Raw genomic sequence first — 57,671 nt, 5'->3', positions numbered from 1 at the left:
CTCTTGGTCATATCGGTGACTCGAACAAACGAGAACTGTTGATGAAAGAAGCCTCGATCGGTTTACTCAACGGCATCATGTGGGCGCTGATTATTGGCGGCATTGTTGTCGCTTGGAAAGGTAACTGGATGCTAGGGGGAATCATTTCCGCAGCGATGCTGACCAACTTATTGGTCGCTGGGGTTGCCGGAGTAACGATTCCAATCCTCTTAAAGAAAATGAACATCGACCCAGCTTTAGCTGGTGGTATGGCGTTAACGACCGTAACGGATGTAATTGGTTTATCAGTATTCTTAGGGCTTGCCACAATACTGATTACCTAACTGCAAAAACAAAAAAGCCTGATGAACACATCAGGCTTTTTTTAATTCTGAATTGGGAGAACTTACTCACCCGCCACTTTCATCGCATCCAGTAAGATTGAACCCGTTTGAATTTGCGAGCGCGTTTCAACGTCGCTACCTACGGCAACAATCTTATTGAACATGTCCTTCAGATTACCAGCGATGGTAATTTCCGATACTGGGTATTGGATTTCACCGTTCTCAACCCAGAAGCCTGCAGCACCGCGAGAGTAATCACCTGTTACCACGTTCACGCCTTGTCCCATCACTTCTGTCACTAGAAGACCAGTACCGAGCTCTTTAAGCATTTGTTCGAAGTTTTGGCCTGTCGACTTCACGTACCAGTTATGAATCCCACCAGCGTGACCTGTCGGCGCCATCTTCATTTTACGTGCGGCATAACTGGTTAACAGATAAGTTGCTAGCACACCGTCAGTAATGATCTCACGGTCTTGAGTATATACGCCTTCGCTATCGAATGGGCTTGACGCCAAACCACGTAATACATGTGGACGTTCCGAGATATTGAACCACTCAGGAAGCACTTGCTTACCAAGGTGATCAAGTAGAAAAGAAGATTTACGGTACAGGTTACCACCGCTGATCGCCATAACAAGGTGACCAATCAAGCCAGTTGCAACATCAGCGGCAAACATGATTGGGTATTTACCTGTCTTTAAGCGCTGCGCATCTAAGCGGTTAATCGTATTCTCTGCCGCCTTACGACCCACTGTTTCTGGTGTCCATAAGTCATCGCGATGACGTGCCACTGTGTAGCTGTAATCACGCTCCATTTCGCCATTTTGACCAACGCCAATCACACAACAGCTGGTACTGTGGCGGCTAGACGCATAGCTTGCTAATAAGCCATGGCTGTTACCATACACTTTTACACCGTAGTGACTATCATAACTCGCGCCATCACTTTGCTTGATTGCACTGTCATAACTTAACGCTTCTTTCTCAGCGGCGATCGCCACATCGGCAGCATAATCGGGATCAGGGGCGTCTGGATGGAAAAGATCAAGCTCAGGGATCTCTTGCACCATGTATTCTTTGGCTGCGGGCCCTGCAAATGGATCTTCAGATGTGTAATGCGCAATATCCAGCGCCGCAATAACGGTTTGCTCGATAGCAGCTTCACTTAAATCAGACGTGGAAGCACTGCCTTTACGTTGACCTCGGTAAACGGTAATGCCCAGCGCACCATCGCTGTTGAACTCGACATTTTCTACCTCGCCCATGCGAGTAGATACACTTAAACCAGTGCTTTTGGTAATTGCGACTTCGGCGGCGTCAGATTTTGCCGATGCAAGCTTTAAGGCTCTTGCGACGGCTTGCTCTAGCTCGGTACGTTGCTCAGCAACCTGCTGTTTAATATCCATTGTCTTTCACATCTTGTCTTTGATGAACAATAGGATAACAAGAATTTCGCTTTCTCCCCACGATTCTTGTTAAAATAGTCATAATATTAATCAAAACACAGGCAACTGAAATGGCACGTAAGAATCAAAAAGCGCCATGGGAACCAGAAGAAGAGATCATCTGGGTAAGCAAATCCGAGATGAAGCGAGACATGGAAGAACTGCAAAAGCTAGGTGAGGAGCTTGTCGGCCTCAAACCTGCAGTTCTCGAAAAGTTTCCATTGAGCGAAGACCTGCGAGAAGCAATTGCAGACGCACAACGCTTTAAAAACGAAGCGCGTCGTCGCCAATTACAACGTATTGGTAAGTTGATGCGTTATGAAGATCCAGAGCCAATCCAAGCGGCGTTGGATAAGATTCGTAACAAGCACTCTCAATTAACGGCGGTATTCCACAAGCTTGAAGCTCTGCGTGATCGCGTAGTGGAAGAAGGCGACAAAGCCATTGATGACGTAATGGAAATGTATCCAGAAGCGGATCGTCAGCGTCTACGCCAATTGGCTCGCCAAGCAGCGAAAGAGAAAAAGGCTGGGAAACCAGCAAAAGCGTACCGCGAAATCTTCCAGATCCTAAAAGGTCTGAACGAAGAAGAGTTTTAATTAGACGGTTCGATGCCAACGAGCATTCAATTAACGAAAAAAGCAGACATGATGTCTGCTTTTTTATCTTTTACTTAAATGTCAGCGTTACACCAAGCGATTAATACGCTCTCCGCGCTCGAAAGCGTTAATGTTCTCAATCAAGATTTCCACTAAACGTTGAATCGATGAGTCGCTGCCCCATGCAACATGCGGTGTAAGTAGCAAATTGGGTAAATTCATATTGGCAATCAGCGGATTGCTTTCATCAGCTGGTTCTTGTGTAAAAACATCAAAACCAGCCGCAGCGATTTCTCCCTGTTTTAGGGCATCCACCAACGCTTCCTCATCCACCAAGCCTCCACGCCCCGTATTAATTAGAATGGCGTTGGGCTTCATTTGCTGCAATTCTGCTTTGCCAATCAAATTCTGAGTATGCTTGTTGAGCGGACAATGCAAAGTTAACGCATCAGAGCGTTTCAATACTTCCTCAAACGGCACATAACCAGGTCGGCATTCTGATGCACCTTTACGCTCAGCAAAGATCACCTGCATGCCTAGCGCATCAGCTAACTGTGCTGTCGCTTGCCCTAAAGCGCCGCTGCCAATAACACCTAGCGTGCTACCACCTATATCCCCGATTGGGTGCGTAAAAAAGCAAAACTGCTTATTACGCTGCCATTCGCCAGCGGCAATATCTTGATGGTAACCAAATAAATTTCGGCGTAAAGCAAACAGCATCGCAATCACGTGCTCAGGTACCGAACGCGTCGCGTAACCACGTACATTGGCAGCCGCAATATCATGCTTAGCACAGTAGTCCACATCGACGTTGTTAAAACCAGTCGCGGCAACCGCGATCATCCGCAATTGTGGTAGTTGCTCTAATATATTTTGGTCAAGCAGGACTTTATTGCTAATCACGATATCTGCACCTGCTAACCTTTCTATTACCTGCTCTGGCGCGGTTAAGTCGTACTCACACCAGTAGTGCTGAAAGCTAGGTCGTGGGATCTCAATATGTTCTGGGATGGTCGCACGGTCCAAAAATACGATGGTCGGCAAAGACATAACAACTCCTTGTTCACGGCTGAAAGACAGGATACATCAACCACAGTAACGAAATAGCGAACTAGAAAGAACCGTTGTTGACTGCGGTTGGCATTAAGGGTGTGGCAACGTTTTATAATCAGGCAATGTACGTTCTGGCGAAAAATAGTTAAAGATCGCCGCCTCGGCTTCAGGATAAAAGTCACAGGGTACAAAAATACTGCTCAGCTGATCCGTAGCTGGATGATAAAAACTTAGCTCCGCAGCGTGCAACTCTAAACGTTCTGAAAACTGATACGCCTCTTCGCTTGCATAAAACTCATCACCCACAATCGCATGACCAATCGCCATCAAATGCACGCGTAACTGATGCGATCGACCAGTAATGGGCAGTAGTCGCACAACGGTCGTATGGGTGCCATCAGGGTGCACTTCACGCTTCACCACTTGGAATAAAGTTTGAGATGGTTTGCCGTCGTCGAAGCATACTTTTTGTCGCGGACGATTTGGCCAATCACAAATTAATGGATGGTCAATATTCCCTTCTTGCGGCTCGACATGTCCCCAGACACGTGCGTAATACACCTTGTGGGTGAGACGATATTGGAACTGCTTTTTTAATGCTCGCTCCGCAGGTTTGTTTTTCGCCAGTAGCATCAACCCTGATGTCGACATATCCAAGCGGTGCACAACTTGGATTTCTGGATGCTCCTCCTTGAGGCGGCTCCACATGCTGTCGTAATGCTCTTCAAGGCGACCAGGGACAGACAGTAACCCAGATGGCTTATTCACTGCCAGAATGTCGTCATCCTCAAAAACGATATCGACCCAAGGGTCGGTGGGAGGGGTATATTCAAGCATTGCCATGGGAGATCTCTACAAAATAAAAACGCCGCGATTATATAACCAAATAGCACCCAAATGCAGGGTTATGACGAAAAGTTCAAACCAATAAAACAAAGTCAATCCTTTAGCATAAAAACTAAAAATAGCACGTTGTAAATTTAGTTTGACAACAAGACGCGTAACTGAATAGAGTGCTAGATGCACACAGCATGATATTCGCAAAGAATACTTAAAATAAATACATCAAAACACAGCATTTAAAAGACATTACCGTTGCGCAGTATAGGGCGAGCGCTCAGCTTGTCATGTACTGCGGTATGTATCTCTTTAGAAAGGTACATAAGATAAAAAGGACAATAAGCAATGGACTCCGCCGTTATAGATAAACCCCAATCCAAACTTTCCTTATTTTTTCGTTCGCTAGGCCCCGGCATATTAATGGCATCTGCTGCGGTGGGTGGCTCTCACCTCGTCGCATCAACCAAAGCGGGGGCGATTTATGGCTGGCAACTGGCGGCGCTGATTCTGCTCGTAAACCTGTTTAAATACCCTTTTTTCCGAGCGGGCGTACAGTACACCATGGGGACAGGGCTCACCTTGGTTGAGGGCTACGCGAAATTAGGTCGGCCTTATCTATGGCTATTTCTATTTCTGAGCGTGGTCTCAGCCGTAATCAATACCGCCGCTTTGTTGATGTTTAGTGCTAGCTTGCTGGGCTACTTCATTCCGTTTTCACTATCAATGGCATCACTCAGTATCATTGTGATTGTCACCTGCCTGATCATATTATTTGCTGGACATTACAAAGCGCTCGATACGTTATCTAAGGTGATCATGTCGGTGTTAACCATCGCGACTTTACTTGCCGTTTCTATCGCCTTTGGTAACCCTGTTGAGCAAGTGGCCAACTTCGAGCCACCGTCACCTTGGTCTATTGCGGCAATTGGCTTTATCGTCGTAACAATGGGGTGGATGCCTGCACCGATAGAGATCTCCTGTTTAACCTCTGCGTGGTTAAAACGCCAATCAAGCCAGCAAGAAGTAACGTATCGCTCTGCTCTATTTGACTTTAATGTCGGTTACATTGGCACGGCTTTTCTTGCCATTATCTTTGTATCGTTAGGTTCTTTGATGCTCTATGGCTCTGGCGTTGCACTTGAAAGCTCAGGCGTTGGCTTCTCCCACCAATTGGTTGGCTTATATGCGGCAACAATTGGCGAATGGTCTCGTTATTTGATCGCGGTAATTGCGTTTTTCTGTATCTTTGGCAGCACGATTACCGTTATTGATGGCTACTCACGCGTTATTTCTGACTCTCAACGTCTACTGCGCTCACAACCAGACACTAACCCTAAAACCACATCAGCGATCATGCTGGTGGTCGCCTTACTTGCATTAGGTATTGTGGTTTTCTGGGCTTCTGCGTTATTGCCTATGCTGAACTTTGCGATGATCCTCGCCTTTATGACCACGCCATTCTTTGCTCTGCTAAATTACACATTAGTGAGCAAAACCGAGTTACCTGAGCCTTTGGCTGTTGGACCTAAACTGAAGTGGTTGTCGATTGCAGGCCTGATTTACTTGTTTGGCTTCTTGGCTGTGTTTATCTGGTGGAAGTGGTTGATGTAAATGAGGTAGCTATCAGTGATTAATGCATTCCGCATAAAGAAACTAAACCGCAAATAAAGAAAAAGGTCTTCAACTGAAGACCTTTTTTAATGAACAATAAATGCTTACTTAGTTGTGGCTCACCACAATCAAACGTAGCGAGTCGAGCTGCACTTGAGCTTGGTTGATGTAACCAGTGAGCTCCTTAATTTGTGCATCAATGGCTTCAATTTCTTCGTCACGAATATTTGGGTTTACCGCTTTCAGTGCTTGCAAACGCTCAAGTTCTGCATTCAAGCTATGCTGCATATCTTGATGAGCTTGCTTGCGTACTTCCTCAACCTTCGCTTCGATAAGATTGTCCCCCGCTTCGATCAAGCGGTGTACGTCTTTCTGTACCGACGTGACCAACTTGCTGCCTAAGTGACGGTTTACAGGGCTGAGCTGGCGGTTAAAGCTTTCAAATTCCACTTGAGCAGACAAATCATTACCACGCGAGTCCATCATCAAACGGATTGGCGTTTTCGGTAAGAAGCGCGCGATGCCACTACGTTTTGGTGCTTGCGCATCTACCGCATAAATCAACTCAAGAAGAATGGTACCTACTGGTAGCGCTTTGTTTTTCAAAAGAGATACCGCAGACGTACCCACTCCTTCACTCATCAGAAGATCGATACCACCCTGGATCATTGGGTGCTCCCAACTGATAAAGTGCATATCTTCACGAGATAAAGCCGTATCACGATCAAACGTGATCGTCGCCCCTTCGTATGGCAGGCCTGGGTAGCTTGGTACCATCATGTGCTCAGATGGGGTCACAATCAGTGCGTTTTCACCTTTGTCGTCTTGGTTCAAGCCAATCGTATCAAAAAGAGAAAGTGCGAAGGTGACCAAATTGGTATCACCGTCGGTTGATTCAATTTTCTCAACGATTTGTTGTGCTTTTTCTCCGCCATTTGAATGCATTTCTAACAGGCGATCACGGCCTTGCTCCAATTGGGATTTCAGCTCTTTATTCATTTTTGCTGACGCTTCAATGATCTCATCTAGCGTGCTGGTGTCACCAGAAGCAAGGATTTCAATCAGATCATCAGAGTACTTATCGTAAACGGCACGGCCTGTTGGGCAAGTTTCTGCAAAAGCGTTTAAACCTTCATCAAACCAGCGAGCAAGAATGGCTTGCGAGGTACCTTTCAGGTAAGGAATATGAATGTCGATGTCGCGGTTCTGGCCGATACGGTCCAAACGACCGATACGTTGCTCAAGCAAGTCAGGGTTGAACGGCAAGTCAAACATGACTAATTGGTTGGCAAACTGGAAGTTACGGCCTTCAGAGCCGATTTCACTACAGATCAGAACCTGTGCACCACCTTCTTCTTGCGCAAAGTAAGCGGCTGCTTTGTCACGCTCAAGGATCGACATACCTTCATGGAAGACGGTCGCACGAATGCCTTCACGCTCACGCAGCGCTTGCTCCAGTTGCAGAGCCGTACTTGCACGAGAGGCAATCACCAGAATTTTCTCGCTGCGCTTCTCCTTTACCTTTTCAAGTAACCAATTCACGCGCGAGTCAAACTGCCACCAGCTTGCATCATCGCCTTCAAATTCTTGGAAAATTTCTTCCGGGTAAAGGTTCTTCATCGCACGTGCTTCAGAACTCATCTTACCGCCGATCATCCCAGCAACACGCATTGACGTGGTGTATTGCGGTGGAATATCCATTGGCATCAGGTGCACGTTACGCGCAGGGAAGCCTTTGATAGCCGCACGTGTGTTACGGAACAGAACTCGTCCCGTACCGTGACGATCCATCAAGTTGTCGATCAACTCTTGGCGCGCTGACGCTTTCGCTTCTTCGTCCGCTTCACTTTCGATAATGCGGAAAAGTGGTTCTACGTCTTGTTCAGACAACAACTCAGTAATCTGGTTTTTCGCTTCATCAGGCAGTTTTTCACCAGAGAAAAGTGAAGTAATCGCATCCGCTACAGGTGCGTATTGCTCTTCTTCCTCGACAAACGCTTCATAATCGTAGAAACGGTCAGGATCCAGCAAACGCAGACGAGCAAAGTGGCTCTCACGACCAAGCTGTTCTGGCGTTGCCGTCAGTAGCAGTACGCCCGGAGTACGTTCAGCTAAACCTTCTACCACTTGGTATTCACGGCTCGGTTTATCTTGGCTCCACTCAAGGTGATGCGCTTCATCGACAACTAATAGGTCCCATTCGCCTTCCAGTGCTTGTTCAAAACGCTTGCGGCTCTTGCGTAGGAAGTCTAAAGAACACAGCACGTATTGCTGGGTATCAAATGGGTTTTCTGCATCCGCAAAAGCTTCGATACAGCGCTCTTCGTCAAAGATAGAGAAATGCAGATTGAAACGACGCATCATCTCAACCAGCCATTGATGCTGCAGTGTTTCAGGCACCACAATCAAAATACGTTCTGCACGGCCAGACAGCACTTGCTGGTGAATGATCATGCCCGCTTCGATGGTTTTACCCAAACCAACTTCATCCGCCAGTAATACGCGTGGCGCGTGGCGACGGCCAACTTCGTGCGCGATGTAAAGCTGATGAGGGATCAAACCAGCACGCATACCACACAAGCCACGCATTGGGCTCTTATGCTGCTCAAACTGGTTGGTTAGCGCACGGTAACGCAGAACAAAGTTGTCCATTCGGTCGATTTGACCGGCGTACAACTTATCTTGAGGTTTATTAAAACGAATTTGGTTGCTCAGAAAAATCTCACGCAGAACAACGGCGGTTTCTTGCGTGTCTTCACGAGTACCGAAATAGGTGTATAGACCTTCGTCTTCCAGTACTTCTTCAACTTTTAGAGACCAACCTTCTTGGCAGTCGATGACATCACCAACATTAAAGGTGACTCGGGTAACAGGTGCATCGTTACGTGCGTAAACTCGGTTTTCCTCTGACGCTGCAAACATCAATGTCACAGTACGAGCATCCATTGCTACAACGGTACCTAAACCTAAATCGCTTTCCGTATCGCTAATCCAGCGCTGCCCCAAAGCAAATGTCATGAATTGACTACCTCGTTATTAGTTCTTGATTCGTGTTTCTTGTTGGTCTACTCATGCCCGTAGGCATGGATAATAGTTTAGATCTGATTCTGGCTTCTGCTATGCCGATAGCATTCGTCATTCCAGTATGAACTGAGTATTTTTAAGCCAGTTCAACATGATAAATCGGACGTAGCCTATAAGCAGAAAAAGGTCGCTAATCTTACTTGAAGCTGTGATTTAGGTCACGCCGAAACCGCATCAAGCGGAAACTTTTTTTCCCAAACTATAAATGCAATCAAATTGTAAAATACTCATGCCAATTATTAAGTTGTAGAACGTAAATATTACGTATACTTCTAGTGAGGGGCGTTTAAAACCATTGCATATGATTTAAGCGCGTTAGTACACGATTAGGATCAACACGGGTTTGCAGTAAGTTGTCTTGCTACTCGGTTGCACACTAACCGACATCAGCCCGACAACCTCTATTGCAAGCAATCAGAGTTAGGCCGCTTCACACCTATTTGAGAACGACCTAACCACTCGCATGCAGAGCCGTATTACGGCAAGGAGACGCTATGGGCGATACCGATCGGAAACTGTTTGTACTTGATACCAACATTCTTCTTCATGAACCCTTTGCCATCTTCTCTTTCCAAGAACACGATGTCGTTATCCCCATGACCGTGTTGGAAGAACTCGACCGAATCAAAGACAGCAAACGCGATGTCGCAAGAGATGCTCGCGTGGCTATTCGCGCTTTGGAAGATTTGTTTAAAGAAGCAACGCCCGATGAAATTTCTGAAGGTATTCCTGTTTCGAAAGACAGCCCCGACCAAGGCACCATTTCCATTTTGGCGGATTTTGAACTGCAGGAAACCGTCAAAGCCTTCGCCGACAAAGCCGGTGACAACCGTATACTCAATGCGGTGCTTTATCTGCAAAACAAACGAGCACCACGTGAAGTGGTACTGATCACGAAAGACATTAACATGCGTCTGCGCGCCAAAGGCGCTGGCGTACGTTTTGTTGAAGACTACCGAACCGATCAACTGATTGACGACATTCAATACCTCACCAAAGGCTTTCAACTGCGTGAGGGGGACTTCTGGAGTGATATTGAGGAAGTAGAAAGTTATGCGCTGGGCGGAAAAACCTATCACAAGCTCAGTCGTGAACCTTTTGAACCAACCTTTATTAACCAATATGTGATTGATGAAGACAGCGACTTTGCTGGCCGCGTGGAAACCATCAATGAAGACAAATTAACGCTACTCGACCTGAGCCGAGAACGCATGATGCACCGTAAGGCTTGGGACATCACACCAAAAAACATCTACCAAGGAATGGCGTTGGATGCCTTACTTGACCCGGATATTGACCTGGTGATTTTAACTGGTGCAGCAGGTAGTGGTAAAACGCTATTAGCCATGGCAGCAGCACTGGAGCAAACCATTGAAAAAGGCATGTTCGATAAAATTATCGTGACGCGTAACACGCCAGACATCGGAGAATCCATCGGCTTCCTACCCGGCTCAGAAGAGGAGAAAATGATGCCGTGGTTAGCGGCGGTGACCGATACCTTGGAAGCGCTACATAAACACGATCACTGCACTGAAGGCTCATTGAAGTACATCTGCGATAAAGCCAATATTCAGTTTAAATCGATCAACTTTATGCGTGGCCGTTCTATTCAAAATGCGTTTGTGCTGCTTGATGAGTGTCAAAACCTCACCGCTTCACAAATCAAAACCATCATCACCCGCTGCGGCGAAGGAACCAAAATCGTCTGCTCCGGTAACTTGGCGCAGATTGACTCCCATTACCTCACCCCTGTGACCTCTGGTTTGACCTACATGGTTGAACGCTTCAAGAACTTTGAAGGCAGCGCGAATATTCACCTTAACGGCGTGGTTCGTAGCCGCTTGGCAGAGTTTGCCGAAGAGAACCTGTAGTCGACATCGACTCACAAAAACAACAGAGCGCTCTAATGAGCGCTCTTGTTATAACGATTCGAATGAGTTACTCAGTGCCACCCACCGTCAGTGAGTCTAATTTCAAGGTCGGCTGACCAACACCAACTGGCACACTTTGACCTGCTTTACCACATACGCCAACGCCCTTGTCGATACTTAGGTCGTTACCAACCATCGACACTTGTTGCATGGCTTCAATACCAGAGCCAATCAACGTCGCACCTTTAACAGGGCGCGTAATTTTGCCATTTTCAATCAAGTACGCTTCCGATGCGGAGAACACAAACTTACCCGAAGTAATGTCCACCTGACCGCCACCAAAGTTTGGCGCATACAACCCTTTCTCTACCGTCGAGATGATTTCTTCTGGCGTATGTTCACCTGGAAGCATGTAGGTGTTGGTCATACGCGGCATCGGCAAATGTGCATAAGACTCACGACGACCGTTACCTGTTGGGTTCACACCCATTAACCGCGCGTTTAGCTTGTCTTGCATGTAACCTTTCAGCACGCCATTTTCGATGAGCGTGTTGTACTGGCCATTCACCCCTTCATCATCCACATTGAGTGAACCACGAAGGTCTTTTAATGTACCGTCATCAACAATGGTACACAGTGAAGACGTCACTTGTTGACCCATTTTGCCAGAGAAAACCGAAGATTCCTTACGGTTAAAGTCACCTTCTAGGCCATGACCTACCGCCTCATGTAGCAATACGCCTGGCCAACCTGAGCCCAATACCACTGGCATCATGCCTGCTGGTGCGGCTTCTGCTTCAAGGTTAACCAACGCCATGCGAATCGCTTCGTCTGCATAATGGAAAGCTTGTTTCACACCATTGCTTTCCGTTAAAAAGAAATCGTAACCAAAACGGCCACCGCCACCAGCGCTACCTCGTTCACGTCGTTCACCTTTTTGAGCGAGCACGCTAATAGACAAACGTACCAAAGGACGAATATCGCCTGCATAAGTACCGTCTGTTGCCGCAACAAGCATCTGCTCATGCACACCGCTGATGCTGATCGAGACTTCTTTAATCAATGGTTCTTTAGTGCGGATGTAAGCATCTAGAGACTTAAGTAATTCTGTTTTTTGCTGCTTTTCCCATTCAGCTAGTGGATTCACAGCCGCGTAGTACGCTTGGTTCTCCGTACGTTTAAACGCATGAACTTTGCCATTTTGCCCTTGCTGAGCAATACCGCGCGCCGCCATTGCACTCTGCTTCAGGCCTTCAGGCTGGATTTGATCAGAGTAGGCAAAGCCTGTTTTTTCGCCAGTTACGGCGCGGACACCAACACCACAATCAATGTTAAAAGAGCCATCTTTGATGATGCTGTCTTCTAGAACCAGAGACTCATGCCAGCTGGACTGAAAGTAAATGTCCGCATAATCGATCTGGCGTGTCGCAATGCTGGCAAGCGTATCAGCAATGTCTTGTTCTGTCAGACCATTTGGGGCAAGGAGTGCCTGTTCTATTTGGTTTGTGCTCATAGTTAGCTCTTTTATTTCCGTCTCAATTCATTTTGAAAGCGACTGTGTTGAGTCAGCGGCATATTCTGCCTTACTTGTTGGCTTTGTGACAAATCTATCTCTGTCACCAATAAGCCTACTTCATCCTGAAGCTGTTTATGAATACGTCCCCAAGGGTCAACGACCATTGAGTGTCCCCATGTTTTTCGTCCACATGGATGCGTTCCAGTTTGTCCGCTTGCCAAAATCCAACATTGTGTCTCAATCGCTCTAGCTCGCAATAATACTTCCCAGTGAGCTTGCCCCGTCACAGCGGTAAACGCAGCAGGCACCACAATGATATCCGCGCCTTCTTGGCGTAATACTTTATAAAGCTCAGGGAAACGAAGATCGTAACAGATGCTCAATCCAACGCTGCCGATATCGGTTTCCGCCACGACTATTTGATTACCCGCCATAAACGTGTCCGACTCACGATAACTACCATAACCATCGGCTACGTCGACATCAAACATATGCAGTTTGTCATAGTGAGCAATGCATTTACCGTGCGGCGGCAATACAAGCGTTGTGGTCGTGACACCTTTTGCGGTTTGAATGGGCATGCTTCCGGCAATCAGTGTTAACTGGTTCTTTCTTGCGATTTCAGAGAGCCGCTGTTGAATCACGCCACTCCCAAGTGGCTCTGCATGTTGATGGTACGCTTCGCGGTTGGCAAACAGCACCGTATTTTCAGGGGTAAGGACAAGCTTGGCACCTTGCTTACTCGCCAAAGCACACTGTTTTTCAATAAAGTCCAGATTCGCAGTGATATCTGGACCCGATGTCATTTGAATAATGCCAACACGTTCCATGTGTTTCCTCCCTATTCCATTTTAGTCGGTGAGTTATTTGGCCTGTTCACGCAGCTTTTCTGGCAGTTTGTATTCACCTTTACTTCGAGAAATTTCTTTTACCGTTGGTGAGTCTAGTGGGCCTTTCACTTCATAATTGACTTGAGTGAAGACCTCAACCACCGGAGAAATCACTGTTGAGATGGCTAAAACATACAACGCGGTTTGTGGCGCTACTGCAAACGCGGTCAGCATTGGTAGGCCTGATGTGATGTCTGGGGTGAACTTCACTTCCGCATCGACCATTCTGCTGTTCATATTGGCGATGCCGCGGATCTGCATTTCTCCTGCTAAGGCATCCATCACGATATCGTTGGTGATAAACACGCCATCTTGGATTTTGCCCGTGCCCGTGATCGAGTTAAACGCCATGCCTTTATCGAATACGTCGGTAAAATCGAGCTGCATCTTACGGATGATAGAATCCAAGCTGAACAAACCTAACAAGCGTGCCGCACCACTGACTTCACTGATCACGCCTTTACCAAATTCCGTTGAGACATTCCCTTGCAAGGTTTGTGTCTTCATCGACCAAGGCGCGCCGTCCCACTCCATATTGGCATTGATCTCAAATGGTGCCTGCTGAATACCCGATGTGATACCAAAGCGCTCCATAAGATCAGTGTTGTTATCACCTTTCATTTTCATGGTTAAGTTGGAATGGCTACTCTCTTTTGTCAGATCCCACCAACCGCTCATATCAATGCGGTTTTTGCCGCTGCTAAAGGTGATATTTTTCCACTCCAAACGGTTCTCGCGACGCTGCAAATCAACATTCACCTTCCCCACTTTGTAACCTTGCAACCAAAAATCATCGATGTTCAAAGTTAAGTTTGGCATCTCAGCGTGAAACTGGCGGTCAAAATTGGTAATCAAAGGCGCGTTTTGATCCTCACTGGCAAAGAGCGAACTGCGCTCTTTGGTCATCTCTTCAAACCCTGGAATATACAGGTGCAAGTGCTCCAAAGAGACCGATAAGTCATACGGCTTCAGATAGTTAGCCTTACCTTTAACCTCTTGACTGTCCACATCGAGTTGCCAGCTCAAATTCTTTTTGCTTGCGGAGAAGTCCACATCATGAAACTCAATCCCACCAAGCTGCAAGTTTGGCGTTTCAACATCAATCCGTGTAGGCAATGGAATACTCGGCGTCTTCATGCTTGCCAGAACAGATGAGGATTGCTTACCTTCCGAGCCCTGAAGCAGCTCTGCCCACTGGTCTAAATTAAGCTCAGCGACACGCACTGATGCATCGTGTCCGACAATAGGGCTGATCCTGAAACCACCTTTGCCGACCATTAAATGAGTCGCCGTCAGAACAGGTACCTCGCCAGTTATATCTATCTCGGTTTGATACTTAGCATTTGGTATCTGTAGTCTTGCTGAAATACTTTCTTGGTTGCCGGATGCCTGTAGTTTTGCTTGCCCGGACTCGCCAACTTGTTTCGCTAGCGGATAGGGATATTGACTCGCTAAACGATTTAGCTGCGCCAACACATCAAGTTGATAGGTGAAGCCTACATCATTAAGTTGTAAGTCAATGTCCATTTGCCACGGCGCATGCCCAGAAACAAGCTTTAACCAACGCTCACCAACATAAGGTTTGAGAGGCTCAACGTCCCAATCCCCTAATGTATTAATCGTCACATTGTAGCCCTGTTCCGCACTCTCACCACGAAAATCGAGGGAGATAGGCTGGGTAAGCAACTCTGCAGACAAACCCGATGTGGTGACCACATCATTATCGAAGTGGATACGCCCTGTGGCTTTCTCCAGCGTCATTGGCGGCGCTTCAATATCGACACGGTTTTCTGTTAAATCGGCATAACCCCAAGCACGGGACTCTTTTTCAAAATCAAACGGAATGTTGAGCTGGAACTCAGAGTAAACCGGACCACTCACTTGCAGCGCCGTCAACGCTGCCCCGACCGAGTCCACCAATGGCGTCGCCATCATGTAGTCACGAACTTCATTACCCGGCGCGCTCGCTTTGGCTTCAATCTCAATGTGTCCACCCTCCGCCAACTCAGGGATTCGCCCAGTAATACGCTTGGCATGAACACCATTTAGCGTGGCGGACTTTGAATCCAAATACATGGCATCATTTTCAAACAGCAAGTCCAGCTGCAGATCAGTGATGGTTGGCCACGCCGTATCAAAGCTAAATTTCGCGTCTTTTAAACCGACCCACGCCTGAAACATGCCATTATGATCTTTGTAAGGAAAATCCCCTAACTCGCCATACCACAGCAGCTTAGCCGTATTCACTTTACCGCCTTGAATCGCAGTCGATAGGTAATCCGTTAAGTCTTGTCCAAGTGCCAGAGTCGGCAGGTAACGCCATGTTTCACCTGCGTTATAGAGATCTGCTTCAGCATAAAACGATAAAAATGGGCTTTGTTCTTTTGGAAAATCAAGACGGAATGCTCCTAGTACTTGAAGATCCGGTGTCGCTGCCGTCACTTTATCAGACCACAAGCGCCAGCCACTCTCATCTTGTTGCCAGATAATATCGACTTCACCTTGTTTGATATTCAGCGGAGCTTGAAATACATCACCGTACGGAAATACATCATCAATGACGGTTACTTTCGCTTTGGCTTGATCTAAATCACCAGATACACTGCCCTGTACATGATGGAATCCTGGTAGCAGTTCCCATTGCGTCATCGCAAGTTCATCCAGTTCCGCGGAGTAGCGTAACGTGTCTAAACCACCGTTCATGGACAAGCGAACATCTTCAACTCGGCCTTTCGGTGCCAATTTGTTGATAAGGTCACTGGTCGATTCTGACTCTGGAGCCAATTTGATGAGCGGAATAAGTGCTTCGATATCGAGTTGAGAAAGGTTGAGCGTCCAACCATTCGGTTGCCAATCAAACGCTGCGTCTAATTCCGGCCAAGGGGTGTTGTCGGTTCGGATCCGAAGTGAGTGACCATTTACTTTCCAACCTTGTTTATCTGGTCGAAGATTGAAAATACCTGACTCGATAAACAGCTCATGACGACCGTTTTCATTCCACACGAGCTCAGAAGGCAACAGTTCAACATACGCATCATTCGGTTGGCTGTGTTTCAGCGTCAGCCAAGTGTTTAAGCTGACCTTACCCGACTCAGCACCCGATTCTTCTTGCATGTAAGTGGTTAACCAAGGCGTCACCGAGACATCTTGGGCACTTACGTAAAACTCACCAGACACATCACGTAGCGAACCATGATCTTTAAAGTTAGCGCTCACTAACAATGAATTCAGACGAACATCGGCAATGTTCACGGTGCCTTCGGCTAAGTGGTGCTTGCCTTGGTTGCTCCAACGGAGCTGCTCGATATCCAAACGGCGAGTCTCACCAGATACCGATTTATACCAAATCCGTGAGTCGGTAATGGTGAAGTCTTCAAACTGACGTAAAAGAAGTGAGTCGAGTTGGTCGATGAGCTTCACTTCGCTCTTATCCACACTCGACTCCTGCTCTTGACGACTAGAGGTCGGCAGAATGTCTACGGTGTGAATATCCAGAGCGAGGTTATGGATGGTGAGGTCTGCGACCACCGGTTTGAGTTGCAAAAGAGATTGAATGAGATCGAATTCAATTTGGATTTCTTCAACGGCAAAGCGTGCATCCTGAATATTCGGCAGGTTCGCTTCTAAACCGAGTAGCGCGATCGAGGGGTGATTATTGCGCCACGTCCCTGCGACGTTGGCGATAGAAAAGTCAAAACCTGTGTCCTGCTTGACCCAGGTTTTGATCTCATCTTGGAAGTGGTTAAGTTGTGGCAATGTGACGCGCAGTGTGGTTACTAATATGGCCAATAACACCAGTACAGTAACTAAACTCCACGCACAAAAACGCCCAAAACGGTTAACACCAGAATTCACAAATGTTCCAAATTACATCATTACGACGTCAAACTGTTCCTGAATGTACAGGGGCTCAGCCTGAACTCGCACTTGCTTGCCAATAAATACTTCGAGCTCAGCCAATGCATGAGACTCATCACCCAACAGCGCTTCAGCAACAAACGGCGATGCGTACACAACAAAATTATCGGCGTCGTAAGCACGGTTTACACGAGTAATCTCGCGTAATATCTCAAAGCACACAGTTTCAACCGTTTTCACGCTACCACGGCCCTCACAAGTAGGACAGCCAGAACACAAGATATGTTCAATACTTTCTCGTGTGCGCTTACGCGTCATCTCGACTAAGCCGAGCTGAGTAAAGCCGTTGATGTTGGTTTTTACTCGATCTTTAGCCAGTGCGGTTTCCAATGAGGTAAGCACTCGCTGACGGTGCTCTTCAGACGCCATATCGATAAAGTCAATGATGATAATACCGCCGAGGTTACGTAAACGCAGCTGACGAGCAATAGCTTGCGTTGCCTCAATGTTGGTATTAAAGATGGTCTCTTCAAGATTACGACGACCAACAAATGCACCAGTGTTGATATCGATAGTTGTCATGGCTTCAGTTTGATCGATGATCAAGTAGCCACCCGACTTTAGTTCAACCTTGCGCTCTAAAGAACGCTGAATTTCATTCTCGGTGTCGTACATGTCAAAGATTGGCTTGTCACCTTCGTAAAGCTCAAGCTTGTCTGTTAACTCAGGTACATACTCAGAAGTGAATTCTTTCAGGTTTTCATATTCGAGGCGGGAGTCGACCATGATTTTATCGAGCTCTGTGCCGACAAAATCACGCAGAATGCGCTGGGCTAAACCAAGTTCACCGTAAAGCGTTGAACGCGTTTTGTATTTTGAACGACGCTCCATGACTTTTAGCCACAAGCGCTTAAGAAATGCCGCGTCTTGAGAAAGCTCTTTTTCATCTGCGCCTTCCGCTGCGGTACGAATGATAAAACCACCGTGCTCATCACAGTAATGATTCACCACTTTTTTCAGACGCTCGCGCTCTTTCTCACTCTCAATACGCTGCGAAACACCGACATGACTGGCCCCCGGCATAAAAACAAGATAACGCGAAGGTAAGGTGATATCCGTCGTTAAACGCGCGCCTTTCGTACCGAGCGGATCTTTGACCACTTGTACAACAATGTCTTGCCCCTGACGTACCAGCTCAGAGATATCACGGACTTGAAACTGCTGTTTTTCGTTCTCTGCCACACATTCGGTATGCGGGACAATATCTGACGCATGTAAAAACGCCGCTTTATCTAAACCGATATCGACGAAAGCCGCTTGCATACCTGGCAGTACTCGGCTGACTTTGCCTTTGTATATATTGCCCACAATGCCGCGACGCGATTCGCGCTCGATATGTATTTCTTGTAGTACTCCACCTTCAATCATGGCCACACGAGTTTCACTCGGGGTCACGTTAAGCAGCAATTCTGCACTCATGTGCACACCTCAAAACAATTATAAAAATTCTTGAATTAGCTGATCGGTTTCGAACAAAGGTAAGCCTACTACAGCGTGATAACTGCCTTCGATTCGGGTGACAAATCGCCCTCCGAGTCCCTGAATACCATAACTTCCAGCTTTATCGCATGGCTCTCCTGACTGCCAATATTGTTCGATTTCTTCGTGAGTCAGTTGTTTGAACCACACGTCAGTGGTAACGACCACTGAATGTTGTTGTTCCGATGATACAACGCTCACCGCAGTCATCACTTGATGACGACGACCCGATAAGTCAGTAAGCATACGCTTTGAATCTTCAAAACTTTTTGGTTTTTCTAACACACGGTCATCGCATACTACGACCGTATCAGAGCCCAATACAACGGAATCAGGCTTAGCCAACGCTAAGCCTGCCTGAGCTTTTTCCAAAGAAAGACGCAACACGTAATCTCGTGCTTGCTCATGAGCCTGTTTGGCTTCCTCAATATCAGGCAATACGATCTCAAAATCATAACCCAGTTGAGCAAGCAGCTCTTTTCTTCTCGGAGAACCCGATGCGAGAACGAGAGATAAGCTTTTCTTCACCGCTTTACCTTACGTGCCATGCACGACGAACTCGTCGCATTAATAAAAACATCCATGGCCAAAGTATACAGTTTATTGCCGCCGTCCACAGAGATAATGGATTAAATACTACGTCCTGGTTCAAATATTCCCCACAGAATATCAAAACTTCCAATAACGCAGTAAAAAAGGCAATTAAAATCGACTGTTGCCACAATGCCATGTTACGAATCAACAGGAAATTCAACGCCACCAGATAGATGACAATCGACATCATCATGCCGCGAATTCCAAGCGTTGAGCCGATCAAGATATCCCATAATAAGCCCAGCACTAGCGCGGTTCCAACGTTCACTCGGTGCGGCAGTGCCAACACCCAATAACAAGTGACAAGAAACAACCATGATGGACGTAAAACATCCAACACACCTGGCCACGGAATGGTTTGCAATACCAGCGCAACGAAGAAACTGACACCAATCACCATTCGGCTGCTCACTACATTATTGGCCATCAGTTACCTCTTGTTCTTCTTGCTCTAGCCCTTCATCCACATTGGATCGCAGCACTTTGTGTTGACGATCTTCATTCGGCCAAATCAGCAGTAGGTAACGTAAACGATCAAACTCTACAACTGGCTCAGCCTTGATTGACGCAAACTCTTGGCGCGTATCGTGATCCACATTGGTAACCGTCGCGACTGGGTACCCTTCTGGGTAAATCCCACCTAGGCCGGATGTCACCAATAGATCGCCAACCTGAATATCAGTACTGGTTGGAATGTGCTCCAGTTGGATTTCATCCATTTCACCATTGCCCGACGCGATAACTCGAATATCGTTACGGATCACCTGGACAGGAATCGCATTTTTCGCATCCGTTAGCAACAGAACACGTGCGTTGTGCGCTGCGACAAACGTGACCTGACCAACAATGCCTTTTTCGTTGATCACTGGCTGTCCGACGTATACACCGTCTATTTGTCCTTTATCAATCACCACTTGATGACGATAAGGTGAGGTATCAACCGCCATCACTTCAGTTACGACTTTCTTTTCATCCCGGACAAATGAAGAGCCTAACAATTTGCGTAGACGTTGGTTTTCTTCTTTATATTGATCGAGCAAGATCAGCTCGCTTTTCAGGCGTAGCACTTCTCGCTTTAAGTTGCGATTGCCTTCAACTAATGCCTGACGAGTATTAAAACGTTCAAATACGCCATCGAACATGCTGCGAGGCAAATTGGCTGCGTATTGAATGGGCGCAACCATACTGTTCAATAAGTATCGGACGTTGGAAAACGTATCTAGACGACTATCAGCCAGCATTAAGCTCGCCGACACGATGACAGCAAAAAACAGACGTAATTGCAGAGACGGACCTCTGCCAAAAATCGGTTTCATCTTGTTTTTGACCTGATTGCTTCCATGATTATTGAGCCTTACTTGGCAACCTAAAAATACTTAAATAAATACTTTTAGGTATGGAGCATGTTTGAATTACAGAGAGAGCAGAAATGAAGGTGAAGCCCGACATGAGCTTCACCTAAACCTTTATTCTTCAGAGAACAGATCGCCACCGTGCATGTCGATCATTTCTAGTGCTTTACCGCCACCACGCGCAACACACGTTAGTGGGTCTTCCGCGATAACCACAGGGATACCGGTTTCTTCCATTAATAGACGATCGAGATCTTTCAGTAGCGCGCCACCACCTGTCAGAACCATGCCGTTTTCAGAAATGTCTGAAGCAAGCTCTGGTGGACACTGCTCTAGTGCAACCATGACTGCTGAGACGATGCCAGATAGCGGCTCTTGAAGCGCTTCTAGGATCTCGTTTGAGTTCAGGCTAAAGCTGCGTGGCACACCCTCTGCAAGGTTGCGACCGCGAACTTCAATCTCTTGAACTTCATCGCCAGGGTAAGCAGAACCGATTTCGTGTTTGATCTTTTCAGCCGTTGCTTCACCAATCAAGCTGCCGTAGTTACGACGTACGTAGTTGATCACGGCTTCATCAAAGCGGTCACCACCGATACGTACAGATGATGAGTAAACCACACCGTTTAGAGAGATAACGGCAACTTCAGTTGTACCACCACCGATATCGACCACCATTGAGCCTGTCGGCTCAGACACGCGCAGACCAGCACCAATTGCTGCTGCCATTGGCTCGTCGATTAGGTAAACTTCACGCGCACCAGCACCGAGGGCTGATTCACGAATTGCGCGACGCTCAACTTGGGTAGAACCACAAGGAACACAAACAAGAACACGTGGGCTTGGCTTTAGGATGCTGTTATCGTGCACTTGCTTGATAAAGTGCTGAAGCATTTTTTCGGTTACATAGAAATCAGCAATTACGCCGTCTTTCATTGGGCGGATAGCGGAAATGTTGCCAGGTGTACGACCAAGCATCTGTTTTGCTGCGTGACCGACTGCAGCAACGCTTTTTGCAGAACCTACACGATCTTGACGAATAGCAACTACAGAAGGTTCATCAAGGACAATTCCTTGCCCTTTTACGTAAATTAGAGTGTTGGCTGTACCTAAATCGATAGATAGATCGTTAGAAAACATGCCACGAAGTTTCTTAAACATACTCTTCGCTCATCCTGCAAAAATATAGAAGACAAAAATTGCTCTAAATGTACCAATGCCTCGCTGTCACAGCAAGGTATTGGTACACAAACATGAGCAGAAAGCCTCAATTTCTTGCAGTTTCCTAACTTAAGGCCAAAAACCTAAGTTGTTACTGTCCGGTTAACCCTGGCTCACCACGGTAAATCACGCGATCGTTACCACGATGAATACCAAAGGTTACTACGGATGATGGGTTTTCTTCGGAGCCATCTTTATCCCAGTCGTATTTGAGCCAAGGTAAGCCATTTTTTGAATCATCAAGATCTAACCAAACGCGCGTTTGCTGACGGTATGGTTCAGCTTGAGTTGCAGTAACAGAACGAGAAGAACCTGAGGAAACGGTACCACCAGCTCCTAGTGTAACCGCTTTAGGATCAGCATCAGTACCTGTTGGCCAGATATGCGTTTCAGCGGCAGTGACACCTTTCACATCGGTTTGATTGTCATCAGGGTTGGCGATAAAGCGGCTACCATTCCAGTACTCCACTCGGAGTGGTACGCGCAATTCTTTGCCTTGGTTCCCCCCAACATCGTCTAGGTCAACACGACCGAAACGAATGTCTGGTTGTTTCCGTAGCTGCTTCACACCAATACTCACACCAGCTTTGTCTAATGATGATGAAGATAGCTCAATAGAAATAGATGTATCTGATGAATTCTCTAAGTAGTTTAAGGGGCCGTCAGGTTTAGTTACTACTTTATTCCACACCAGTCCACTAGCGCTATATTTCCCTACGCTTTGCCCTGAAACATAAGGCCCTTTACTTTCGTTCAACCAGTTACCAGTGTATGTGGACAACGCACTAAACCTACTAACATTGGCAGAGTTATTCTCGTACAAGTTGAATTTCGCGTGGTGAACTTCATCAAAATACGCATAGTTACGCAATGCACCGCCTCCTTTCGACAATGCTTCTACGTAAAACTGTTTTAACCCAAAAGGCTGCCCCATATACGTAAATGTTTGGCTATTTGGATAATCCCATATATTGTTGTACGAAGTTGTTTGATCGCTACTGTAAACATTGAATTTACCAGGGTAGAAACGCCCAACATTTAGCGTTGCATCTGTAATTTTGAATGCAGCACTGCCTAGATACGACGAATACGAATCACCATTACCCGCAGAAGGAGCAGATACGACAAACTTAAACACTCCAACATCACTCACTGATTGCTTGAATGACACACTCCCTTCGCTCCATTCGGCATCATCAGGCAACATATCAACTAGTAGAGTTGCATCAACGACACTTCCTTCATCTAGTTTATCTGGCTTTGGATAAACTAGCGTATTGGTAATTTTGATGTCAGGTTCTCGATAATTCTTAGCCTCAGCACCGCCATCCTGATAAGCCTTAACGAACATGGTGAACTCTTCCCCTGCGGGGATATAACCATCACAACCAGAAGAGCAATCACCTCGACCACTGACACTCAAGCCCAACTTCGCAGGAAAACTAACAAATGTTCGATAACTCTCAGCTTGCTTTTTGTTGGTTTCAGCTAGGACTCGAGCAGAAACTTTTAGCCGTCCTACTTCAGGGTATTCAACATTAAATACAGCTTTGCCATTTGTGCTAAAAAACACGTTAGGAATTGTTACCCAGTCATTAGGTTTAGTCATAGAGATAGCCTGTTCAAACTGACTATTTTTCCCTTTAAAGCTCACCTTAAGAGCTGGTGTGTAACTCGGTTTACTTGGCTCATCATAATCGAACTTCATTTGAATATTTCTAAATAAACCTTGGGATGGAACCTGCGATGAACTTGACTCACAAAGCATTAAATTTGGATGATAATTTGCACTTGGACTCTTTAATTTGTACTGAGTTTGCAAATCGCCAGAGTTATTAAAGAAAGGTAGTCCAGATATTTTATCTGGGATCGACAACGTGATTGAGCTTGCAAAACTGATCAAACAGCTAGGATCAAAGTCGTCTTCACCAAATAATTTACATTTAACTGGTTCTATATTAGGGGAGATAATTGATGTACGAGCAATGCCAAGCTTGGCTTGTTCCGCTCCCTCTGAGCGCACTTGTAAATTAGCACTATGTGTAAATATCAACGTATTATCTACAAGTGGCTCACCTTGCGAGTTTAACCACTGAGCGTCATGCATATCAGATAAGGTAACCTCTAACTCCTTAGGATTCGTCATCCCCTTCGGAGGATACGTCTCATCACATTCAGGGGTCATGCAAGCTGTAAGAGTTACACTTTGAGCATCGCAAACATTTCCGCTTCCATCGTAAGTGAAGCGAAAATGATCGATCTGAGGCTCTTTATTGAATCGATCTGCACATATATTAACATTGTCAACTTCATGAATGTTGGTGCTAGCCCCAGTCCCCGAAGTAATTGAAACCAAGAAGTCTTTCGGTAATTGTGGCTGACCAAACCCATCCGCTATATTAAATGGCTCTATCAAGCTTTCCCAAGCAGAACCATTAATACTGCGCTCGATGGAAACCCACACTCCACTGTTTCTCCCCACAATACCGTTCCGAGTATCTACAGTGACTCTAAATTTATGCTTATCATACGGAGATCTTCCGCCTCTTTCATCCAGCGGACCGACGTCTGTATTATTATTAATGAACTTATAGCCACCAAACCACTCTTTGGTATCTGATCCGTTCATTATTTTTTGATAACCAGCCCCACGAATGGTGACAGAATGCGGCTTTCTGCCTGGACGCGTTGCTGAGTCATCAAAACTACCTTCGTTAGAAAAATTACCGTACTCATCAATACCAAACGCAACCCACCCACCAGCAAAGCCCTCCATTCCTGGTTTGACACCGTAGCCCAGAGGCCCACCTAAAGCACCTGGAGATGGGGGAACATTTGCATCAGAAAGAACAATAGCAATACCATCACCACCAGTTCGCGTGCTGCTATGTCGTGCATAGTGGTCGAATGTTACTTGAACAACATTATCCTCAGATGGGATAGTTACTTTGAATGCTGAAGCCGTAGATTGATCGTTTTGGTTTGTGGATACGATAAATCGACCAGAATCGACATAGGGAACCGTGCTCTTTCCCCGCCCCATAACAGTCCAATTGCTCAGTGGTTTTTCAGCATCGAAGTTCTCAACCAAACACTCGACTGGTTCTGGAATAATAATTTCTGGAACCATATCAGGACACACATTTTCTAGGAAGTCTAGCGGGCAATTACCTATGGCTTGCGAGTTATCACAGTTAGGTTCATCTGCACCACAATAGATTTTTGCATTATGAAAATCATATGAATGACCAACAACAGAACCACACACACTTGAGTTCTTTACAGTTGCGTTATGACTTGCATGTATAGCATTTGTGTAAGCGTAAATGCCCCTATTTTTATTTTCTTTGGAATTGTCGAGTTTAACTTCTGAACCTCTGGAGGTAACTTGACCACATACTAGGGACTTTTTAATTTCAACTTCGTGTAAAGCTATCAAATTTCCGTAAACGGAGTTACCGCCTCCCGCCTCTTCAAGCTTTATTTCTTCGCCGAGGCTTTGGATGTCTCCAACAACCTTAGTGCCCTTTAAAACCACTTCGTGCAATGCTTCAATGTCACCGTAAACTTGATTATTCAAATTTTCTGTTTTTACAGCCCCGCCTTTACTTGTTACATCACCACGAACTACAGTCTGCTTCAATACAATGTCCCCATGAGCAACTACATCGCCTTCGATATTATTACTGTTTACCTCTGTCTTTATCTGCCCAGCGATACTGGTAACTCCACCTTTTACAGTAACTTTTGAGAGAACAATATCCTTCGCTCCCCAAATGTTACCTTCAATAACATTCCCTGTACCTTTAATCTCTATGCCATCCGTAAGACTTGTAACATTTCCTGCCACTTCTGCACTTTCAAGATACACGTAACCGTGAGACGAATAGATGAAACCATTTATGTCGATATTATTTTTTAGTTCAACACTTCCATGGGCTTCAATATTGCCGAAGAGTCGAACTTGATTTCGGCCTTTCACATTACTGGTTTTAGCAAGAATATTAATAGGGCGAATAGAGCTGCCAATTACATTTTTTCCTTTAAATTCGACATCACCATAAACTAGAATATTCATTGGCCAGTCGGAAGAAATTGACTGCCATTTATGTAGGTATAACCCGTTCGGGCAAACATAATCATTGTAACTATAATAACCATCACACAGGTTCCCTCTCGATTTCATCGTTCCCTTACTAATTGACCAATATGGTGTCATATCAAAAGTTTCAGCAGAAAAGCTCTTAAGAGAAAACAAACCAAAAAATAAAGCAGCAATTATTTTTCTTTTCATTATTCTAATCCTTAATCCAAACCTCTTGTCTGCGTTCAACCAAGCTCAATCCAGAACCACACTGGACTGCGGCTTCGATACGATAAAATGTTTGGCTATCTAACTTTTTATCGCCCCCGTCACACACAAGCGAAACTAATCGGCAGCTTCCGTAATCAATGCTCTCTGAGCTTGGCGCTTTACCATTGACTTTATTACTGCAATTGCTTCCCACATCTGGTTTTTCATCGTTAAGTGGGTATATTTCAGTGAGTGCCCACTCTATTGAAGATTGAGCGTAAAACCATGCTTGTGTCCCTAAAAACTCACGAGTCATTGAGTTTTGATTAGACCAATTGGTCTTTGTGAGCGTCGCTCCTAGATATCCCATAACAACAATCACGAACAAGCATACAATGAGTACATTTCCACTGTTTTTCTGTTTATGGGACATTTAACACCTGCACATCTTGTTGGTAGGTACTAACTTCACCATTTTGTTCAAAAGCAAATTTGAGATAGACAATCCCACCAGTCTGTAAACTCACATTCGTGTAATCAAATTGACTGTCACCTGCCACAATATTTTCAACAACAGTGCCATTGCGAGTTAAGCGATTAGTATGAGCCCCGGCTTTGACAATGCAGTATTCAACTTTGGTTGCTAACTGATATAGATAAATACGATGAGCGATCGAGTCACTAGGTAAAGATCCCGTTAAGCTAAAGCGATAAAAATTGGCATTACCATTGCTATCATCACCATTTAAAGGAAGGTCACTATTAATTAAGTGATTACTCACAGCGCCTGATATCAAATCGTCATAGCGTGTAGGATTTATGACAAAGCGTATCTCCTCGGAGGCTTTTAATGTATCTCCTAGAACGTTTTCCCCAGTGATAAAAAGCAGATCGTTGCTGGTTGGTTCTTGAAAGTAATAACCGGAATTTAAAGTTGGAACAAACGACAGGCAGGATTCGTTCGCCGTGTTTGTCATTGCAAAACTATTGGGAACGGCGTGTCTAATTTCACGCGCCATTTTTTCTAGCACAAATTGAGCTTGGGTCTGAATTCTTTGTCTTGAACTCGCATCAACATACCCTTTCATCCCAACTTGAACATAACCCGCAATCCCCAGCATGATGATGCTACCAATAACAATGGTCAGCACGAGTTCTATGAGAGTGAAACCTCTTTGACTCATTAATAATTACCTCTGTAACCAACCAATGAAATCGCTAACGAGGAACCAGCAAATATATCCAGCTTCACTTGCTTCATTTTAGGAACACTTCCTTCGAGCTCTGTCGTTTCTACCGCAACCTCTACACGAAAATTGACATAACTACTGTCTGCACTATTACCGACAACATCTGAGAGTTGGTATTTTTCGATCCCTGACGGACAACTATTCTGAGTATTTTCGGTGTACCAACAACCAATATAGTCATCAACGTCATTAAAAGCAGAGGGCGAAGTCTCTCCATCTCTTCCAAGAGGTGAGCAAGCGTCTGCCCCGCTTTCGCCGCAGCGGAGCATGCCACCATTGTCATCATAATAATGGTCAAAATTGCGGGCCAAAATTTGCGACATCATACTATGCCCTAAAGCAATGGCTCGACTTTGATAATGGGAGGTGGAAGCATCTTTAATTTGTGGTATCAATGCTGTCGAAAACATCACCATTGCGATTCCCATCAAGACGATCGCAATAATCATCTCAATAAGCGTCATTCCTCGAAGCGTTTTTTTGCATTTCATCGTCATGAACAGCCACCTTTACTTACGTAGCCTTGCTCATTAATTGTGACCGTACAGGTTTGAGAGCTATTGTTTTCGCTAATAGAGATAGTGACCGAAGAAGGGGTCGGATTTCCTAGAAGATCAAATTTAACCTCTTGAACAGGAGAAAAAGTAACACTGCTGTCTTCGACCCAATCACTACGACTACTGGACTGAGATGAGCAAGAGGCTTTTGAACCAATACAATTGGTTGCTATGGATAGAATAAAATCGTTATTTCCTACCGCACTACTGACATTTGATTGCATGCGATTCACCTGGACTTGGCGAACAACAGAAATGACTTGATCTTGAATTGCGACGGCAGAAATACCAGTGCGTATAAATCGACTGGATGCATAAAGCGATAATATAGAGAGGATGACGATTACCATGATCAGCTCAATGAGAGTAAAACCTGATATCGTTGAGCGCGACTTCATACTGAGGAACCTTCGGCTTACAACAAGCGATTAAATTATAAGCAAAAAAGCATGGTGATTTTGGACTAAAATCACACTTCTTTTACGTAGCAAACAAGATTGCTCTAGGTTAGTTTTTCGATCTATCGATTTCTTCTTCAATCCGATCGTAAGTTTCTTTATTGCTCAGCGTTTCAGAAACGTGCTCGGCGGTTTGCTTAGTTTGCTCCCACTTTGCTTCGTAAGTTTCTGGCTCGAAGCTGATAAATCTTGGTAATACCACATAACCGATCACACCTAAGATAATCAGCACAACGACAAACTCTATCGCACTAAGACCCGATGTTTTACGCATATGAACTATTCCGAGATTAATCAAAATAAAGAGAAAAAGGCCAGACTAGCTGGCCTTTTCAATTAGATTAAGCGCCACAGCCAGAGCCTAACACAAGCTCAGTTGAAGCAGCAGCAGAACTTTGTGCTTGATTATATTTCACCACACATGTCGCTGTATTATCAGCTGCTCCTTTGAAACTAAATGTAATACTCTCACTACCCTCATCTGTCACGCTTGACACCTTTTTCCAGTCACCAGTGGTTGCATCTAGACCATTAACCGCTTTCATAATACCTGTCTCATCTGCCGTAGGAAAACCATACGCAACCGTAATATCATCAACTTTAACATCATCACCTGCTGCTTTAGCTTCAATACCATCAATTGCAGCCTTACCATAAACAATGCCTGCCGCACCATCAATAGCGCCTTTTAGGCCTTGAAGCGAAGATTTACGAGCATCATCTTGCAGGTTAAGGAAACGTGGCGCTGCAGTTACCGCTAGAATACCTAGGATTACAATTACCACTACCAATTCGATAAGGGTGAAACCACCTTGTCTTTTCATTGTTTACTCTCTCTATGTAAGCATGCAGTACAACTGCAAAGTTTCGTTTAGGTCACGCGACCATTTTGGATATTGTCAAAACGGTTTGGGGCAGCAACGTTCACTAAAACTGACCGTGAAGTGGATACTGTATCTACCGCTTGAGCAGAATGACGATTCGCCATTATTCAGTTCATGCTGCAATGAGAAAAACACATTATTGTTTACCCTCTATTACAGCGTCTTACTTATGGTAATGATTGCATTATACCGACTTTCATTACCAATTATAGTGATTAGGTGTCAAAAAATTCACTCCGCCGACATTTCGACGTCTATTTTCAGTTGATTAGCTGTTGAAATAACTACAATCGACTGACCATTTTCATAAGTATATTGACAGACATAACGATCAGTTTTGATGGCTCCACTGATATCTATTAACTTATTGGTCATTATTTTACGTTGTGGATAATGCACTGCTAACCAATAACCACAATCTAAAACACCTTGCTGAGTAAAGGGAGATACTAGCCCGCCCTCAGTCATGGTGAGATTAAAACCATCCATCAGCATATGTTCTGGCTCGCCTTTTACGAGCCAAGCTTGACGATAACGCTGAACACTATCTTGCATCCAAACTCTCGCCAACTTCGCTCCGGTCACTTGCGCCTGCTCGGTAACAGGACGTAATTTGACCGCCAAGCCAACAGCAATGATGGTAGCAATTACCCCAAAAACGATTAGCGTCGCTCGACTTTGATTTTCAACCACCTATTAGCCGCCTTTGATGATGTCTAGCATTCCCCACATTGGCAGGAAGATACCCAGTGCTAGCACCATGACCATGCCGGCGACAATCACCAAAAGTAGCGGTTCTATTCTTGCGGTTAGTGTTTTTAGATCGTAATCAACTTCTCTATCGTAAAAATCCGACACTTCTAGCAGCAGCTCATCAATACGACCGGTTTCTTCCCCTACTGCAATCATCTGAATCACCAAAGGGGTAAAGATTTTACTGTTGATGGCAGTCACTGAGATGGTGCTACCCGCTTCAATCGCGGATTTCATCTCAAGAATTCGATTTTCTAAAAAGCGGTTCCCCAGAGCTTCCCCGGCTAAAGCTAAAGACTGGTTAAGTGGAACGCCTGACTTAAGCATCAACGAGAAGGTTCTGGCAAAACGGGAAAGCTGCGCGCGATTAACGATATCGCCCACAATTGGAAGCCGAAGCCGAAACTTATCGAACTTTTCCCTACCATCAGCCGTCGCCACCCAGGCTCTGAAAACCGCAAACGCGCCAATCATTGCCACAATCAACAACACCCAATAATTAACAAAGAAATTAGAAGTAGCGATCAAAATACGCGTCGGCAACGGTAGCTCAACCCCAAAGCGCGTGAACATCGATGCAAACTCAGGGATCACCAAGATATTCAATATAAACATGGCGATGGTGATAAAGATAATGACAAACGTCGGATAACGCATCGCCGCTTTGATGCGTTTACGAGTCTCGAGTTCCTGCTCGTAGTAATTCGCCAGTTGCAATAGCGCTTGATCGAGTCGACCCGTATTCTCACCTACATTGATCATAGAAACGAAAAGCGGACTGAATACTTTGCTGTGTTGCTGCATTGCAGAAGACAGACCGCGACCATTACTCAGTTCAGAAACGACATCTTCCAGTGCCTCTTTGAGCTGTTTGTTTTCACAATTTTGCAGCAGGCCACGCATAGAACGCAGCAACGGTACGCCCGCTTTAGTTAAGCTAAACAACTGGCGAGAGAAAAGAATGATCACTTCCAATGGAATGGCTGGCACAAATAGCTTAGACAAGCTCATTTGGCTTTTTGCCGACTCTTTCTCTAACCGCACATTGAGCGGGATGATCCCTTTGTTCATCAACGCTTCCGCTGCAGCTTCTGAGTTCACTGCCTCGATTTTGCCGTTAGTGGATGAGCCGTCTAGAGTACGACCTTGATAACGAAAAGTTGGCATTCACTTACCTATATGAAAATGGGATCAGTCTTACCAGAAGCGTCACCTTCACCTAGGGTCATCACTTCATCCAAGCTGACGGTGCCTTGCAGCGCCAGTTCCATCGCCGAGGCAAGCAGCGGCTTATAGTTTTCTGAGCGACGCGCGGCTTGGGCAAAGCCAACCGCATCATTGGCGCGCAGTTTATCCATCATTTCTTGCTCCAGTTCGAGCATTTCAAACACACCGATTCGGCCTCGATAGCCAGTCAAGTTACAGTTTTGACAGCCTGCACCTTTATAAAAAGTGGTGCCCACTTGGTTTGGAAAACGCCCAGCTAACCACTGTTGGCGTGACTCGTCTAGATGGTCTTCTGTTTTGCAATCTGGACAAACACGGCGAACAAGACGCTGCGCCACCACGGCTCTGACCGCACTAGCAACCAAGTAACCCGGTGCGCCCATATCGATCATGCGTAACGCACTGTCGACAGCATCATTGGTGTGAAGAGTGCTCAATACTAAGTGACCCGTTAGTGCAGCTCGTAGACCAATTTCTACCGTCTCTTGGTCACGCATCTCACCAACAAGAATGATGTCTGGGTCTTGACGCAAGAAGGTTCGAAGCACACGCGAGAAAGTCAGATCGATCTTACTGTTTACCTGTACCTGAGTGATGCGAGGCAGGCGATATTCAACCGGGTCCTCTGCTGTAATGATCTTTTTCCCAGGTTCGTTGAGCTCACTTAATGCGCCGTAAAGCGTGGTGGTTTTACCTGAACCTGTCGGCCCCGTCACCAAGATCATGCCGTGCGGACGAGCCAACTGTCGACGTAAACGAGCAAGCAAATCTGGCGGCAAACCTGACTCTTCTAATGGACGCAAACCAGCAGACTGGTTAAGCAGACGCATTACCACGGACTCCCCGTATTGCGTTGGTAGCGTCGACATACGAATATCGATTGATTGACCACGCACTTTGATATTGAATCGGCCATCTTGTGGCAAGCGCTTCTCAGAGATGTCTAGGTGCGCCATCAACTTCAATCGAAGAACCAAAGCCGATGCGATATTCACTTCATTCAGGATGGTTTCATGCAGTACACCATCAATACGCTGACGTAAGCGCAATATCTGATCGTCTGGCTCAATATGAATATCCGATGCCCCGACTTGTACCGCATCTTCAAACATGGAATTAACCAGCTTTACAACGGTAACTTCCTCACTGTCGGTTCCATCAATACCGTAATCGAAGCTTTGCTCGTCTTTATGCTCTTCATGCAACTGTTCCGCGAAAGAAGCGATCTCTTTAGTGCGGCGATAATAGCGGTCAAAGCTTGAAATGAGTTGGCGCTCTGAAGCCACAATGAACTCAAGGTTGTATTCACCTAGCAAATTCATCAGTGACTCTTGGATGAACAAATCTGCAGGGTCACTCATAGCAACGCGCAACGTGTCCCCATTTCGAGCAACGACCATCGCACGTAAGCGACGTGCGTGTACCTCAGGTAGAATCTGTACCGCTTCCGCATCCACAGGGGCACGACCAAGATCGATCAATGGCAAACCAAGTTGTTGGGACAAGAAGTCCAACATTTGCTTCTCAGTAATAAAGCCGAGATCAATTAACGCATCGCCTAGCTTCTGCCCGGTACTACGTTGTGCGTTTAGTGCTTGCTGGATTTGTTCTTCAGAGACGATGCCTTCTTCAACCAGAAGATCGCCTAAGCGTTTTCTCAACTGAATTTTCATTGTGCATTCTCCAGCTGTTTCAAGATGCTCAAACGGTCACGAATAAACGCTTGCGATTGATTCGAAATGCCAACTTTACCCAGAGCTTGGTTGTAAGAGTTGATCGCGGCGGTAAACGTCAGCGCGCGCTCTTGTTGAATCGCTAAACCTAGCCACCAGCGCGCATTTTCCGGCTCACGTTGAGTAAGGAGTTGATAACTCTCAAGCGCAATATCATTCTGCTTGTGTTTTTGTGCCAATGCCGCACGCATCGCCAAGTAATCTCGACTTGGTCTTGGAGGCAAATGCACAAGCGGACTCAGCGCCGCTTCAGGTTGATTAGCTTTCACTAACAACTTAGACAAGGCCAAACGAAGTACTTGGTTGTTCGTGTCAAGGTTGATCCCTTCTTGGATAATCTCATACGCTTTACGCGTGTCGCCTTTGCCAAAGTACAACGCCGATAATTTTTGACGCGTGTCTGCATTCATTGGCTCATAACGTAACGCCTCAGCATAAGCCGACAACGCCGTTTGCATATCGTTAGCATCCAGTGCTTTTTCCGCTCGGCTAACCGCTTTAAGAGATAACTGGCGGTGCGTCAGCTCAACCTGCTCAATACGCATTGAACTGTTTTCTGCTGTCGTGCGGGTTACGTGATTAGATTGCTCATCGCTTGGCATCGTTGCCACTTGCGCGAGTAGCACTGCATCTTCAGAGACCGCATTTACCTCCGCTCTTGGCGTGAACCTATCAGTCTCAGGCATATGAAGCTGTTGCGCAGCCGGTTGTGTCACTGGCTTCGTGTAAACCACATGGGCTGTCTCGGGCGTCATTTTACTCGTTGGCGAATGAGTACTCTCTGATGATGTGATTGACGAAGCATTCACTGACGACAATGGCATGGTTTCTGTTTGAGCAGATGAAAGCTCGCCTGAAGGGATAGGACCGCGAGAGACCGCCCAGCCGCCCACCGCAAGGCTTAACGAGAAACCAGCAACGAGCCAAAGCCAAGGTTTACTGCGTGAAACGTTGGGAATGTCCGCACGAGTAAGCTCTGACGGTGATGTTTTTTCAGCGAGTTCTGATAATGCTTTATTGATGGCACTCAAGGTTGACTCCATCCCCAAAATACGGGTGTTTTAAACTTAGGTTTACGGGCATCAAACGTATCGTGCATAGCTGCGTAAACGTGATGATTTTTTAATAGTGTGCAACGATCATTAAATGCCGCAAGCAACGACTTGTGGCTAATTTGGTTGATCAAACGTGGAATCCCCATGGATGAACGCCAAATCGCTTTTTTCTGCTCAATAGAAAAAATGTGCGCTCCATTGCCTGCCTTGTCTAAACGATTATTGATGTAAGCCACGCCTTCATCGATAGAAAGAGGACGCAGCTGACAACTAAACGTAATACGTTGACGAAACTGCCTTAGCTCGTGGCTGGCTAACCGCTCATCCAACTCAGGTTGTCCGAATAACACCAGTTGAATGAGTTTATCTTGTTCCGTTTCTAGGTTACCGAACAGACGCAATGTTTCTAAAGCTTGTGGAGAAAGAGCTTGCGCTTCATCGACGATCAAGACGGTTTTCTTTCCCGCAGAATGCACTTGAATCAGGTGTTCTTGAATGAGAGAAACAATACGTAGCGGGTCATCGTTCTCGATGCCTAACTCTCTGGCGACAGCAAACTGCAACTGCTCTCCATTCAAAACTGGATTAGGTAAGTAAATCAGCTCGACTTCAGATTCAATCTGCTCAATTAACTTACGACACACCATGGTTTTTCCGGTGCCGACTTCTCCCGTCACCTTAATCACCCCTTCTCCCATTTGCACAGCGGCTAAAATGGTTTGGATCGCCTCATAGTGAGGGACTAACCCCAAGAACATTTCTGTGTTTGGGGTTAACGAAAAAGGCTGAACTCGAAATCCAAAATGTGACAAGTACATACTCGAATCACAAACTCATTGAAAAACGGAACCTTTCCCCGCGCTTATTGCGCATCTGGGAACCACTCTTGCAGCAGATCACGAGAGCGCTCTAGCTCTTTCTGCCAAGAGTTCACACCAACTACGGTCGGTTTTAGCAAGATGACCAATTCTGTTTTCTCAGTCACGTTATTTACGTTGCGGAACAAATGCCCCAATGCGGGCACATCGCCTAAGAATGGGACTTTAGAAACAAGCTCACGATTTTGCTGTTTCATCAAACCGCCGATAACCACAACATCGCCATCTTTAGCACGAATAACCGAGTCAGATTCACGAATAGAGCTTTTTGCCAATGGCAATTGGATGTTTTGGAACTCACCGCCCAAGTTCAATTTCTTCACTTCTTCCGAGACTTCAATAACCGCAGGATGAACATGCAGGAACACATTGCCTTTGTTATCAATTTGCGGAGTCACATCGAGAGAGATACCTGAGAAGAATGGTGTCAATTCCACTTCTGGAACGGCATTTGAGTTTTCACCGTTGCCTGCATTGCTCGATAACTCGGTAACAAAATACTCATCGGTACCCACTTTGATGACCGACTTTTGGTTGTTGGCTGCGGTAATACGAGGGCTCGAAAGAACGTTCAAGTCACCTTGCGTAGACATAAAACTCAACACAGCATTGAAGTTGCCATCAGAGATAGTCACGTTGGTTTGGCCGCCCAATAGCGTGCCAATCGCATCCAACGGTGGTAATGCCGACGCTGGACGGTTCACTACGACACTACCCGAGTTACCAATTGACGCCGATAAGTTCGACCAGTTGATGCCTTGTTGGTAGCCATCATTCAACGTCACTTCTAGAATTTTAGCTTCAAGAATGACCTGACGCTGCATGCGCTCCTGCGATACACCTAAGAACTCACGGACTTCTCGAATATCATCTGGAAACGCTCGAACCGTAATCACTCCTGCTTGTGGTGTTACGACAACACTTTGTCCTTTGCCTGAACCAATTAGATTCGCAACGGCTTGCTGCAGCATCGGCCAGAAGTCACTTTCAGTGATGGTTTCGATGCGCGTACCGCCCGTAGAAGTCGTCGAGCTATCGCCGCTGTTACTTCCATTGTCAGAGTCTGATGAGTCAGAACTGTCTGAGCTACCGCCAGAATTAGACGTACCAGCCGAGGTCACTGAGCCCGTGACAATGCTCGTCAATGATCGACCAGAGCGTTTGAACTGGAGGTAATCAACAGGAATGGTTACCGTACGCATACCAGCAGGGTAGATTTGAATAACTTTGCCAGACTTCACCACATCATAGCCATACATGTTCTGTACAACGCTCAGGACTTCATCCAACGTAACATCTGACAAGTTGACGGTGATATTACCTTGTACCGCTGGATGAATCGCCACACTGTACTCAGTGCCTTTGACTAGCGAGGCAAAAAAGCTTCGTGCATCGACCGCATTCGCTTGAATACGGAAACGCTTCGAGGTGCCTTGCTCTGAAGCAACATTCGAGTCTAAGTTAGGCATCAGGTCCGCTTCGACAGAAGAAGGAATTTCTTCTAACGTGCGGCTGTTCGCTTGATTGATAGATTCATTGAGCGCTTCTTTGACTTCCACTGGGTCACGATGACCCATTGAACATCCCATTAAAGAAGCAATCGTTATTCCTACAACTAATTTGCGCATATCTGATCAGGCTCTGGTTATTATTTTTTTACGTTTAAACCAAAAAGCTCTAGGTCCCACTGACGGTTACCACGCTTTAAAGTTACAAATTCACTATTAATGCTCGCGACGCGATAACCCTTAAATAGCTCGCCTTTTTCAACAAGCTTGTTATCCATAATCGCGACACAATCAGTACTTGGCTTACACACAATACTGTTGAGCATAGGCAGTCGGTACTGTTTTGCTTTTGGTTTCGCTGACGTTTCAACCGCAGGCTTTTCCCAGCCAAGTGGTGCCGTTGGATCTTGGTTCGCCCAAGCGGTTCCTGCCGCAGCCATGACAAGCAATGAGATGATGAGTTTTTTAACCACCAATAAACTCCTCTCGAGATCCTAGTGTGTAGACTTCCAACACAAGCTTCGCTTTCGGGTACTCTTCGACTTTGTAACTAAAGCTGCGCCAATAATAACTGGCAGGAAGGCTCTCCAATTTATTTAGGTAATTGGCAATAGAAAAGTAGTCGCCAGTCAGCTCCATACGTACAGGGTGTACGTAGTAACCAGAGTATTGCGATGCTTCTTTATCTTCCGTAATTGGCTCAGATGGCAAAGTTTGCAAAGACAAAAGGTGAATGCCACTTTGCTGCTCTAATACATTTTCCAGCAGCTCAGCCATTTGCGAAGGTGTAATAAGGTGTTCGATGATCTCCGCTAGCTGCATCGAAAGGTGCTGACTTTCTGTTAGCAGGTTAGATATCGCGCGATCAATCTCAGCGTTTGGATCTTTCTTCAGCTGCGCTTGAATACGTAGCGTGTCGATTTCAATCTTTTGATTGGCTTGCTTTAAATTGCTTAGTTGCCTCTCATTACTGATGATCTCGTTAAGCTTTGGTTCCAGTACCAGCGTAAAAAGCAACATGATCACGACAACTAAACCACACAGCGCGATAAGCACTTTTTCACGCGCGCTCATTTCGCCAAAGCGCTCTTCTAATGAGAGCCAGAATTCGTTCATTTCTCTTTATCCTCGCGCGTTTTTAGTTCAAACGTCACAATATCCTTATCATTTCGGCCAATTTTGACGTCGTCAAATGTCCGGCCAACCAAGCTAATCTCAGTTTTAAATTGGTTAACCCAACTTGGTACTGAGCTCGGCTTTTTCGCCAGTCCCTTCAGATCTAAGGTATGGTTATTGATTCGAATTTCGGACAAAGAAATTTCTTGGTTTCCTAGCTTAGCTAATGATTGCATAACGCCAGAGTAACCCGTGCGCTGCGAGTCATCGTATTTCCCGACGGCTTTAAGAGAGTCTCGCTTCGCCTTGACTTCACGCTCTAGGCGGGCTTTAGCTGCCAGCTTATTATTGTCGGGTTGATGCTTACGTAGCTTGACTTGATAGCGTTCAAGCTCTGACTTCATGATATCGCCTTTGCTTTTTACAATAGCAATTTCATCTTCTAAACCGCTGCTCTGCCAAGTCACATAGCCGTAAGAGAGTAGAATGGCCGCAGCCGCGACACCCCAAGATAACGCGATATTTTTTAGTGTCAGGAGCTCTTTTTTCGGCTTTAAGTAATCAGGGTATAAGTTAACGCGTCGAGTATTAGAAGCCGCAGCAGCATCTGCTAAAACGTGTCCTGATAACTCATGTTCTGGTGGTAATAACGGAGAAACTTTAGTGCTTAAACGATAGTTCAGAGACTGAACAAGCTCACTCTCATCCTCCTCATCACAACACACTTTCAATTGATGCAGCTGCACATGGCGCAACTGAGAAGAAAGATAATCAATCGAACGTTGCAGTTCTAACGAGAGGCTATCCATCTGTAACTCGCTAGACGGAACCCCCGTTAACGGTGGCGTCACACTGCGAATCGAACGATGGAACGCGATAGTATGTTCGACAAAAGCGCTAATACGGAAGTGACCACGCACACTGCGTTGTAATAATAGGAAGTTACCTAGTTCACCTGCGGTCTCTCCCCAAATGTCGTCTTCAGGAAGAATAGCTTCTAATGGCAACTGGGCGCGACTGGCCAGTAACACGAGCTTATCCAACATTTTTCGTGATAAGACGTAAGCTTGCACTTTGGTTGAATTGGGTAGCTCTACCGCATCGGCAATGATGTCGACGGCACGCTCAGAGATCAGTTCTTTCAACAAAAACGGTAATGCTGCAGGCCATTCTTGGCGCGGCATGACAGGTTTGTCGATTTGATACATCTGATAATAGTTATGAGAAAGGACAACCGTTAGAGAATCATACGCACTCGCAGCAACGCTCAATGCTTGCTCTACGGCTTTCTCCCAATTGGATTCAGAAATATCAAATTGGTATGGGCGGCCACTTTTTATTGAAGATGATAAATAAACGGCGTCTGGCTGAATAACCAAAAAGCAGGAACGACCACCACCAGATGATCGTTTGAGCTTGTCGAGTAGTGCTTTGAAATCCATGATTATTATCTTTATTTTTTACGCCAGCGATTTCGTCTTCCCAATTTCACTTGGGATTCTGATTGAGAACTTGGCAATGCTTGTGGACGAGGAAGAAACTGCTGCTCTGCAGAGAAGTAGCGCCCTTGCCCACCATAAACCCCGAGCTCAATTAACGTGTTGAGCTCGTTTTGATTCTCAATTCCCACTGCTATGATTTTAGTTTTACTGTTTGCCGCGGCACCTAGCATGCTGCGGACAAATAGCTGGTTCTCATGTCGCTGGTCGATTTTTGCTACTAAACTGCGATGAAGTTTAAGGTAACGAATATCCACTTCTTTTAAATAGTGAGTGCTGACGATGGTTCGTCCAGCCTGCCCAACCATTAAGTGGCACCCTAAACCGGCCAGCATTTTAGCGACTGGTCGCATAAAGTCTAAGTGTCTTACAAATTGTGCTTCAACAAACTCAAAACTGAGACACTTTCTCTGTTCACGTGACAACTGTAAGAGTTCATCACGAAACCATTTAAAGTACTCTCGGTTAGAAAAAGGCGTTACATTCAAATTGAGCGCATACGATCTTGAGTTATCAAAATTATCCTTAAATTCTCTTAAGAATTTATTAATAACTGACTTATCCATTTGCGCTTCATAACCAACCTGTCTGATCGCAGAAATAAACCGAGACGCTTTAACAATACCATTCTCAGGATCGCGAATCCGGCATGTTAACTCTTCATATAATGATTTTTTATGCGTCGCGTCACTTATTGGGTGCACAGATTGTGCGTAGAGTATCACATTTTCTGGTGTAAGTGCTGTGTCAAATAACGTTCTCCACCTCACACTTCCGCGAGCTTCTTCATCGTGGTTCCATTTTTTGAAGCGACTCCAATTATTGTTATTTTGTAGTTGCGCACTACGCAAAGCTGTCTCTGCCTCATCGATGATTTGGCTGTGTCGCTCACCCTCTTTATAAGTAGTGATGCCTATATGGCACCAGTTGTCTGGGTCGAGTGGCTCTGGCGGAATTAATTTTTCTAACTGGCGAATGCATTGTGATGCCAAATTAGCCACATCTTTAGCACTTTGATGCGGCAGAAATAACGCAAAATCAGCATCGTAATAACGAGAAAATACAACATCAGGGTATCGCTGAACTAAGTTGGATAATAAACTCCCAACTTCAACAATAAACTCATCCGTAATTTGCTTATCTTGCTCTTCTTCAACCAGTTTCCAGTCTTGAATGCGTACTAGCAACACGGCGCCGCGAGCCCCACTTTCTAGTAACGCCGATTCCAGTTTACTATCAAACAGCACTCGATTGGCGGTACCTGTTAACTTATCAAGGAAGGTTTGAGTTCGAATAAAGGTATCAAATCGGCTTCGCTCTTGACGCGCATCTTGTAACTCTTCAATTAATACATCGAGCGCTTCACTGGCAGTATAAGGCCATTCTTTTTTGTCGCCTTTTGCATACTGCTCTACCCGACCAGCAAGGATCATCCTGCCTCGCTCTTCGAGCATTTCAGAGCCTTCTAATTGCTCCTTAAGCCACGCAACGCCGCGCATTAAACAGAAGATGATCAAGATAACGGCAAGCGTGATCGACCAAAGCGCCTGCATTGAGTAGCTGTAACCTAAGTAAGGCGGGATCGCTTTAAAATGAATCGTGTAATCTTGATTGTGAGTCAGTTGGTATTCTGTCTCAAACAAGACTGACGCTTCCATTTGATGAGAAGTATCTTTGAAGCGATAAACAACCGCATTGTTGGTCGACAATGTCATTTCGACAATATTGGAAGCCTGCAGCATTTTCGGCATCCAGCGCTGCATAGAATAAGCAGCGTCAGGATCTTCCATCTCCTTGTCGACCACCTCTACGATCCCTTCTAAATAATGGGTGAGATATTCCTGCCCAAGACGTTTAAAAGAGAGGGTGCCACCGACAAACAAGATAAACATGGCGCAGATGACGATCATGGTGACAAAAGCCACCAGCCGTGTGCTTAACTTAAGAGTTGGGGTATACCTCATGAATACCAAATTCCTTTTTTATTCATCATATACCTTATTGAAATATTTATACTTGATAAGAGTTCATCAAACAATCGGATTCGTCTGATAGTGAGAGGCTGGAGCATAAAGAACATCACACTCATTGATAAGTTTTATTGTTACGCCTAACCTTGCATAGATAAGCCTTTGAGATCATTAGATAGCGACAATAAAAAAGACCGCGATATTCGCGGCCTTTTCGATTCAAGCATAAGCAGAATTTAGAACGGGATATCGTCGTCAAAATCCATTGGTGGCTCATTGTACTGCTGCTGTGGTTGCTGCGGAGCCTGCTGTTGTTGCTGTTGCTGTTGCTGAGGCGCATTGTACTGCTGCTGAGCTGGTTGTTGAGGTTGACCCCATCCACCTTGCTGCTGTTGACCACCCATTGGTGCGCCGCCACCTTGACCACGACCGCCAAGCATTTGCATCACGCCGTTGAAGCCTTGAACAACGACTTCAGTTGAGTAGCGATCTTGACCGCTTTGGTCTTGCCATTTACGAGTTTGCAGTTGGCCTTCAATGTATACTTGAGAACCTTTGCGCAAGTACTCACCTGCTACTTCCGCAAGTTTGCCGAACAACACAACACGGTGCCATTCCGTTTTTTCGCGCTGTTCGCCAGTCGCTTTATCACGCCATGAATCAGAAGTCGCAATAGTAATGTTTGCTACTGCACCGCCGTTCGGCATGTAACGAATTTCAGGGTCGTTACCTAGATTCCCCACCAAAATAACTTTGTTAATTCCACGGCTGGCCATGATGTGCTCCGTTTCACTCTGGATATATAAAATTTTAGCGCATTAGAATAGCACGCTTTAATGTTTTGATTAAAGTCTAATACCATTGTGATCTAATGAGTCACCTACTAGAACCCAAATCGCATTTCAACTTACGCATGTAGCACTTTTGATTCGCGTTGCAGACATCGTTTCGTGAAGCTTTGAATTCGAACGCATTTATTCAGTAAAGCTATGGTTATAACCTCTCTTTAATGCCAACTTATGGCCTTTATTGAACACTGGGAGATTTGAACACGTGAGAAAGTCGGCTTACGCAAGAAAGCTATTTCTGATCAGTATGGAAGATAATGCGCAAAAAAAGGTGGCAGCACTCGAAAAGTACATTGATATGAGCATCCCGGTGATTTCAACCGAAGCACTCATGGAAGCTAAGCCACAGCATCGTAATAAAATCCTACTGATCGACTTCAGTGAACATAAATCACTCGTTCAATCGATCAAAAACTTACCGCTGGTATGGAAGAACTTTGAAACCGTTGTGTTCAATGTCCCTAAAAGGCTGACCACGGATGAGCTGCTTTCATTTGGTCAATTAAAGGGGCTGTTCTATTCCGAAGATACGCTAGAGCAAATTGGAGAAGGATTAAAAGGCATTGTTAACGGTCAAAACTGGCTGCCGCGTAATGTAACCAGTCAACTTTTACACTATTACCGTAACGTCATTAATACTCATACTGCCCCAGCCACGGTAGACCTAACCATTCGCGAGCTGCAAGTACTGCGTTGCTTGCAAGCTGGCGCCTCAAACAGCCAAATGGCCGAGGAATTATTTGTCAGTGAATTCACCATCAAATCGCACTTGTATCAGATATTCAAAAAGCTATCAGTGAAGAATCGCGTTCAAGCAATCGCGTGGGCAGATCAAAACTTAATATCATGATGCGATGCCGCGACTCTTATGACTAAAATGACGAGTCGCTCATCTTTTTTCCGCACTGAGTCTCACACTTTTTCCTACTTTATTCATGATTCATTGACGACTCTCGTGTTAAAGTTATGCGCAGATTCTTGATAATAACGAGATAGGATATTCCCCCAATGATTAAAAAATGTCTGTTCCCTGCTGCAGGCTATGGCACTCGCTTCTTACCGGCAACGAAATCTATGCCAAAAGAGATGATGCCAGTCGTGAATAAACCGCTTATTGAATACGGCGTTGAAGAAGCAATTCAAGCTGGTATGAACGGCATGTGTATTGTGACGGGTCGTGGCAAACACTCTATCATGGACCACTTCGATAAGAACTACGAACTGGAACACCAGATTAGCGGTACCAATAAAGAAGAGCTATTGGTAGATATCCGTGAAATCATTGAATCTGCAAACTTCACTTACATCCGTCAACGCGAGATGAAAGGCTTAGGCCACGCGATTCTGACCGGGCGTGAACTGGTGGGTGACGAACCATTTGCCGTCGTTCTTGCTGATGACCTTTGTGTCAACGAAGAAGAAGGCGTGCTAGCTCAAATGGTGGCGCTATTTAAACAGTTCCGTTGTTCTATCGTTGCCGTACAAGAAGTCCCAGAAGATGAGACTCACAAATACGGCGTTATCTCTGGTGAAATGATCAAAGATGACATCTACCGCGTAGACGACATGGTAGAAAAACCTGAGAAAGGTACGGCACCAAGCAACCTTGCGATCATTGGTCGCTACATTCTGACCCCTGATATTTTCGAACTGATTGAAAATACAGAGCCAGGTAAAGGTGGTGAAATTCAAATCACTGACGCGCTACTTAAACAAGCAAAAGCGGGCTGTGTCTTGGCTTACAAATTCAAAGGCAAACGCTTTGACTGTGGTAGTGTTGAAGGTTACATCGAAGCAACCAACTACTGTTTTGAAAACCTTTATCTAAAAGATGAAAAAGCTTCAGAGTTAGGTAAACACGCAACACAAAAAGCGGTATAAAGCATCGTCGTAGTACGAAATTATTGTTTCTAAAGCCCAGCATTATGTTGGGTTTTTATTTTTACTGTTTTTTTATCCAGTAATTTTCTTTGCACATTTCTCACACTATGTAATACTTGCCCCACTTGGTTATACATAGAGCAAAAACGATGGATAAAATAGAAGTTCGCGGTGCCCGAACCCATAACCTCAAAGACATTAATCTTACAATCCCTCGCGATAAACTGATTGTCATTACTGGACTAAGTGGCTCCGGTAAATCCTCTCTCGCTTTCGATACATTGTATGCAGAAGGCCAACGACGCTACGTAGAGTCTCTCTCTGCCTACGCTCGTCAGTTTTTGTCTCTGATGGAAAAACCCGATGTCGACCATATTGAAGGGTTATCACCCGCGATTTCTATTGAACAGAAGTCTACTTCTCATAATCCGCGTTCAACCGTCGGTACAATTACCGAAGTGTACGACTACTTACGTCTGTTGTATGCTCGTGTGGGTGAACCCCGCTGTCCAACGCACCATGCCCCTCTTGCCGCACAAACCATCAGTCAAATGGTGGACAAAGTTCTGGAGATGCCAGAAGGCAGCAAAATGATGCTGTTGGCCCCTATTGTCAAAGAGCGTAAAGGTGAGCATGTTAAAACGCTTGAGAACCTGGCAGCTCAGGGCTTTATTCGTGCGCGTATTGATGGAGAGACATGCGATCTATCTGATCCTCCAACGCTAGAGCTACATAAAAAGCACACCATTGAAGTCGTGGTCGACCGCTTTAAAGTTCGTCCAGACTTGCAACAGCGCTTGGCCGAATCTTTCGAGACAACACTCGAATTATCAGGCGGTATTGCGGTTGTCGCGTCAATGGATGGCGACGGTGAAGAGATTATTTTCTCCGCCAACTTCGCTTGTCCACAATGTGGTTACAGCATGCAAGAGCTAGAGCCGCGACTTTTCTCATTCAACAACCCTGCTGGTGCGTGTGGGACTTGTGATGGTTTGGGTGTGCAGCAATACTTCGATCCAAGCCGAGTAATTCAAGATGATTCATTAAGCTTGGCACAAGGTGCGATTCGCGGTTGGGATCAAAAGAACTATTACTACTTCCAAATGCTCACCTCATTGGCTGATCATTATGGTTTTGATCTCCATGCACCTTTTAATTCTCTGCCAAAGAAAACGCAAGATGTCATTCTAAAGGGCTCTGGTCGTACTGAGATTGAGTTTAAATACATCAACGATCGTGGCGATATTCGCGTTAAGCGCCATCCATTCGAAGGTATCCTGAATACCCTAGAACGTCGCTATCGTGATACAGAATCCAACTCTGTCCGTGAAGAGCTTGCGAAATACATCTCCACTAAATCTTGTTCAAGCTGTGGTGGTACTCGTCTTCGCCTTGAAGCACGTAACGTGTTTATTGCTGATACGACACTGCCTGAGATTGTTGAACTTAGCATTGCTGATGCATTGGAATTCTTCCATTCCTTGAAACTTGAAGGTCAACGAGCCCAAATCGCTGAAAAAGTGATGAAGGAAATCAACGACCGCCTGCAGTTCTTGGTTAACGTTGGTTTGAACTATCTAAACTTGTCTCGCAGCGCCGAAACGCTCTCTGGTGGTGAAGCACAACGTATTCGTTTAGCAAGCCAAATTGGGGCGGGTCTTGTTGGTGTGATGTATGTTCTGGACGAACCGTCGATTGGTCTCCACCAGCGTGATAATGAACGCTTATTAAAAACGCTCACTCATTTGCGCGATTTGGGGAATACCGTGCTCGTGGTAGAACACGATGAAGATGCTATTCGCTGTGCGGATCATGTCATAGATATCGGTCCTGGCGCTGGCGTACACGGTGGTCATGTTGTCGCGGAAGGCACCATGGAAGAGATAATCGCAAATCCGAATTCTCTGACAGGTCAGTACTTAAGTGGCGCTAAAGAAATCGCAGTGCCGAAAGATCGCACGCCGCGTGATCCGAAAAAAACGGTTGAGCTCTTAGGCGCAACAGGTAATAACCTTAAGAACGTTAATCTTTCAATTCCTGTTGGGTTATTCAGCTGTATTACAGGGGTATCTGGTTCAGGTAAATCAACGCTGATTAATGATACTTTCTTTAAAATTGCTCATACCCAACTTAACGGGGCGACAACGGCTCAGCCTTCACCTTATAAGTCGATTAAAGGTTTAGAGCACTTCGATAAAGTTATCGATATCGATCAAAGCCCAATTGGTCGTACACCTCGCTCTAACCCAGCGACCTATACGGGAATCTTTACCCCAATCCGTGAACTGTTTGCAGGCACACAAGAGTCGCGTTCTCGCGGTTACAAGCCGGGCCGTTTTAGTTTTAACGTACGCGGTGGTCGTTGTGAGGCCTGTCAAGGTGATGGTGTCATTAAAGTTGAAATGCATTTCCTACCAGACGTTTATGTGCCATGTGATGTATGTAAAGGTAAGCGCTACAACCGTGAAACACTTGAAGTACGTTACAAAGGCAAAACCATTGATGAAGTGCTAGAAATGACGGTCGAAGATGCACGCACCTTCTTCGATCCAGTTCCTGCCATCGCTCGCAAACTACAAACACTGATGGATGTGGGTTTGTCGTACATACGATTGGGTCAAGCGGCAACAACACTCTCCGGTGGTGAAGCACAGCGTGTGAAACTGGCGCGAGAGCTATCCAAACGTGATACAGGAAAAACCTTGTACATTTTGGATGAACCAACAACCGGCTTGCACTTCCATGATATCCAGCAGTTGCTCACTGTATTGCACAGACTTCGCGACCACGGAAATACTGTCGTGGTGATCGAGCATAACCTAGATGTCATTAAGACTGCGGACTGGATTATCGATCTAGGACCTGAAGGGGGACAGGGTGGAGGCGAGATAATCGCTCAAGGCACACCGGAAGATGTGTCGCAAATCGAGGGTTCGCACACAGCTCACTTCCTTAAGCCTATGTTGAAGTAGAAAAAACAGGTAAAGTACCGAGACCAGCAAGTGCTGGTCTTTTTTCATTCAAAACAACGCAATAACTATGGCTACTATACATGTAAGTGGAACAAAGCTTTCTCCCGAAAAAGTACAGGTTCCCCTCAATCGCAAGTTTCTCATTGCCTTGGCAACACTATTTGTGTTGGCAATGCACTTTTTCATGCCCAACCCCGGCGGTTCAGGGCTTTCACTTTCCTTCAATGCGACAACTTGGATTGCTTTTAGCTTTGCATTAGGCATTGGGTGCTACCAACTCGCGAATAATCGAGCGCTACGTTACTCAAAATTAACCATCGGCTTGTTCATTAGTGCTCTTATCATGACGGTGCCCATTCTGTACCCAAATGCGAATAGCAGTTTGGCAGCCAACAAGCTCATTGGTCTGTGGTGTGGCGTCCTGTTTTTTATTGTCTTACAACAATTTCATTTCAGTAATAAACATCGCCAACGCCTGTTATGGTTCATTGTCCTTGCGGTTGTTATCGAAGCCATTTTGGGTCTGACACAATATCTGTATCTCAAACCAGGCAATCCGTTTGGTTACGACACGATGGCCAATCGTCCTTATGGTATTTTCCAACAGCCCAATGTAATGGCCAGCTTTCTTGCGACAGGATTGGTGATTGCCAGCTATTTACTTGCACGTCAGCCCTACAAATACGACCGTAAGTTAAGCGATGTTTATCTTCTCTATGCCGTGCCAGTTTTAACCTTACCACTAATTGTGGCGTTGGCTTCACGCACTGGTTGGTTAGCATCGATCATCGCCGTTTTGTTGGTCATCCCATACATGTATCGCTTTGCGACCAAAGGGCGCTTTATCCGCTGGGTTACGTCGCTTGTCACTGGGCTCTTACTCTCAGTGGTTGTCATGCATCTTGCCTTTCCTGATGGAGGTGGGTTGGCCGCAGAAAAAGTAAACATGGAGTCTCCTCGAGCGTATACTTTTCCGCAAACATTAGACATGGTGATTGAAAAGCCTTTTACTGGCTATGGATATGGCAAGTTTGAATCTGAGTACATGCTGTATACGGCTCGTCAACATGCACTAAATGAGAATTACCCAGCTGGTTTGCCAGCCATGGATCATCCGCATAATGAGCTACTTTACTGGGGAGTAGAAGGTGGCTTGCTGCCAATACTCGGCATCTTCTTAGCGATGGCACTGGTACTGTATCGAATCTATCAAGCCAAACGCGGAACTCGTCTTGCGTTGCTGGCCTTGTTTATACCTATCGTATTGCACTCGCAACTGGAATACCCTTTCTACCACTCTCTCGTGCATTGGTTGATCTTCGTTATCCTGCTGTACTGGGTAGATCAGCGCGTCTCTCGTTATCGACAAGTCGGCTTTAGTAATGTGACCAAAAGCTTGCTGCGAGTCTTTAGTTTGGTACTTCCCGTTACGTTTACGTTTTACATGGTAAGCGCATTGCATACGAACTATGTACTGACGAAGTTTGAGACCACTAGGCCAACTAACCCTGATATTCTGAATCAAGTCAGTAACCCTGTAGTTTGGAAAGACAGGTTTGATTGGGATGTCTATAGCACGTTTTTAAACATTGGGCTGTACCAACAAGACGCAACCTTGATTCAGCCTTATATCGATTGGTCGCTAAAAATCATCAAAGATAAGCCTCGCCCTGCATTTTATAATAATTTGATTTTGGCCTACCAAGGCTTAGATGACTCAAGTAAAGCGGAGCAAATTAGAGCTGAAGCGCAGTTTTTGTTCCCGAAGATTGATTTCAGTGACGTCAATTACCGACCACCTTCTCAAGCAATCTCTGCCTCACCAGCACCCACTTCAGGTGAAGAGTAATAAGTACAAAAAAGCGAAGGGATGACCTTCGCTTTTCTTTATCTCATTGCTGTATGATTTTATTCAGTGAGTGACTCTTCCAACGCTTTTAAGCACAGCGCAACGTTTTCAGATCGAGCGCCGTAACCCATTAAGCCAATACGCCACGCTTTACCAGCTAATGCCCCAAGGCCAGCACCAATTTCTAGGTTATAGGTTTCTAGCAAGTGAGCACGAACTTTTGCTTCATCAATTCCTTCAGGCACGTAAATCGCATTTAATTGTGGCAACCGATGGGCTTCGTCCACAACAAATTCAAAGCCTAACTTTTGTAAGCCATTTTTGAGTTTTTCATGCATCAGTTGGTGACGAGCCCAAGCGTTTTCTAAGCCTTCATTTTTCAGTATCAATAAAGCTTCATGAAGCGCATACAAGCTATTAACTGGCGCCGTATGATGGTAACTACGCTTGCCTTCTCCACTCCAATACCCCAACACTAAACTCTGATCGAGGAACCAACTCTGTACTGGTGTTGTTCTTGCTTGAATCTTTTCAATTGCGGCAGGAGAAAACGTCACGGGTGAGAGCCCTGGTACACATGACAAACATTTTTGACTGCCAGAGTAAACCGCATCCAGTTGCCATTCATCCACTTTTAACGGCACACCACCAAGTGACGTCACCGCATCAACAATAGATAATGCATTATGCTGTTTCGCCAGCTTACCCAATGCTTGAGCATCACTGACTGCACCAGTTGAAGTTTCCGCATGCACAAAAGCAAGAATTTTTGTATCTGGGTGCTGTTCGAGTGCTTGCTCGACTTTATTAATGGAAACAGGCGTCCCCCATTCATCATCGACGATAACAACTTCACCACCAGCACGGACGACATTTTCGCGCATGCGTTCACCAAATACACCGTTACGGCAGACGATCACTTTATCGCCTTTCTCGATCAAGTTTACAAAGCAGGTTTCCATCCCTGCACTACCTGGCGCTGAAACCGCAATAGTGAACTCATTGTCAGTTTGAAAGGCATACTTCAATAGCTGCTTGAGCTCATCCATCATACCGATAAACAGAGGATCAAGGTGACCTACGGTAGGACGGCTTAGCGCTTGTAACACTTGAGGATAAATATCAGAAGGACCAGGTCCCATTAAAATACGGTGAGGCGGAATAAAGCTTTGGATCGACATGTCAGCTCCTTGATTATCTTTTATCCTGAGCATTCTAAAAGTTCTATTCAATAACATGGCTCAGGTGTAGGGTTCTTCACCCTAATAGATTTTTCCTCTATCAGCAATTAGCCGTAAGTATGGAGGTCAAACCAGTGTCACAAAATCGTTAATAAAAAACACCATAAAGGTTGAAATATTGATTGACATTAAGGCCTCAAAACCGTTCAATGTTTGAGCTTTATGTAGAAGAGGAGCGCTACCCAGGTAGATGATTTGTGGAACCGCAATTCCAACACCAATCATTGAGGGGGAGTAGTGCCGAGGTAAGTCAAAGTTGCAGGGTTTGACTTGTCGGTTGAATTGGGCTGAATCCCATCAACTGTCATCAGCGCAGTCTGATGAAGGGCTTCTGAGGGTAAATTTTTCAAATAGCATTCTAAATACCTCTCTTTTTGCTCTGTTCCTTTTCTCACTAAACATTGGATGTACAATTTTTTAGGAAGTCGTGGGAGAACGCAGTGAGCGCATTTAACGTAGCTAAATTCGGTGGGACCAGTGTTGCCAACTTTGAGGCAATGAGTCGTTGTGCCACCATTATCGAAAACAATCCAAATACTCGCCTGGTCGTGAGCAGCGCTTGCTCTGGCGTCACCAACCTGTTGGTAGAACTCGCCAACGGTGTTCAGGATCAAACGCACCGTACTGAGCTGCTGCAAAATCTGGCCAACATTCATGACGCCATTTTAACTCAGCTCGAAGACAGCACGAAAACTGCTGCCGAGGTGTATGGCATATTAGATACCGTAACCAGCCTGGCCGAGGCTGCATCTATCCAAGCTAGTGCGAAGTTAACCGATCATTTGGTCGCATGTGGCGAACTCATGTCGACGCATATTCTAACTCAGTTAATGTGTGAGCGAGGCATTCAAGCTGTGCGCTTTGATATCCGCGATGTGCTGCGTACTGATGACAACTTTGGTCGCGCGGAGCCAAACATTGAAGCAATTTCGACGCTTGCGCAAGATAAACTCATACCACTTTGCCAACAATCCGTTGTTGTTACTCAAGGCTTCATAGGATCTGACGAAGCCGGTAATACAACAACACTAGGTCGAGGAGGCAGCGATTATAGCGCCGCCTTAATTGCTGAGAGCGTCAAAGCGGCAGGGTTAGAAATCTGGACTGATGTTCCGGGCATCTACACAACAGACCCGCGAATTGCGCCAAAAGCCTCACCAATTCCCGAGATCAGCTTTAGTGAAGCTTCAGAAATGGCGAACTTTGGCGCTAAAATCCTTCACCCTTCTACGCTAGTACCCGCATTGCGCCACGACATTCCGGTATTTGTAGGGTCATCGAAAGAGCCAGAAAAAGGGGGAACTTGGATTCGTCACCAAGTCGAAAGCTCACCGTTGTTCCGTGCGCTAGCTTTGCGTTGTAACCAAACCATGGTAACGCTACGCAGCGCCAACATGTTCCACGCATACGGCTTCTTAGCAAAGGTTTTTGAGATCCTTGCAAAGCATAAGATCTCTGTCGATTTGATCACGACATCTGAAATCAGTGTATCGTTAACACTTGATCAAACTGATACCTCTGGCGGAGCACCACAGCTGCCGCAAGCTGTACGAGAAGAGTTAGAAGAGTTATGTAAGGTAGAAGTTGAACATGACCTATGCCTCGTTGCTCTCATTGGTAACAACATGAGTGAGAGTAAAGGCTACGCGAAACAGGTTTTTGGCACGCTAGAAGACTTTAACCTACGCATGATTTGTTATGGCGCTAGCCCTCACAACTTATGCTTCTTGCTCCATGAATCGGTATCGAAACAAGCCATACAAAAACTCCACACCGAGTTGTTTGAGAAGTAAGTTCAACTCAATAAAACAAAGGGCTGCGTATCTGCTGCCCTTTGTTGTTTCAATAGTTGTTACATTTGAACGAGGTAAACATCAATTTAACCGTTAATGTTTGGCCCTAACCATTTTTCAGCCTCGATCCTATCCCACCCTTTGCGATCGGCGTAGCTCTCTAGCTGATCTTCTTGGATCTGTGCGATCGCAAAGTAACGTGAGTCAGGATGAGAGAAATACCAACCAGAGACTGACGCGCCCGGATACATTGCATAGCTGGAGGTTAGAGTCATGCCAATATTCTCTTCCACATTAAGTAGCTCCCAAAGCGGTCCTTTTTCAGTATGCTCAGGACATGCTGGATAACCCGGCGCAGGGCGAATACCTTGGTATTTTTCACGAATGAGCTCATCGTTAGATAAATCTTCATCCTCAGCATAACCCCAAATTTCTTTACGGACACGCTCATGCAAATACTCAGCAAACGCTTCGGCTAGGCGATCCGCCACCGCTTGAATCATAATTGCGTTGTAATCATCTCCCTGCGCTTTGTATTCATCCGCAAGCTCTCGTTCACCAATACCACCAGTGACAGCAAATGCCCCTATCCAATCATGTTTACCTGACTCTTTAGGTGCGATGTAGTCAGACAAACAATAGTTGAACCCTTTTGGTTTCTCGGTCTGTTGACGCAAGTTACGCAGTACTTTCACAACGTCGGTACGAGTTTCATCAGAATAAACTTCAATGTCGTCCCCCACGCTCGCAGCAGGGAATAAGCCACACATTCCACGCGCTTTTAACAGGCCTTCTCGCTCAACTCGGTCAAGTAACTCGTTGGCATCTTCGAATAAACGTTTTGCTTCTTCACCGACTTCTTCATGTTGGAAAATTGTTGGATACTTACCCACAAGTGACCAAGTCATAAAGAATGGTGTCCAATCAATGTATTGACGTAACGTGGCAACATCAAAATCATCGAAGATATGAATACCAGGCTTAACAGGCACTGGAGGGGTGTAAGCTTCCCAATCGATCGCAACTTTATTCGCTCGAGCAGCTTCTAATGTCACTGGTTTGGTTCTCGGTTTCTTTCGATTATGTTGATCACGTACTCGTTCGTAATCAGCTTCAAGTTTTTCAACAAATTCAGGGCGACGTTCATCTGACAATAGAGAAGTACATACGCCCACTGCACGTGAGGCGTTGTTCACGTAAACAACTGGATGCTTGTAATTTTGCTCAATCTTAACTGCTGTATGAGCTTTTGACGTTGTTGCTCCACCGATGAGAAGAGGTAAGTTAAAATCGAGACGCTCCATCTCTTTTGCAACATGCACCATTTCGTCTAATGAAGGCGTGATCAACCCTGACAAACCAATAATATCAACGTTCTCTTCTTGCGCTACTTTTAAGATCTTTTCGCAAGGAACCATGACACCAAGATCGATAATTTCGTAGTTATTGCACTGCAATACAACACCAACGATATTTTTCCCGATATCGTGTACATCACCTTTGACCGTCGCTAGCAAGATCTTACCGTTTGTTTGTCCCACCTGCTTTTCTGCATTGATGTAGGGCTCGAGATGCGCGACTGCTTGCTTCATCACTCGTGCAGATTTTACGACCTGAGGAAGGAACATTTTACCTTCACCAAACAAGTCCCCGACGACGTTCATCCCATCCATGAGTGGGCCTTCAATCACCTCTAATGGCTTTGAAGCATTTACACGAGCCTCTTCGGTATCATCAACGATAAACTCGGTTATTCCTTTCACTAACGCGTGTTCTAAACGCTTTTCAACAGGCCAAGTTCTCCACTCAAGTGCAGAGGCATCCTCCTCTTTACCTACCCCTTTGCCTGCATATTCCGCCGCGATATCTAACAACCTCTCAGTGGCATCATCACGACGGTTAAGAACGACATCTTCCACAGCCTCACGCAGTTTTTCAGGCACGTTATCGTAGATTTCTAACTGACCTGCATTCACAATCCCCATATCCATGCCATTCTTAAAGCAGTGGTAGAGGAACACCGCGTGAATCGCTTCACGCACATAGTTATTACCGCGGAATGAGAAGGAAACGTTAGAAACACCACCCGAGATCATCGCGTGTGGTAAATCACGTTTGATATCGCCAACGGCTTCAATGAAATCCACCGCGTAGTTATTATGCTCCTCGATACCCGTAGCAATGGCAAAAATGTTCGGGTCAAAGATGATGTCTTCTGGTGGAAAGCCCACTTCATCAACGAGAATTCGGTAAGCGTTGGTACAAATTTCCACTTTGCGCTCACGTGTATCTGCTTGCCCTATCTCATCAAACGCCATCACAATCACAGCCGCACCATAACGGCGAATCAACTTAGCTTGTTCAACGAATTTCTCTTTGCCTTCTTTGAGAGAGATCGAGTTAACAATGCCTTTGCCTTGGATGCACTTAAGACCGGCTTCAATAACCTCCCACTTGGAAGAGTCGACCATGATTGGTACTTTTGAGATTTCAGGTTCTGACGCACAAAGGTTTAAAAATCGAACCATACAAGCTTGTGCATCCAACATGCCTTCATCCATGTTGATATCGATAATTTGAGCGCCATTTTCAACTTGTTGACGAGCCACATCGAGCGCTTCATCGTACAGTTCTTCTTTAATCAAGCGCTTAAAACGCGCAGAGCCAGTTACATTCGTACGCTCACCGACATTGATGAATAAAGAGTCTTTATCAATGGCGAGCGGCTCTAAGCCAGACAAGCGACAAGCAACGGGAAGGTCAGGCAATTGACGAGGGGCGACATTTTCAACCGCGAGTGCCATTTGGCGAATGTGCTCTGGAGTTGTGCCACAACACCCACCAATCAAGTTTAAAAAGCCACTTTGAGCCCACTCTTGAACATGCTTAGCCATATCTTCTGGCGATAAATCGTATTCGCCGAATGCATTCGGAAGCCCGGCATTTGGGTGAGCGGAAACAAAAGATTCTGATATACGCGAAAGCTCTTCAACATAAGGACGCAGCTCATCTGGGCCCAGCGCACAGTTCAAACCAAACGAAATCGGTTTAACATGACGTAATGAGTTGTAAAACGCTTCTGTGGTTTGACCTGATAATGTTCTACCGGAAGCATCAGTAATAGTCCCCGAGATCATCACAGGTAACTCAATACCCATCTCTTCAAACACACTTTCAACAGCAAATGAACAAGCCTTAGCGTTAAGAGTATCGAAGATTGTCTCGATAAGAATAAGGTCAGAACCACCTTTAATCAGCGCTCGAGTCGATTCAGAGTAAGCCTCAACTAACTCGTCGAAAGAAACATTTCGATATCCGGGGTCATTTACATCAGGAGAAATAGAACAAGTTCGGTTCGTCGGCCCTAAAACCCCTGCGACATAACGCGGTTTATCGGGTGTTTTTGCGGTCCATTCGTCTGCAACTTCACGTGCAAGCTTGGCAGCTGCAAAGTTAATTTCTTCACTTAGGCTTTCCATCTCGTAGTCAGCCATCGCAATGGTTGTTGCGTTAAACGTGTTGGTTTCGAGAATATCTGCACCCGCTTCTAAATATGCAGCGTGAATTTCCTTGATAAGTTGAGGCTGACTTAGAACCAACAGGTCGTTGTTACCCTTTAGATCACAATGCCAATCCGCAAAGCGCGTTCCTCGATAGTCTTGCTCTTCAAGTTTGTATCCCTGAATCATGGTTCCCATACCACCATCAATCAAAAGAATACGTTGCTTCAATTGAGCTTCAATCTGTTGTCTTACGTTACTTCCCACAGTACAGCCTCATTCCTTTAGTTATCTTTCCATCCTATCACACAAACTTCAGGAGTCTAGACGTCTAAACGTGGAATTAATGATTATTTTATCTCCTTCTTAACTTACAAAATAATCGCGAAAAAATGTTTGCTATTTAAGCAGCATCAGTCGAGAATCCCATTCATAAAATGTTACAAATAGAGAGCTCTATGTCGGTCTATCATACTTTATGTTTTCTATCCGCAGCTGCGATGCTAATTGCTTTTGTAAACAGCAAGATAGGAAAGATGCAAACCACCATTGCGATTACCGCAGGTTCAATGGTGCTTTCACTTCTAATCTTAATTGCGGGCCAAAACAACTGGTTCCACCTCACCGAAATTGCGACAGAAACGGTCACAAGGATCAACTTTGAAGATTTCTTGCTCAAGGGCATTCTTGGCTTCTTACTATTTGCGGGTGGATTAGGCATCAAACTCCCGAACCTTAAAGATCAAAAATGGGAAATTACCGTTTTGGCTCTCGGAGCCACCCTATTTTCCACTTTCTTTATCGGGTTTGCGCTCTACGGATTCTGTCAGTTAATTGGCATCCAATTTGATTTGGTCTACTGCTTACTATTTGGTGCTCTAATATCGCCAACTGACCCAATCGCTGTATTGGCTATAGTTAAAAAGCTCGATGCTCCCAAACGTATCTCCACCCAGATTGAAGGAGAGTCGCTCTTCAATGACGGCTTCGGTTTGGTTATCTTTGTCACTCTATTTACGATTGCATTTGGTACTGAGGCACCAACTGTAGGTAGTGTCACCTTACTCTTCATCCAAGAAGCTATCGGTGGTATCACTTATGGTTTCGTACTCGGTTTGCTATTCCACTACTTGATCAGTGCCACCGATGATCACTCAATGGAGTTATTACTTACCATTGGTGTCCCAACGGCAGGTTACGCATTTGCTGAATACATCCATGTGTCAGGCCCATTAGCGATGGTTGTATCTGGTATTATGATTGGCAACTGGACACGTTTTATTGGCTTTTCGAAAGAGAGTGAAGATCACCTTGACCACTTTTGGGAGCTCGTCGATGAGTTCTTGAATGGCGTGTTATTCCTACTGATCGGTATGTCGATGCTGCTATTTGAATTTCACAAAGAAGACTGGATCATGATGGCTATCTCAGTCCCTCTTGTGCTGGCAGCGCGCTATTTAAGCGTATTTCTCTCGTACATTGGCTTTAAGCGTTACAGAAAATATAACCCGTGGTCAGTACGTATTTTGACATGGGGCGGCTTACGCGGGGGCCTTGCATTGGCAATGGCACTTTCCATTCCATCTGGTATTTGGGTGATTCAAGATAAGTTAATCGATGTAAAAGAGATTATTCTTGTAATGACCTACTCCGTCGTTGTTTTCTCTATCCTCATTCAAGGCTCAACGATCACCCCAATGATTGAAAAAGCAAAAGCTGAAGAGAAGAAAATGGAAGAGAACAACCTGGCAATAACCACTCCAGAACATACGGAGCCAGTGGACTCTTAAAGACACGTAACTTAATAGATAAAAAAGCAGCTATCTAGCTGCTTTTTTCATATCTAGTCTTCGGACTCCCCTTCAAGAATAGAACGCTTGTTACTCTTTGATATACAGTTAAATATTCGAATAATCGCTACGCTACATTTTCATAGATACTAACTATTGCCGATAGATAGTATTCATATACGAGTCTTTTAATTTACCCATTTTCATCTGTATCACTTCTCTTCCCTTGGCAATATAGGCTCCTCGCAAACATCAAAGCTAAACTTCCACAATACTTAGCAATGAGCGAGTTTGTATTTTTATAGAGAAAGAAGCATTGAGGATGATTGCGAAATCACTCCCCCAAACGGGCTTGAAATCCCACCAAACTAAGGTCCGAGCTAGCACTCAGGTTGTTCAAGCCCTTAGCAGAAGTTTAGAGTCCTCATACTTGATCTCAGCGACACTGAACTTATATTCAAAGTTGTTCTGTTTTCGAGATAGAAACAAAGCGACACCTCGAACGACTAAGTTCTGTCACATAGCTAGATATTTCTAATATGTTATAGAGGAATCTTTGGTAAGCACGTGCTGGTACTCAAAACGAGAGCTCGAGACTGTCATCAACTAGTTCATGACAGGGCTTAGAAAGCATAGCGAAGAGGGAAGCCTGCCTCTCGATGCAAGGTTTCAATATGGAAATGAGGTTAAGGTAAGTCGGGTAACCAAAACGAAAAAAGCCCCAGTCTTTCGACTGAGGCTTAATATAAGTGGCGGAGTGGACGGGACTCGAACCCGCGACCCCCGGCGTGACAGGCCGGTATTCTAACCAACTGAACTACC

At 45.4% G+C, this 57,671-nt stretch carries 42 protein-coding genes and 1 riboswitch (1 of these 43 running past the window's edge); of the genes, 10 read left to right on the top strand and 32 right to left on the bottom strand.

The window, feature by feature from the left end:
• Positions 1 to 323 carry the 3' end of a magnesium transporter gene (gene mgtE / locus ACWPOD_RS19800; protein WP_006742352.1) on the top strand. It extends 1,036 nt beyond the left edge of the window, so 323 of the gene's 1,359 nt are visible here — the last part of the coding sequence; its start codon lies off the left edge, out of view; its stop codon occupies positions 321 to 323.
• A 62-nt stretch (positions 324 to 385) separates the two neighbouring features.
• Here mgtE and pmbA read toward each other — a convergent pair whose 3' ends face one another.
• Positions 386 to 1,729, bottom strand: a complete 1,344-nt coding sequence (gene pmbA / locus ACWPOD_RS19795; protein WP_005396252.1) for a metalloprotease PmbA — start codon at positions 1,727 to 1,729, stop codon at positions 386 to 388.
• 110 nt (positions 1,730 to 1,839) lie between these two features.
• On the opposite strand from pmbA, the gene yjgA reads away from it, so the two are divergent.
• Positions 1,840 to 2,367: a ribosome biogenesis factor YjgA gene (yjgA, locus tag ACWPOD_RS19790; RefSeq protein WP_005396253.1), complete on the top strand. Its 528-nt coding sequence runs from the start codon at positions 1,840 to 1,842 to the stop codon at positions 2,365 to 2,367.
• Between the two features lie 87 nt (positions 2,368 to 2,454).
• On the opposite strand, the gene ACWPOD_RS19785 is transcribed toward yjgA, so the two are convergent.
• Both ACWPOD_RS19785 and rluA read right to left on the bottom strand, forming a co-directional pair.
• Positions 2,455 to 3,417, bottom strand: a complete 963-nt coding sequence (locus ACWPOD_RS19785; RefSeq protein WP_150919491.1) for a D-2-hydroxyacid dehydrogenase — start codon at positions 3,415 to 3,417, stop codon at positions 2,455 to 2,457.
• 93 nt (positions 3,418 to 3,510) lie between these two features.
• Complete coding sequence (gene rluA / locus ACWPOD_RS19780) at positions 3,511 to 4,263, bottom strand: bifunctional tRNA pseudouridine(32) synthase/23S rRNA pseudouridine(746) synthase RluA (protein WP_167426224.1); 753 nt, start codon at positions 4,261 to 4,263, stop codon at positions 3,511 to 3,513.
• 342 nt (positions 4,264 to 4,605) lie between these two features.
• Here rluA and ACWPOD_RS19775 point away from each other — a divergent pair, with 342 nt between their 5' ends.
• A complete protein-coding gene (locus tag ACWPOD_RS19775; protein ID WP_164666940.1) occupies positions 4,606 to 5,871 on the top strand; it encodes an NRAMP family divalent metal transporter in 1,266 nt (421 codons plus the stop codon).
• A gap of 108 nt (positions 5,872 to 5,979) precedes the next feature.
• Here the strand turns inward: ACWPOD_RS19775 and rapA are convergent, their stop codons facing one another.
• A complete protein-coding gene (gene rapA / locus ACWPOD_RS19770; RefSeq protein ID WP_006742347.1) occupies positions 5,980 to 8,889 on the bottom strand; it encodes an RNA polymerase-associated protein RapA in 2,910 nt (969 codons plus the stop codon).
• 560 nt (positions 8,890 to 9,449) lie between these two features.
• On the opposite strand from rapA, the gene ACWPOD_RS19765 reads away from it, so the two are divergent.
• Positions 9,450 to 10,826, top strand: a complete 1,377-nt coding sequence (locus ACWPOD_RS19765) for a PhoH family protein (RefSeq protein WP_006742346.1) — start codon at positions 9,450 to 9,452, stop codon at positions 10,824 to 10,826.
• Between the two features lie 67 nt (positions 10,827 to 10,893).
• Here ACWPOD_RS19765 and tldD read toward each other — a convergent pair whose 3' ends face one another.
• From tldD to ACWPOD_RS19635, 26 genes are all read right to left on the bottom strand, one after another.
• Positions 10,894 to 12,339: a metalloprotease TldD gene (tldD, locus tag ACWPOD_RS19760; protein WP_047009150.1), complete on the bottom strand. Its 1,446-nt coding sequence runs from the start codon at positions 12,337 to 12,339 to the stop codon at positions 10,894 to 10,896.
• A gap of 11 nt (positions 12,340 to 12,350) precedes the next feature.
• Positions 12,351 to 13,172 carry a carbon-nitrogen hydrolase family protein gene (locus tag ACWPOD_RS19755; RefSeq protein WP_167426223.1) on the bottom strand — a complete coding sequence of 274 codons (822 nt, stop codon included), beginning with the start codon at positions 13,170 to 13,172 and terminating at the stop codon, positions 12,351 to 12,353.
• A gap of 33 nt (positions 13,173 to 13,205) precedes the next feature.
• Positions 13,206 to 17,087: a YhdP family protein gene (locus ACWPOD_RS19750; protein ID WP_167426222.1), complete on the bottom strand. Its 3,882-nt coding sequence runs from the start codon at positions 17,085 to 17,087 to the stop codon at positions 13,206 to 13,208.
• A gap of 12 nt (positions 17,088 to 17,099) precedes the next feature.
• On the bottom strand, positions 17,100 to 18,569 hold the full coding sequence (gene rng / locus ACWPOD_RS19745; protein ID WP_005381138.1) for a ribonuclease G: 1,470 nt from the start codon (positions 18,567 to 18,569) through the stop codon (positions 17,100 to 17,102).
• Between the two features lie 18 nt (positions 18,570 to 18,587).
• A complete protein-coding gene (locus ACWPOD_RS19740; RefSeq protein WP_104970986.1) occupies positions 18,588 to 19,157 on the bottom strand; it encodes a Maf family protein in 570 nt (189 codons plus the stop codon).
• Positions 19,158 to 19,161: 4 nt separating this feature from the next.
• Entirely contained in the window at positions 19,162 to 19,650 is a 489-nt protein-coding gene (mreD, locus tag ACWPOD_RS19735; RefSeq protein ID WP_012841380.1) for a rod shape-determining protein MreD, read from the bottom strand.
• Positions 19,640 to 20,539, bottom strand: coding sequence for a rod shape-determining protein MreC (gene mreC, locus ACWPOD_RS19730; protein ID WP_005396268.1), 900 nt, complete (start codon positions 20,537 to 20,539; stop codon positions 19,640 to 19,642). Before mreC ends, mreD begins: the two co-directional genes overlap by 11 nt.
• Positions 20,540 to 20,689: 150 nt before the next feature.
• Complete coding sequence (locus ACWPOD_RS19725) at positions 20,690 to 21,733, bottom strand: rod shape-determining protein (protein WP_005381144.1); 1,044 nt, start codon at positions 21,731 to 21,733, stop codon at positions 20,690 to 20,692.
• A gap of 151 nt (positions 21,734 to 21,884) precedes the next feature.
• The gene (locus ACWPOD_RS19720) at positions 21,885 to 26,087 is read right to left on the bottom strand and encodes a DUF6701 domain-containing protein (RefSeq protein ID WP_456232154.1); all 4,203 of its coding nucleotides are present in this window, start codon (positions 26,085 to 26,087) and stop codon (positions 21,885 to 21,887) included.
• A 4-nt stretch (positions 26,088 to 26,091) separates the two neighbouring features.
• Positions 26,092 to 26,520 (bottom strand): MSHA biogenesis protein MshP, encoded by a 429-nt coding sequence (locus ACWPOD_RS19715; protein ID WP_167426221.1) that lies wholly within the window; start codon positions 26,518 to 26,520, stop codon positions 26,092 to 26,094.
• Complete coding sequence (locus ACWPOD_RS19710; protein WP_167426220.1) at positions 26,510 to 27,271, bottom strand: PilW family protein; 762 nt, start codon at positions 27,269 to 27,271, stop codon at positions 26,510 to 26,512. The genes ACWPOD_RS19715 and ACWPOD_RS19710 overlap by 11 nt, the downstream gene beginning before the upstream one ends.
• Positions 27,271 to 27,834 carry a type IV pilus modification PilV family protein gene (locus ACWPOD_RS19705; protein ID WP_167426219.1) on the bottom strand — a complete coding sequence of 188 codons (564 nt, stop codon included), beginning with the start codon at positions 27,832 to 27,834 and terminating at the stop codon, positions 27,271 to 27,273. The genes ACWPOD_RS19710 and ACWPOD_RS19705 overlap by 1 nt, the downstream gene beginning before the upstream one ends.
• On the bottom strand, positions 27,831 to 28,292 hold the full coding sequence (locus tag ACWPOD_RS19700) for a type II secretion system protein (protein WP_167426218.1): 462 nt from the start codon (positions 28,290 to 28,292) through the stop codon (positions 27,831 to 27,833). Before ACWPOD_RS19700 ends, ACWPOD_RS19705 begins: the two co-directional genes overlap by 4 nt.
• Before the next feature lie 109 nt (positions 28,293 to 28,401).
• Positions 28,402 to 28,626 (bottom strand): type II secretion system protein, encoded by a 225-nt coding sequence (locus ACWPOD_RS19695; RefSeq protein ID WP_167426217.1) that lies wholly within the window; start codon positions 28,624 to 28,626, stop codon positions 28,402 to 28,404.
• 67 nt (positions 28,627 to 28,693) lie between these two features.
• Positions 28,694 to 29,176, bottom strand: coding sequence for a type II secretion system protein (locus ACWPOD_RS19690; RefSeq protein ID WP_167426216.1), 483 nt, complete (start codon positions 29,174 to 29,176; stop codon positions 28,694 to 28,696).
• A gap of 291 nt (positions 29,177 to 29,467) precedes the next feature.
• Positions 29,468 to 29,929: an MSHA biogenesis protein MshF gene (locus tag ACWPOD_RS19685; protein WP_456232153.1), complete on the bottom strand. Its 462-nt coding sequence runs from the start codon at positions 29,927 to 29,929 to the stop codon at positions 29,468 to 29,470.
• Between the two features lie 3 nt (positions 29,930 to 29,932).
• Entirely contained in the window at positions 29,933 to 31,156 is a 1,224-nt protein-coding gene (locus ACWPOD_RS19680) for a type II secretion system F family protein (protein WP_048626840.1), read from the bottom strand.
• Between the two features lie 8 nt (positions 31,157 to 31,164).
• Entirely contained in the window at positions 31,165 to 32,889 is a 1,725-nt protein-coding gene (locus tag ACWPOD_RS19675; RefSeq protein WP_005397401.1) for a GspE/PulE family protein, read from the bottom strand.
• Positions 32,886 to 33,980: a tetratricopeptide repeat protein gene (locus tag ACWPOD_RS19670; RefSeq protein WP_282174961.1), complete on the bottom strand. Its 1,095-nt coding sequence runs from the start codon at positions 33,978 to 33,980 to the stop codon at positions 32,886 to 32,888. The genes ACWPOD_RS19675 and ACWPOD_RS19670 overlap by 4 nt, the downstream gene beginning before the upstream one ends.
• Positions 33,977 to 34,822 (bottom strand): ExeA family protein, encoded by an 846-nt coding sequence (locus tag ACWPOD_RS19665; protein ID WP_046873590.1) that lies wholly within the window; start codon positions 34,820 to 34,822, stop codon positions 33,977 to 33,979. The genes ACWPOD_RS19670 and ACWPOD_RS19665 overlap by 4 nt, the downstream gene beginning before the upstream one ends.
• A 44-nt stretch (positions 34,823 to 34,866) precedes the next feature.
• Complete coding sequence (mshL, locus tag ACWPOD_RS19660) at positions 34,867 to 36,510, bottom strand: pilus (MSHA type) biogenesis protein MshL (protein ID WP_046873589.1); 1,644 nt, start codon at positions 36,508 to 36,510, stop codon at positions 34,867 to 34,869.
• Between the two features lie 20 nt (positions 36,511 to 36,530).
• Complete coding sequence (locus ACWPOD_RS19655) at positions 36,531 to 36,863, bottom strand: MSHA biogenesis protein MshK (RefSeq protein ID WP_282174960.1); 333 nt, start codon at positions 36,861 to 36,863, stop codon at positions 36,531 to 36,533.
• Complete coding sequence (gene gspM, locus ACWPOD_RS19650) at positions 36,856 to 37,506, bottom strand: type II secretion system protein GspM (RefSeq protein WP_104974757.1); 651 nt, start codon at positions 37,504 to 37,506, stop codon at positions 36,856 to 36,858. The genes ACWPOD_RS19655 and gspM overlap by 8 nt, the downstream gene beginning before the upstream one ends.
• Positions 37,503 to 38,948 carry an MSHA biogenesis protein MshI gene (locus ACWPOD_RS19645; protein ID WP_282174959.1) on the bottom strand — a complete coding sequence of 482 codons (1,446 nt, stop codon included), beginning with the start codon at positions 38,946 to 38,948 and terminating at the stop codon, positions 37,503 to 37,505. Before ACWPOD_RS19645 ends, gspM begins: the two co-directional genes overlap by 4 nt.
• 11 nt (positions 38,949 to 38,959) lie before the next feature.
• Entirely contained in the window at positions 38,960 to 40,969 is a 2,010-nt protein-coding gene (csrD, locus tag ACWPOD_RS19640) for an RNase E specificity factor CsrD (protein WP_048626836.1), read from the bottom strand.
• A 242-nt stretch (positions 40,970 to 41,211) separates the two neighbouring features.
• Positions 41,212 to 41,751, bottom strand: coding sequence for a single-stranded DNA-binding protein (locus tag ACWPOD_RS19635; protein ID WP_282174958.1), 540 nt, complete (start codon positions 41,749 to 41,751; stop codon positions 41,212 to 41,214).
• A 277-nt stretch (positions 41,752 to 42,028) separates the two neighbouring features.
• On the opposite strand from ACWPOD_RS19635, the gene ACWPOD_RS19630 reads away from it, so the two are divergent.
• From ACWPOD_RS19630 to ACWPOD_RS19615, 4 genes are all read left to right on the top strand, one after another.
• Complete coding sequence (locus tag ACWPOD_RS19630) at positions 42,029 to 42,673, top strand: LuxR C-terminal-related transcriptional regulator (RefSeq protein WP_282174957.1); 645 nt, start codon at positions 42,029 to 42,031, stop codon at positions 42,671 to 42,673.
• Positions 42,674 to 42,831: 158 nt separating this feature from the next.
• Positions 42,832 to 43,704 carry a UTP--glucose-1-phosphate uridylyltransferase GalU gene (gene galU / locus ACWPOD_RS19625; RefSeq protein ID WP_005397418.1) on the top strand — a complete coding sequence of 291 codons (873 nt, stop codon included), beginning with the start codon at positions 42,832 to 42,834 and terminating at the stop codon, positions 43,702 to 43,704.
• Positions 43,705 to 43,853: 149 nt separating this feature from the next.
• The gene (gene uvrA, locus ACWPOD_RS19620; RefSeq protein WP_456232152.1) at positions 43,854 to 46,676 is read left to right on the top strand and encodes an excinuclease ABC subunit UvrA; all 2,823 of its coding nucleotides are present in this window, start codon (positions 43,854 to 43,856) and stop codon (positions 46,674 to 46,676) included.
• 67 nt (positions 46,677 to 46,743) lie between these two features.
• Positions 46,744 to 48,525: a PglL family O-oligosaccharyltransferase gene (locus ACWPOD_RS19615; RefSeq protein ID WP_456232151.1), complete on the top strand. Its 1,782-nt coding sequence runs from the start codon at positions 46,744 to 46,746 to the stop codon at positions 48,523 to 48,525.
• A 59-nt stretch (positions 48,526 to 48,584) separates the two neighbouring features.
• Here the strand turns inward: ACWPOD_RS19615 and ACWPOD_RS19610 are convergent, their stop codons facing one another.
• Positions 48,585 to 49,706: a pyridoxal-phosphate-dependent aminotransferase family protein gene (locus ACWPOD_RS19610; RefSeq protein WP_124009108.1), complete on the bottom strand. Its 1,122-nt coding sequence runs from the start codon at positions 49,704 to 49,706 to the stop codon at positions 48,585 to 48,587.
• A gap of 220 nt (positions 49,707 to 49,926) precedes the next feature.
• Positions 49,927 to 50,105: riboswitch (Lysine riboswitch) on the top strand.
• Positions 50,106 to 50,206: 101 nt separating this feature from the next.
• Between ACWPOD_RS19610 and lysC the strand changes: the two genes are divergently transcribed.
• Positions 50,207 to 51,559 carry a lysine-sensitive aspartokinase 3 gene (gene lysC / locus ACWPOD_RS19605; RefSeq protein ID WP_012841364.1) on the top strand — a complete coding sequence of 451 codons (1,353 nt, stop codon included), beginning with the start codon at positions 50,207 to 50,209 and terminating at the stop codon, positions 51,557 to 51,559.
• Between the two features lie 86 nt (positions 51,560 to 51,645).
• Here lysC and metH read toward each other — a convergent pair whose 3' ends face one another.
• Entirely contained in the window at positions 51,646 to 55,326 is a 3,681-nt protein-coding gene (gene metH / locus ACWPOD_RS19600; RefSeq protein WP_456232150.1) for a methionine synthase, read from the bottom strand.
• Between the two features lie 191 nt (positions 55,327 to 55,517).
• On the opposite strand from metH, the gene ACWPOD_RS19595 reads away from it, so the two are divergent.
• Positions 55,518 to 56,849, top strand: coding sequence for a cation:proton antiporter (locus ACWPOD_RS19595; protein WP_031780627.1), 1,332 nt, complete (start codon positions 55,518 to 55,520; stop codon positions 56,847 to 56,849).
• Positions 56,850 to 57,671: the final 822 nt, after the last annotated feature.

It is taken from the genome of Vibrio sp. JZG120, assembly GCF_053890955.1.
The sequence above is the reverse complement of the archived record's forward strand: the minus strand, read 5'-3'. Positions and strand labels throughout refer to the sequence as shown.

Coding starts and splice junctions, on each gene's coding strand:
- mreD (WP_012841380.1), bottom strand. CDS start 19,650: ATGGCCAATAATGTAGTGAGCAGCCGAATGGTGATTGGTGTCAGTTTC.
- ACWPOD_RS19700 (WP_167426218.1), bottom strand. CDS start 28,292: ATGAAGTCGCGCTCAACGATATCAGGTTTTACTCTCATTGAGCTGATC.
- ACWPOD_RS19665 (WP_046873590.1), bottom strand. CDS start 34,822: ATGTACTTGTCACATTTTGGATTTCGAGTTCAGCCTTTTTCGTTAACC.
- mshL (WP_046873589.1), bottom strand. CDS start 36,510: ATGCGCAAATTAGTTGTAGGAATAACGATTGCTTCTTTAATGGGATGT.
- ACWPOD_RS19715 (WP_167426221.1), bottom strand. CDS start 26,520: ATGTCCCATAAACAGAAAAACAGTGGAAATGTACTCATTGTATGCTTG.
- ACWPOD_RS19675 (WP_005397401.1), bottom strand. CDS start 32,889: ATGAAAATTCAGTTGAGAAAACGCTTAGGCGATCTTCTGGTTGAAGAA.
- ACWPOD_RS19615 (WP_456232151.1), top strand. CDS start 46,744: ATGGCTACTATACATGTAAGTGGAACAAAGCTTTCTCCCGAAAAAGTA.
- ACWPOD_RS19775 (WP_164666940.1), top strand. CDS start 4,606: ATGGACTCCGCCGTTATAGATAAACCCCAATCCAAACTTTCCTTATTT.
- ACWPOD_RS19595 (WP_031780627.1), top strand. CDS start 55,518: ATGTCGGTCTATCATACTTTATGTTTTCTATCCGCAGCTGCGATGCTA.
- ACWPOD_RS19610 (WP_124009108.1), bottom strand. CDS start 49,706: ATGTCGATCCAAAGCTTTATTCCGCCTCACCGTATTTTAATGGGACCT.
- csrD (WP_048626836.1), bottom strand. CDS start 40,969: ATGAGGTATACCCCAACTCTTAAGTTAAGCACACGGCTGGTGGCTTTT.
- ACWPOD_RS19725 (WP_005381144.1), bottom strand. CDS start 21,733: ATGTTTAAGAAACTTCGTGGCATGTTTTCTAACGATCTATCTATCGAT.
- ACWPOD_RS19635 (WP_282174958.1), bottom strand. CDS start 41,751: ATGGCCAGCCGTGGAATTAACAAAGTTATTTTGGTGGGGAATCTAGGT.
- rng (WP_005381138.1), bottom strand. CDS start 18,569: ATGAGTGCAGAATTGCTGCTTAACGTGACCCCGAGTGAAACTCGTGTG.
- galU (WP_005397418.1), top strand. CDS start 42,832: ATGATTAAAAAATGTCTGTTCCCTGCTGCAGGCTATGGCACTCGCTTC.
- rapA (WP_006742347.1), bottom strand. CDS start 8,889: ATGACATTTGCTTTGGGGCAGCGCTGGATTAGCGATACGGAAAGCGAT.
- ACWPOD_RS19785 (WP_150919491.1), bottom strand. CDS start 3,417: ATGTCTTTGCCGACCATCGTATTTTTGGACCGTGCGACCATCCCAGAA.
- rluA (WP_167426224.1), bottom strand. CDS start 4,263: ATGGCAATGCTTGAATATACCCCTCCCACCGACCCTTGGGTCGATATC.
- ACWPOD_RS19645 (WP_282174959.1), bottom strand. CDS start 38,948: ATGGATTTCAAAGCACTACTCGACAAGCTCAAACGATCATCTGGTGGT.
- ACWPOD_RS19705 (WP_167426219.1), bottom strand. CDS start 27,834: ATGACGATGAAATGCAAAAAAACGCTTCGAGGAATGACGCTTATTGAG.
- pmbA (WP_005396252.1), bottom strand. CDS start 1,729: ATGGATATTAAACAGCAGGTTGCTGAGCAACGTACCGAGCTAGAGCAA.
- mreC (WP_005396268.1), bottom strand. CDS start 20,539: ATGAAACCGATTTTTGGCAGAGGTCCGTCTCTGCAATTACGTCTGTTT.
- ACWPOD_RS19755 (WP_167426223.1), bottom strand. CDS start 13,172: ATGGAACGTGTTGGCATTATTCAAATGACATCGGGTCCAGATATCACT.
- yjgA (WP_005396253.1), top strand. CDS start 1,840: ATGGCACGTAAGAATCAAAAAGCGCCATGGGAACCAGAAGAAGAGATC.
- ACWPOD_RS19765 (WP_006742346.1), top strand. CDS start 9,450: ATGGGCGATACCGATCGGAAACTGTTTGTACTTGATACCAACATTCTT.
- ACWPOD_RS19720 (WP_456232154.1), bottom strand. CDS start 26,087: ATGAAAAGAAAAATAATTGCTGCTTTATTTTTTGGTTTGTTTTCTCTT.
- ACWPOD_RS19695 (WP_167426217.1), bottom strand. CDS start 28,626: ATGCGTAAAACATCGGGTCTTAGTGCGATAGAGTTTGTCGTTGTGCTG.
- ACWPOD_RS19690 (WP_167426216.1), bottom strand. CDS start 29,176: ATGAAAAGACAAGGTGGTTTCACCCTTATCGAATTGGTAGTGGTAATT.
- ACWPOD_RS19710 (WP_167426220.1), bottom strand. CDS start 27,271: ATGAGTCAAAGAGGTTTCACTCTCATAGAACTCGTGCTGACCATTGTT.
- tldD (WP_047009150.1), bottom strand. CDS start 12,339: ATGAGCACAAACCAAATAGAACAGGCACTCCTTGCCCCAAATGGTCTG.
- ACWPOD_RS19680 (WP_048626840.1), bottom strand. CDS start 31,156: ATGCCAACTTTTCGTTATCAAGGTCGTACTCTAGACGGCTCATCCACT.
- gspM (WP_104974757.1), bottom strand. CDS start 37,506: ATGAACGAATTCTGGCTCTCATTAGAAGAGCGCTTTGGCGAAATGAGC.
- uvrA (WP_456232152.1), top strand. CDS start 43,854: ATGGATAAAATAGAAGTTCGCGGTGCCCGAACCCATAACCTCAAAGAC.